This is a genomic window from Aminobacter sp. J44, from assembly GCF_007829415.1.
Classification (GTDB): Bacteria; Pseudomonadota; Alphaproteobacteria; order Rhizobiales; family Rhizobiaceae; genus Aerobium.
The window spans coordinates 1-57,671 of sequence record NZ_VLJG01000011.1 but is presented as its reverse complement, the minus strand read 5'-3'; the positions used below and the strand labels follow the sequence as shown (position 1 = coordinate 57,671).

Below are 57,671 nucleotides of genomic sequence, written 5' to 3'. Positions count from 1 at the left end.
CCTCGAAGACTTCCTCGGTGTAGTCCGGGAAAATGTCCTCGCGCAGCGCCAGCATCTTCTGCACCGTGCTGTCGTTCTTGGGCACGAACTCGATGATGCCGACGGGGGCGATTCCGACCAGCCAGTCGACCACGTCGTCGAGCGGCACGTTGCGGCCGATCGCAAGGTGATGCTCGAAGGCAAGCGCGATCAGCGCATCGGCCTTCGCACGGCTGGCAAAGCCGGAGCGCTCGCCCTGCTTCCAGCCCTGGTCGGGGCTCGGATTGGCGGCGTCCAGCCACAGCGGCAGGTAGTTGAGCTTCTGTTCGCGGGCGCGCGAATAGGCGAGGTCAACCGCGCGCTGGTCGAAGTCGAAGCCGATCACCGACTGCGCGCCGCCTTCCAGCGCCGCCACCGAATAGTCGCCGGTGTTGCAGCCAAGGTCGATCAGCCGCGCGGGCTTCACCGCGGCGGCGAACTGCTGGATCGCGGCCTTCTTGGCGCGCGCTTCTTCGTCGGTATAGGTGTGGGTGTGGGCGTATTCGCCCCACACGGTCTTGCCGGTGTCTGCCGGCTCCATGCGGGCGATCCAGTTGCGCAGCTGCACGAGGAAGCCGTTATAGGCGGTGCGCGACAGGCGCGTGTTGGACTTTGCCTTCTCGATCGACTCGTCGGGGGCGTTGAGCGCGCGCTGCTCGAGCTTGGCCGGCATCACAACCTGGCTCAGCATGTTCCAGGACAGGCGCTTGCGAAGCGGCAGCATGTTGGCGAGATGCAGCGTCGGTATGCCTTCTAGGCTCCCGCGGAACCAGGCATTGTGCGGCACGCCCAGCACCGAGCGCAGGATGAGCGGGTTCAAGAACTGCTCGCAGAACTGGCGGTGGCCCTGCCAGAACTCGCCCTCGCGATAGGGCCTGAGCGACAGAAGGTCGATGAAGACCGGGTCGGGACCGACGAACTGGACGTTGTAGGCGGTCGCGTCCGAGAGGACGACGTCGCGCTTCAAGAGGTCGATCTGCAGGTCGAGATGATGCAGCGCCGCGGCCTTCAGCTCCGAGAACGACCACTCATAGGGGTATGAGATGAACGGCACGCGGTCGTGCTCGATCAGGTATGCCGCGCCTGGAAATTCGAACGGCCATTCGCTGCGCGGCACCTCGCGGCTGCCGACGATGCGGCCCTGTGCTGTAAATTCTTCTATTACTCCGGAGTCGCGCACTTTTTCATAAGCTTCGCGCGCGACTTCATTCACCGTGCGAAAGATACGTGAACCAAGAGTATAAACACTTCCCGACGGATCTCGAAAGGATCCAAGATTTCTACCCGTCTCAAGCACTATTTCTTTTCCTCGCCATCTTTCTTGCGAAACATGGAAAGGACAGCATACTTGAAACGCTGGTAATTGAGCGAGATGACCGCACCTGCCGCGGCGATGCCGCCAATAATTCCCTGCAGCAACATGCTTGCCGTGCCCGGGTCAAGATAAGCAAATGCCGGACGCATCAATGTCAGGCTGCAGATAATCATGAGAAGTAGACTAGTAATCGCTTTGCGCACGGTGCCGTTCTCTCGTGTCTATTTTAACACTGGATTAGGTCACACCCTGTATTGCTGAAGTACGTTTCGCCGCACACTCGCTAGGATGCAAAGTACATGGCAGTTATTCATGCCAAACAAGGCCATAATATTGTTAGCCGGCAATTTCTGGACTGGCTTGCCATTCAAATAATGTGGCAAGCTGCAACAATCTGACCTTAGGAAAGGGAAACGCTGTGTAACAGTATGCACTTAGCGGTGCGCCTTCCTCCAAAAGGATGAGCCTGAAAAGCAAGAGCCGGGGCCAGTTTTCGCTGACCCCGGCTCTCAAAATTCCGGCGTATCTGGCTGGCTTTTCGCCTCACCCTCTCCAGCTGAGGAAGTGCTTTTCGATCAGCCCAATGATCCAGTTGGTGATGAGGCCCATGATCGACAGGATCGTCACGCCCGCAAACAGCCGCTCAAGGTCATAGAGCGAGCCAGCCTCGAGGATGTAGGAGCCAACGCCGAATTCGGCGCCCAGCATTTCGGCCGCGACGAGCAGGATGATGGCGATCGAGATCGACACGCGCAGGCCCGAAAGGATCGCCGGGAACGCACCCGGCATGACGATCTTGCGCACGATCGACCACCAGGACAGGCCAAAGCTCTGGCCCATGCGGATCAGGCTGCGGTCGACATTGTCCACCGCGCCATAGGTCGCCACCACCGTCGGCGTGAAGGTGCCAAACGCGATCAGCGCGTATTTCGAGGCTTCATCGATGCCGAACCAGATCACGAACAGCGGCAAAAGCGCGATCTTCGGGATCGGAAACAGCGCCGCGACCAGCGGCACAAGGCCCGCGCGCACATAGCTGAACAGGCCGATCATCACGCCGAGTGAAACGCCGACGGCAATGCCGATGGCGGCACCGACGAACAGGCGTTGCAGCGAGGGAATGAGGTGCTTCCAGAGCAGCCCCGTCGTGTAGAGCTGGACGAAGGTGTCGAGCACGGCCGACGGGCGCGGCAGCGTCAGCGCCGAAATGACGCCGGTCCGGGTGCCGATTTCGGCGAGCGCGATCAGCACCACGAAAACGATGACGCCGATGCCGCGAATGTGCCTTGGCGCGAAGCCGCGGCCGCGGAAGGCGACGGGGCGAACGACAGCGTCAGACATCCTGCAGCTCCTGGTCGGCGGCGGCTGCCTCCTCATGCATCAGGTCCCACAGCACCTTCTGCTTGGCGGCAAGTTCCGGATTGGTGATGTCGCGCTGGGAAAGCGGCGTGTCGATCTCGACGATCTCCCGGATGCGTCCCGGCCGGCGCGACAGCACGACGATGCGGTGGCCAAGGCGCACAGCCTCGGCAAGATTGTGGGTGACGTAGACGGCCGTGAATGGCTGGCGCTCCCACAGCTGGACGAGGTCGTCCATAAGGAGCTCCCGCGTCTGGCTGTCGAGCGCCGACAGCGGCTCGTCCATGAGGAGCACCGCGGGGCGCACGGCAAGCGCGCGCGCGATTGCCACGCGCTGCTTCATGCCGCCCGAAAGCTGCTTGGGCAGCGCCTTGCGGAAGTCGGTGAGGCGCGTGCGCGCGAGAACGTCGGAAATGATCGCCTCGCGCTCGGCGGCTGACAGCGTGTGCTCTTCGAGGGGAAGCGAAATGTTGCCTTCGACCGTGCGCCAGGGCAGCAGCGCAAAGTGCTGGAACACGTAGGTCAGCGGATTGAGCGAGTCGGCCGGCGGGTTGCCCACCTGCAGCACCGCCCCCTTCTCCGGCTGCTCGAGGCCGCCGAGGAAACGCAGCAGCGTCGACTTTCCGCAGCCGGACGGCCCGATCACGCAGACGATCTGGCTCTGGGGAATGTTCAGCGTGATGTCGTGCAACACTTCGAACTTGCCGTAAGTGTGGCTGACGTTTTCGATCCGCAAATCCATGCAGGTCTCCAGCGGAGGCCCGGGACGGGCCTCCGGTTCCCGGTTGATGCGAGAAAGGCTTTAGATGACGTCGACGTAGGAGGTGTCGAACAGCATCTCCGGCGTGATGTTCGCCTTGACCATGCCTTCCGCCTTGAACCACTCGAGCTGCTCGGTCACCGAGTTGAGCGACAGCGCGAGGTTCTTGTTGATGCGCATTGAGCCCTCGACGAGGTTGTACTTCGCCTGCTCGAACGGGGAGTCGGACTCCACATATTTGTGGCAGATCTTCGCGACCTCATCGACCTCTTCCGCGCTCGCGGTCTTGTCGACGAAGGCGGCGTTGTAGTCGTCCACGGCGCGCGAATAGGCCTTCAGGAAAGCCTGCGTCTTCTCGCGCTCATTGGCGGCGTTGGCCGTCGAGGTGAACACGGTCGTCACCTGGTAGTCCGGCGCGTAGTCGGAGACGAGGCCGATCTGCTTGGCAGCGTTTTCGGCGAGCATCTTCTTGGCGACGGAGGCCTGGATCGCCCAGGCGTCGATCTGGCTGGTCGACAGCGCGCCGACGACCGCGCCGAGCTTCTGCAGCGGGCGCAGCGAGATCTCCGACATCGGGATGTTGTTGGCCTTGGCGATCTTGTAGGCCATGAAGTGGAAGGAGGAACCCGCCGTCGTGATGCCGAAGGTGTGGCCGCCGAGCTTGGACGGCTCCGTCAGGCCGGCGTCGAAGGCCTTGTTCGAGGCGAGGATGATCGCGCCGACCGTGCCCTTCTCCTCGGCGAGCGCGCCGCCGATGACCTTCACTGCTTCCTTCTCGGCAAGGCTGATCAGGCCGCCGCTCATGGCGGTTACGCCATAGTCGGCATCGCCCGATGCGATCGCCACCGCCATCGGCTGAGCGGCCTCGAAGAACTTCAGTTCGACGTCAAGACCGGCTTCCTTGTAGTAGCCGCGCTCGTAGGCAATGAAGCTCGGCGCGTGGCTGGCAAGGCGGATGACGCCGACATTGACCTTGGTGCTGGCGCGCGCGGGAAGGCCGAAACCGGCCAGGGCGGACGCAGCGGTAAGGCCCATCAGGGTCTGGCGGCGGTTAAGCGAGAAAGTCATCAGGTCGTCTCCTTCCCAAGAGTTTTGAACTGCTCATTGCGGGGATCGGCGCGTCCTAGCACGAATGTTGCGTGCATATCACGGCGCTTTCGTCGCACCCGTGCGCAATTTTTTCCCTTGTGCAGCGAGAAAGCTGTGGGTTTTGCAACAGTTTACGCAAGGTAAAGGCCCGCGGGGCGACTGTTTCAAGCCCGTGCCCCAGCCGCAGCAACTGCTCGACGGGCACACTTTTCTGGGTTTGGGAGTGTTGAATGTTTGCCCCCTACCCGGCAGAAGGCGAAATAATCTGCTTTGCATACGCAAGCTCCACTCCTCAGCGAAGCGGGGGACAACTTCCGTAAGCACCCCATGAGCAGCGCTANAGCTCGCTTTCGTTCAGCGTCGAATGCCCCTTGCGGAAGCGGATCTGCGACAGGCGCGAGCCGGGGCGCACGATGATCGGGAAGGTGCGCGGGCTGACTTCCAGGAACAGCTGGCCGCGGTAGCCTGCCGGGATTTTGTCGAACTCCTGCGCATGGTCCGCCATGACGCGGGTGAAGATGTCGAGGCGGCCGGTCGAGCTCTTCGGGTTGGCGGAGGCCGAAATGTCGTCGGGTAGCGCCAGCGTCTCGGCAAGCGGCACGATGTAGACGCAGCCCGTTTCCAGCACCGTGCCGGCTTCGGTCAGATCGATCTCGTGCAGCTTCAGCCGGTCGAGTTTTTCGATGACGCTGCTGTTGGGGCCGGGCAGGAAGGAGGCGCGTACGCGGTAGGCCTTGGTGCCGAGCCTGAGGTCGAGGCTCGCGGGCTGGATCTGGTCAGGATCGAGCGCGCGCGACGAAGACAACGCACCTGCGTCAAAGAGTGCAGCAATGTCGCGATCCGGCAGGATTCCCGTAATACGCACGGCGGTACCTCATGTTTGACCGGCGAGGTTTAACGACCTCGGCAATTGACGCAAGCTCTGTCGAGGGATAAAGGACCCTTTATCCCGTGGTGATTTGCCGGTCGGCTTGCAGCCACGTTAAATAAGTCGCTAAAGGGACCGCTATGGAGGAACCGGCATGCGACTTCGCGGCCGGTTTTTTTGTATTCAGGTGTAAGATGACCAACGAAGCGAAGCGCAACTGGAAGCCGGCAACCACACTCGTGCATGGCGGCACCGTCCGCACGCCGTATGGCGAGACGTCGGAAGCGCTGTTCCTCACCCAGGGTTTCGTCTACGAGACCGCCGGCGCCGCGGAGCGACGCTTCAAGGACGAAGAGCCTGGCTTCATCTACTCGCGCTACGCGAACCCGACCGTCGACATGTTCGAAAAGCGCATGTGCGCGCTTGAGGGCGCAGAGGATGCGCGCGCAATGGCGTCGGGCATGGCCGCGGTTGCCGCCGCGCTGCTTTGCAGCGTCAAGGCTGGCGACCACGTCGTTGCCGCCCGCGCACTGTTCGGCTCCTGCCGCTGGATCGTCGAGAAGCTGATGCCGAAGTACGGCATCGAAACGACTTTGGTCGACGGCACGAAGATCGACGAGTGGGAGCAGGCGGTTCGCCCGAACACCAAGCTGTTCTTCTTCGAGAGCCCGACTAACCCGACGCTCGAGGTCATCGACATCGCTGCCGTGGCGAAGATCGCCAACAGCATCGGCGCGCGCGTCGTCGTCGACAACGTCTTCGCCACCCCGCTGCATCAGAAGCCGCTCGAACTCGGCGCGCATGTCGTCGTCTACTCGGCCACCAAGCACATTGACGGCCAGGGCCGCTGCCTCGGCGGCGTCGTGCTCTCCGACAAGCAGTGGATCGACGAGAACCTTCACGACTATTTCCGCCACACCGGCCCGTCGCTGTCGCCGTTCAACGCCTGGACGCTGCTGAAGGGCCTGGAGACCCTGCCGCTGCGCGTGCGTCAGCAGTCGGAAAGCGCCCTGAAGATCGCTGACTTCCTCGCCAGCCATCCGAAGATCGAGCGCGTCATCTATCCGGGCCGCAAGGATCACCCGCAGGCCGATCTCATTGCCCGCCAGATGAAGGGCGGCTCGACGCTGATCTGCTTCGACGTCAAGGGTGGCAAGGACGGCGCGTTCAAGTTTGCCGACGCGCTGGAGATCATCAAGATCTCCAACAATCTCGGCGACGCCAAGAGCCTGATCACCCACCCGTCGACCACGACGCACAAGAACCTCGGCGAGGAGGCCCGCGTTGCAATCGGCATCTACGGTGGCACAATGCGGCTGTCCGTGGGTCTCGAGGATACCGACGACCTGATCGCGGATATCGACCGCGCGCTGGGCTGACCCAGATAACGTCATGCGCCAGCAGCGTTAGGGACAGGCAGCAGATGTACCGGTGCACGACGCGCGACATCGAGGTTGAGGTCGAGCCGTTCTTCCTGCCCGACCGTTCGGACCCGGACGAAAGCCATTTCGTCTGGGGCTATCGGGTGACGATCGTCAACAACTCGCCGATGCGCGTTCAGCTGCTCGAACGCTATTGGCGCATCACCGACGGCCTCGGCCGCGTCGAGGAAGTGCGCGGGGAGGGCGTCGTGGGCGAACAGCCGGAACTCAATCCCGGCGACAGCTATCAGTACACTTCCGGCTGCCCTCTGCGCACGCCCTCCGGCATCATGCTCGGCACCTACACGATGGAGACCGAGAGCGGCGAACGCTTTGAGGTCGACATCCCGGCCTTTTCGCTCGACCTGCCGGATGCGGCGCGGTCGCTGAACTGAGGGGCGTGCTGGGGCGCGCCGCAGGAACCGGGGCTGTCTTTACGGCCTCGCACTCGTGCCTGATTTTGCTGGTTCCGCTCGCGAATGCGCGTCACCGCCGGCTCTCCACGACGCCCCCTCCGGCGCTTCGCGCCACCTCCCCCATAAATGGGGGAGGATCCTCGCGCAGAGCCCGTGGGTACGCCGTGTGCGCCCTTTAGCGTTCAGGCATGGATCGTCGGGTCAAGCCCGACGATGACGAAGCTGGGACATGGGCGCTGGTTCTATCCACGTCCTGCTGGCAGAAGCGGCAATGGGTGCACTGCCGGCGTCCGAGACTGATACTGAACCTTAGCCCGGGATAGGGGCAAACCAAACCAGACCGCCGTGTGCAGGGCTGCATCGGTTAGGATTTCTGATCGTTGGCTTCCCAAGCCATATCAAATCGCACGCCCCGGATCCTCCCCCATTTATGGGGGAGGATCCTCGCGAAGAGCCCGTGGGTATGCCCCCTGCACCGTTTAACGTTCAGGCATGGATCGTCGGGTCAAGCCCGACGATGACGAAGGTGAGACGTGGGTGCCGGCGCTATCCACGTCCCGTCGGCAAAAGCGGTGATGGATGCGCGGCCGGTGGAGGTTTTTCCGTCCCGCCTTTCCTATCGTCATCGTCGGGCTTGACCCGACGATCCATGCCGGAACGTTTGCGCTCGCGGGGCGCTGGCGATGATGCGCTGCCGAGCGGGTCTACGCTTCTTCCTGCAGGTCGTCCGGTTCCGGCTCGGGGAACAGCTTGCGGTCCATGAGCGAGCGGCCGAAGCGGTAGAGGATGTCGGCGGCCAGTTCGCGGCGTTCGCCGATCAGCCGGTTGTAGGCCTTGCCCGCTTCGAAGTTCATCTGGCGGTGCGCCTGCGGGTCCAGACGGTGGATCGACTGCGCGAGGCAGATCGCGATCTCGCAGACCGCCTCGGCGATTTCTTCGCGCATCTCGGCGCGGGTTGGGAAATTCTCGGCCATCCGTAAATCGCCTGCTAGCCCTTGCTCGGAGCAGGACTCTGCACGGCAGCAGTTAACTATTCAATACACGCGGGGATTTGCGGGGGCTTCTGCGGGATCGGACACCCGGCAAGGTGCCGGGCGGAGCAGGGGAGCGCTGCTGAACCCTGACGGTACGGCCTGGCGGATCTGGCGCGCGGGACGGCGATGTGCGTCCTCGGGAAGATTCGGAGAGAAGGTAATGGACGCGGGAGGTTCAGTCCTCACGACCCTGACGCCGAAGACAAAAAAGCCCGGCATCAACTGCCGGGCTCTTCTTTCTCTGCCGACGCTTGCTAGCGCTGGAAGGTGCGCTCGCAGGAGCCTCCCATCCAGTCCTGGCACGCCAGGCTTGCGCGCTGCGCGTCGCGTATTCCCATTTGATCGGAATGTTCGACCAGCTCCGAGAAGCCCCAGCCGAAGGCTGCGGCACCAAGAACTATGAGGAGTATCTTCAGCGTCATCGTCTGTCCGGTTTCGTGCTGGCCCGCACCGCCCGGTTGCCCATGCCAAACATGGCCCCATCCGGTTCACGAAGGCTTACTCGAATATTAACCATCCGGTTGGGACGATGACCAGACCGAATGATCTGCCGCATACGTAAATTGTATGCGGCAGGAGTAACTTTTATTGATCCGCCGGAGCAAACTCGGACGGGTCGAAGTCGTAGCTCACCGAGCAGAACTCGCAGGTGACCTTGATCTTCCCGTCTTCGGTGCTCTCCTTGATCTCCTCGGCGGTAAAGCCGGAGAGGATGCCCTGGATGCGATCGCGCGAGCAGGAGCACTGGTCGCGAACGGTCGTGCCCTCGAACACGCGCACGCCGTGCTCGTGGAAAAGACGGAAGAGCAGGCGCTCGGCGCCGACGGTCGGATCGATCAGCTCGTCGGCCTCGATGGTCGACATCAGCATCCGCGTCTCGTTCCACGCGTCATCGGCGGTCTGGCCGTTGTCGCCATTGTCGCCATCGCCGCCGTGCAGGTCGGGCAGGCGGGCGCGCTCCGGGGCTGCCGGCAGGAACTGCGTCAGCAGGCCGCCTGCGCGCCAGCGGGTGCCGCCGCCTTCGCCGCGGACCATCTGCCGCGCGACCGCAAGGCGCACGTCGGTCGGGATCTGCTCCGACTGGCGGAAGTAGATGCGCGCGGCTTCCTCGAGCGAGGTCTGATCGAGGGGGACGATGCCCTGGTAGCGCTGCATGTGCGCGCCCTGGTCGACGGTCAGCGCAAGCACGCCCTTGCCAAGGAGGTCCTCGGTTGAGGTCTTGCCGGCGGCAATGGCTTCGGCAACCTGCGCCTCGTCGTAGCTCGCATAGGCGCGCAGCGCATGCGGCGTCGTGAAGTCGGCGACCAGCATGCTGACCGGGCCGTCGGACCGGGTCTGCACGATGAACTTGCCCTGGAATTTCAGCGACGTGCCGAGCAGCACGGTGAGCGCCATCGCCTCGGCGAGGAGGCGGGCGACCGGCTCGGGATAGTCATGGCGCGACAGGATCGAGTCCAGCAACGGGCCGAGCTGAACCGCGCGCCCGCGTATGTCGAGCGCTTCCACCGCGAACGGAACAACATGATCGTCGCCGGCGAATCCGAATTCGCCGAGATGTCTTTGGGTCTCAGCCACTGGAGTATCCTGTCAGTTATGCCTGCGTCGCTGGTTGGCGCGGGGTCGTTTGTCGGGTTTTGCGTTGAGATGCGGCCCTTTGCAAGAGGGCCGGCACGCATTGACCTTGCGCATCGGGGTGATGTCGCACACCGATCAGGCGCTCAAGATCCTGGTGAGCCCCTCAGATAGGAAGGCTCACCTTCCGGATCAAGCGCGGAAGCACCAGGCGATGACCGCCTTCTGGGCGTGCAGCCGGTTCTCGGCTTCGTCGAACACGACCGAGTGCGGGCCGTCGATCACCTCGTCGGTGACCTCCTCACCGCGATGGGCAGGCAGGCAGTGCATGAACAGCGCGTCTGGCTTGGCGCGCTCCATCAGCTTGGCGTTCACCTGATAAGGCATGAAGACGTTGTTGCCGCGGGCGCGGTGCTCCTGGCCCATCGACACCCAGGTGTCGGTGACGACGCAATCAGCGCCTTCGACGGCCTCTTCGGCCGAGCGGGTCAACTGGATGCGGCCGCCATTGGCGAGCGCCCAGTCGAGATATTTCTGCGACGGCTCGCTGCCTTCCGGAACGGCGATGTTCAGGCGGAAGCCGAAGCGGGCCGACGCCTCCATCAGCGAGTGCAGCACGTTGTTGCCGTCGCCGGTCCAGGCGAAAAGCTTGTCGCGGACGGGGCCGCGATGCTCTTCGAAGGTCATGATGTCAGCCATGATCTGGCACGGATGCGTGTCGTCGGTCAGCGCGTTGATGACCGGCACGGTCGCATGCTCGGCGAGCTCCAGCAGGCGCGAGTGCTCCGTCGTGCGGATCATGATCGCATCGACGTAGCGGGAAAGAACGCGGGCGGTATCGGCAATCGTCTCCGAGCGGCCGAGCTGCATCTCGGTGCCCGTCAGCATGATCGTTTCGCCGCCGAGCTGGCGCATGCCGACGTCGAACGAGACGCGCGTGCGGGTCGACGGCTTTTCGAAGATCATCGCCAGCACCTTGCCGGCGAGCGGCTTCGAGACTTCGCCAGCCTTCAGGCGGTGCTTGCGTGCTGCGGCGTCATCGAGGATCTGGCGCAGGTCTTCGGCCGAGACGGCCGACAGGTCGGTGAAATGCCGGTAGTCCCTGTTCATTACTTGGCTCCCTCGGAGGCGGCGAGCTTGGCGGCCGCCTTGCGAATTCTTTCAACTGCCTGACGGATGTCATCTTCGGTGACGGTGAGCGGCGGCAGCAGGCGCACGACGTTGTCGCCAGCCGGAACCGACAGCAGATGCTCGTCGCGCATTGCCCCGGCGACGGCGCCGTTGTTCATCTTGCACTTAAGGCCGAGCATCAGGCCTGTGCCGCGCACTTCCTCGAACACGGTTGGGAACTCGTCGACGACCGAGGCGAGCGCCTGGCGCGCCGCGTTGCCCTTCTGCTGCACAGCGTCCAGGAAGCCGTCCTCAAGGACGACGTCGAGCACGGCGTTGCCAACGGCCATGGCGAGCGGGTTGCCGCCGAAGGTCGTGCCGTGCACGCCAGCCGTCATGCCCATCGCGGCCTTATTGGTGGCAAGGSRGGCGCCGACGGGGAAGCCGCCGCCGATGCCCTTGGCGATCGCCATGATGTCCGGCTCGATGGACGACCACTGGTAGGCGAACAGCTTGCCGGTGCGGCCGACGCCTGACTGCACCTCGTCGAGGATGAGCAGCAGGCCGTGCTTGTCGCACAGCGCGCGCAGCTTCTCGAGGAACTGCGGCGGCATCGGGCGGATGCCGCCTTCGCCCTGGACCGGCTCGATCAGGATCGCGGCGGTCTCATCGGTGATGGCCTTCTCGGCAGCCTCAAGGTCGCCGAACGGTACCTGGTCGAAGCCCTCGACCTTGGGGCCGAAGCCCTCGAGGTACTTCTTCTGGCCGCCGGCGGCGATGGTCGCCAGGGTGCGGCCGTGGAACGCGCCTTCGAAGGTGATGATGCGGAAGCGCTCAGGAGCGCCATTCACGTACTGGTAGCGGCGCGCGGTCTTGATCGCGCACTCGAGCGCCTCGGCGCCGGAATTGGTGAAGAACACCTTGTCGGCGAAGGTCGCAGCGGCAAGGCGCTCGCCGAGGCGGGCCTGGCCGGGAATTTCGTAGAGGTTGGAGACGTGCCAGACCTTGCTGGCCTGCTCGGTCAGCGCCTTGACGAGATGCGGGTGCGAGTGGCCCAGCGAATTGACCGCGATGCCGCCCGCGAAGTCGAGGTATCGCTCGCCGCTCTCGGCTATCAGCCAGCTGCCTTCACCTCGTTCGAATGCCAGTGGGGCACGTGCGAAGGTTTCGAAAAGCGCTGCTGATCCGCTCATTGCTAGCTACTCCGGTCGTTCCGGTCACCGACATTAAAAAAAAGCCGCCCAAGGGCGGCAAAGGGCAGCTTATATCGACCTTTGAGCCAGGTGTGTCAAATAAAACGTCGCACCATCTTTCCGCTGCGTTAGCGCCTTTGCTCTTGATGGCGCCAAGTTGGGGAAAACCCGAAAAACTGATTCGGGTGCCGACGGGGACTCTTGTCACGGAGTCAGCCCATAAGGTAGCTTGAGAGCCACAAGAACTAGATTTCGTGCGGCGGATCTAACTACCCCGATACATTTGGTGTCGCGCCGGCTTTGGCCGGACGGGAGTGGATTCCGATTCCGTCCGCAAAATGGAAGCAGGAGCCTCTCCTCATGAACTGGACCGACGAACGCGTTGAACTGCTGAGGAAACTCTGGTCGGAAGGTCTGAGCGCCAGCCAGATCGCTACGCAGCTGGGGGGCGTCAGCCGGAATGCAGTCATCGGCAAGGTACACCGCCTGAAGCTGTCGGGCAGGGGGCGCACGACGCCGGCCCAGCCGCGCGCCAAGAAGGTGGCCCCTGCCGCGGCTCCCGTGAAGGTTCAGACGCGTCCGGCACGCACCATCACCGCAACCGTCGGTGCAACCGCGCTTGCCGCCCAGTTCGACGCCGAGCCGGTGGCGCGCCAGGTGCTGCGCCCGGTCGAAGACGTCGTCGTGCCGATCTCCCGCAACCTGAAGCTGATCGAACTCACGGAGCGGACCTGCAAGTGGCCGAATGGCGACCCGCTGTCGGAAGACTTCAGCTTCTGCGGCAACCAGTCCGGCGAGAGCAGCCCGTACTGCGGCTMCCACGCCAAGGTGGCGTACCAGCCGGCTTCGGATCGTCGCCGCGTGCGCTGATCGAAAAGTTTGAAGTCCAGAAAGACTGGGGAGCCGCAAGGCTCCCTTATTTTGTTTGGCAAGCAAAAAGGATGACTTTGCGTCAGCCGTTTAGTCGGACGTGCGGGCGCGAACGACTATCTGGTGGCTCTTGTCTACTTTGACGCGATCGAGCGGCAGCTGCTCGCCCGTAACGACGTGATAGACGGTCTCGGCGATGTTGGTGGCGTGGTCGCCGATGCGCTCGATGTTTTTGGCGCAGAACAGCAGGTGCGTGCACGGCGAGATGTTGCGCGGGTCTTCCATCATGTAGGTCAGAAGCTCGCGGAACAGCGACGTGTACATCGCGTCGATCTCCTCGTCGCGGTTGCGCACGAAGCCGATCGTGCTGACCTCGCGCGAGGCATAGACGTCGAGCACTTCCTTGAGCTGGGTCAGCGCGAGCGTCGTCAGGGCCTCCAGCCCGCGGAAGAGCTGCMCCGGCTGGCGCATCTCCGCTACCGCCACGACGCGCTTGGCGATGTTCTTGCCGAGATCGCCGACACGCTCAAGGTCGGCGGCAATCTTGATGGTGCCGAGGATTTCGCGGAGGTCATCCGCCACCGGCTGGCGCCGGGCGATGATCTGGACCGCCTGCTCGTCAATCCAGCGCTGACCTTCGTCGAGCGCCGCGTCGTCGGCGATCACCTTTCGCGCAAGGTCGCCGTCGGCATTAACCAAGGCTGACATCGCCTCGTCGACCATGCGCTCGGCAAGGCCTCCCATCGCGGCGATGCGGTTGCCGAGTTCGGCGAGTTCCTGGTCATAGGCGCGGACGATGTGAGATGACTGCATGGTCAAGCCAGACTGCTTCAGGCGGTTTGCATCAGGCTAGAGCAGCCGGATGACAGGAAAAAGAACGGGGCTAGCCGCGCGGCAGGTGGACGCAGAAGGTCGAGCCTTCGCCCACCGTTGAATGGATGGTCAGCCGCCCCTCGTGGCGGGTGAGTATATGCTTGACGATCGCAAGGCCAAGCCCGGTGCCGTTGCGCACGCGGCTTTTCTCGACGTCGACGCGGTAGAACCGCTCGGTGAGACGCGGGATGTGCTCCTCGGCGATGCCCGGCCCATAGTCGCGGAAGCAGACTATGGCTTCCGGGCCGCTGCCGTACCCTTCGCTAATCGAGATCTCGACGCGCTTGCCTTCCTGTCCGTACTTGCAGGCGTTTTCGAGGAGGTTGGAGAAGACCTGGATCAGCTCGTCACGGTCGCCGGGAACGGAAAGGGGCTCGGCGGGCGGCGTAAAGGAGACCTCGACATCGTAGTCCCTCATCAGATGCGACATGGTCTCCAGCACGCCCGAGATCAGCGGGCCAAGCTCCACCTTCTGCTGCGGTCGCATGTGCGGCTTCATCTCGATGCGCGAGAGCGAGAGAAGATCGTCGATCAGCCGCGCCATGCGCGAGGTCTGCGCCTGCATGATTTGCAGGAAGTTTTCGCGCGCCCTGGCGTCTTCCCTGGCGGGACCGCGCAGCGTTTCGATGAAGCCGGCGATCGAGGCGAGCGGCGTGCGCAGCTCGTGGCTGGCGTTGGCGATGAAGTCGGCGCGCATGCGGTCGATGCGGCGGGTCTCGCTCTGGTCCTTGAAGTGGACGAGGAACAGTCCCGCTGCCGTGCCGAGCGGCTTGATCGAGATGAGGAAGGCGCGCTCGACCGGTACGCGCTCGGCATATTCGATCTGCCCCTCGGAGCCGTCGCTCAGCGCCCTCATCAGCAGCTTCTGCACCTCTGGCGAACGGAAGCGGTGCTGCAGCAACGTGCCGGTGCGCAGCGCTCCGAACGAGGCGATGGCGGCCGGATTGGCGTAGCGCGTCGCACCGTGCGCGTCGATCAGGACAACAGGATCGGGCAGCACATCCGCAAGTTCGCGCGCCGGCAGGAGGTCCACCTCGTCTGGCCGCTCGCCAGGTTGCACCTTCATGTCCCGCATTCCCTGCATGCCTGTTGCCGGCTCCCCATCAGGAACGGCTCATCGCACAGCAGTATCACAGTTGTGCGACAATCGCAGGACGCTGGCTCATTCGGCCGGCAGGGCAGCGACACGGGGCGGCGGGATGATGGCGGCAGCACGGGAAGCACGCCTCTCCGGTGCTTGCGTGGCGGGGTAGCTGACTGAGCGCCGGTGCGGTGTCTTGTGCCAGTGGTGCGGGCGCCACCAGAGCTCCCAGATCGCGACCCAACCCGCGACCGACAGCAGCACCCAGTGCACCGGCGTCAGGCAGATCGTCTTCCAGAGCGGCGGCCGTTCGCTCGCTGCGAGGCTGCGCCAGCCGAGCATGATGAAGGCGCCATAGCCGCACACCAGCGCCGCGAGCGCCAGCAGCACGATCTGTGCCTCGAACGTGTCGATCGAGCCGGAAGCAATGACCGACGCGCTGACGTAGAGTACAGAGGCGAGGAAGACCGGGTGTACAAGCGCCGACAGGATCATGCCGAAGACAACGATCTGCACGGCGAGAAAACCGGCGAAGCCAAGCTCGCGCCAGAGCAAGACCGGATGGCGCATGTGGACGAGCCAGGTCTGCATCCACCCTTTGAACCAGCGGATGCGCTGCGGCAGCCATTCGCGGAGCTGCTCCGGCGCATCCTCGAGCGTCGGGTTGCGGATGATGCCGATCTCATAGCCGTAGCGGGCAAGGCGCAGGCCGAGGTCCGCATCTTCGGTGACGTTGAACGCGTCCCAGCCGCCGACTTCGATGAGCACCGAACGGCGGAAATGGTTGGACGTGCCGCCGAGCGGCAGCGGCAGCCCGCTTCGAGCCAGGAATGGCAGCAGTCCCCGGAACAGCCCCGCATATTCGAACGCGAACATGGTTGCGAGGATGCTCGCCTTCGTGTTGCCGATGACGAGCGGCGCCTGCAGGCAGGCAAGCCTTTGCCCGTCGCGACGGAAACGCGCATAGGCGGCGGCCAACTGGTAGGGGTCGGGCCGATCCTCGGCGTCATAGAGCGTGACGAACTCGCCGCTGCAGAGCGGCAGCGCATAGGCAAGCGCCTTCGGCTTGGTGCGCGGCAGGCCCGGCGGGACCTCGATGATCTCGATGCACGGATGCAGGCGGTGCGCGCGCAGCGCCGCAAGTGTCTCACCGTCGTCCGCCTCGCAGACGATTTTGATCTCGAGCTTGCTGCGCGGCCACTGCAGCTTGCCGAGTGCGACCAGCAGCTGCGGCACGATCTCCCGCTCGCGGTAGAGCGCGACGATGACGGAATAGACAGGCAGCTCATCCGGTTCGCCCGGCTGCATGTGCCGGCGCTGGATCGGCCGCGCATCGCGCAGCGCCAGCAGCCGCAGCATGATGCAGCTGAAGAAGGTGAGCGCGGCGAGTACGTGGATTGCCAGGATCGTGACGGCGGGAGCGAGCGCAAGGCAGGTTCCGAGAAGTGCCAGCAGTACGCCGATGACGAGGCCTTGCCTGCCGGTAATGACGGTGCGGGCAGTCAGATGCGGCGAGTGCAGCGCATGCGCGTTCTCCGCGTCGAACAGCAACCGCCGGCTGGTCCGCTCGACCAGCGCCTTACGGACGACGGAAGGCGGCGCAAGGCGCAGGCGGTTGGAAAGGTCCGGATGCTCGTTCACCCATTTGCGCAGCGTGCCGAGTTCGATATCGGTCCGCGCCATAACGTGAATGATATTGCCCGACGCATCGCTCACCATCATCACGCGGGCACCAAAGCTGCGCCGTAGCGCATCGAGCCGCGCGTCGGCGTCCATGACGATCTGTTTGGGCGAGATCCTTGCGATGAAGCCGAGGCCGACTTCCACGGCAATGGCGCGGAAGAAGCGATCCTCCACCACCTTGCCGGAGGCGAGCAGCTCGCGGGCAAAGCCGGTGTCGTTGGCAACCGCACGCCGGGCGATGGCGCGGGCATCCTCGGCGCCGAGCCCGATCCGTGCCAGTACCGGTCGCCATTCGCGCAGCTTGGCGTCCACGCGCATTTCACGGATCTGCCGGACCGACGGCAGCAGGATCTCGAACCGGTCTTCCGCTGGGTGAAACGTGCGCCGGAGCGGACGCGGGGCAGGAGGCTTGAGAAGGGTGTGTGGTGTCGTGGCCGGGGAGGTGGCGAGGCGTGTCATGAGGCCACCTCCTGCCAGCAGGACGCACTTCTCGCGCGCGTCGCCATCGCGGCGACCGGATGCGGCTTCACATGACCTGTGAGTTGGCAGATTGATGTTCTGCTCATGTACGCCCCCGTTGTTGGGGATCGTGGCACGGTATTTTAGAATTTTCAAATATTTTTGGTATTGGTGCAGCAACGTCTCTGAAATGCGGTAGCGTTGCTTGGTTTGTGCGTGCCGAGGCGCCGGTTGACACTGCTTCAAGGGGAGGCGCAGATATAGGCCCGTTTCGAGAACCGTTGCCCATGTTCCGTCAGTCCTTCCGGTCCGTCCTGCGCATCCTGCTCGCCTGCCTGCTGGCGGTCGCAGCCGGTGTGCCGGCGGGGGCGGTGGGGCCGACAATCCCGAACTATTGGGACGAGAAGGAGCGGCTGCCGCGCCCTGACCTCAGCAGCGTCGCGCGAGTTCGCTTTCTCATGACGTTGGACTTTCCGCCCTTCAGCTATCTCGATGGCCAGAACCGTCTGACCGGCTTCCATGTCGAGCTCGCCCGCGCCATCTGCCGCGAACTCGACATCCTGCCGCGCTGCCAGATCCAGGCATTGCCGTGGGAAGAGCTGGACACGGCGCTCGAGAAGGGCGAGGGCGAGGCGCTGATTGCGGGTACGCCGATCAATGCTGAAACGCGCCAGCGCTACATCTTCACCCGCCCGCACCTGCGTTTTCCCGCGCGCTTCGTGGTGCCGGAAGGCAAGCCGCTTGCCGAGCCGCTTTATCGAGGCGTCGCCAACAAGCGCATCGGCGTGCTGGCTTCGTCTGCGCATGAGGCGATGCTGCGCAGCTATTTTCCTGCCGCACGGCCGGTGACCTTTGCCCGCCCGGAATGGATGATGGAAGCTCTGCGCAAGGGAACGATCGACGGCGTCTTCGGAGATGGCATGCGCCTGTCGTTCTGGCTTGCGGGATCCGGTGCCGGCGGCTGCTGCCGCTTCGCCSGCGGGSCCTATCTCGCGCCGGAGTTCCTGGGGGCAGGGCTCGCGATTGCCGTCCGGCCGGAGAACGAACTGCTGGTGCAGGCGTTCGATCACGCCCTGCGCGAGATCGCCGCGAAGGGCACCTTCGCCGAGCTCTATCTCAAATATTTCCCGGTCAGCTTCTACTGAGCGAAGGTGCGGTGGCGGATGCTCGCCGCCTTGTCGATCGCCTCGACCGCCGCATGATCGACCTCAAGATGCTGACGCAGGATGTCGAGGATGCGGACCTCCTCCAGCTCGAAGGCATGGTCGGCTGCGGCGACATCGACCGCCAGCGCATAGGCGGTCTCACGCATCTCCGGCGACAGGACGTCCTTGACCATTGCTAGCACGCTCTCGAAGCCCGACGGTTTGCTCAGCAGCTTCTGGCAGTCCTGCGCCACCTCGAGCGTCTTCGCCTGCGGGAAGCCCGCGAAGGCCGGCAGCGTGCGAATGATCGCGCCGATACGCGAAAGCTCCTCGTCGCGCATTACTCGGTCGGATGCCGACACGATGACCATGATGTAGACCAGCGCTTCCTGCGGGGTCGGCTTAGCCATGAACTGCTCCTGTCCTGAAGGGTAGGCGTGACGCACCGCAAGGTAGGAAGCCGGCCCGTTCGCCGCAACGAAAAAGCGGCGCAAAGATTGACGCACCGCACCTGCAGCCTTAGAGGTTCACGCGCGTGCAGAGTGCCGCCAAACCCTCATGGAAAGCCAGAAATGAGTTCTTCGCGATCGAATTCGATTCATGTGACGCCGGAAATCCTTGCCGCGGCACGCGAAAGCAAAGCGTGGCCGTTCGAGGAGGCTCGCAAGATCGTCAAACGCTATGAGGGTCGCGACTGGCCGGAAGCTGTGCTGTTCGAGAGCGGATATGGCCCGTCTGGCCTGCCGCACATTGGCACCTTCGGCGAGGTGGCACGCACGACCATGGTGCGCCATGCCTTCCGCGTTCTGACCGAAGACAAGGTGCCGACGCGCCTCCTGTCGTTCTCGGACGACATGGACGGCATGCGCAAGATCCCGGACAACGTGCCGGACCGCTCGTTCCTCGAGCCGCACCTGCACAAGCCACTGACCTCGGTGCCGAACCCGTTCGGTGGCGACTACGAGAGCTTCGGGCATCACAACAATGCGATGCTGCGCCGCTTCCTCGACACGTTCGGCTTCGACTATGAGTTTGCGAGCGCGACCGACTACTACAAGTCCGGCCGCTTCGATGACATCCTGCGCCGCGTCGCTGAGCGCTATGACGACATCATGGCGATCATGCTGCCGACGCTCGGCGAAGAGCGCCGCGCGACCTATTCGCCGTTCCTGCCGATCTCGCCGAAGACCGGCCAGGTGCTCTACGTGCCGATCAAGAAGGTCGATCCGGTCAACGCGACTATCACCTATGACGATCCGGACGGCGAGGAAGTCACGCAGTCGATCCTCGGCGGCAGTGTCAAGCTGCAATGGAAGCCGGACTTCGGCGCTCGCTGGGCAGCGCTCAGCGTTGACTTCGAGATGTTCGGCAAGGACCACGGCCCGAACATGGGCGTGTACGACGCCATCTGCAAGGCGCTGGGCGGGCAGCCGCCGGAGCACTTCGTCTACGAGCTGTTCCTCGACGAGAATGGCGAGAAGATCTCCAAGTCGAAGGGCAATGGCCTGACCATCGACGAGTGGCTGACCTACGCGCCGACCGAGAGCCTTGCTCTCTACATGTTCCAGAAGCCGCGCACGGCGAAGAAGCTCTACTTCGACGTCATCCCGCGCGCCGTCGATGAGTACTATACCTTCCTGTCGGCCTATCACCGCCAGGACTGGAAGGAGCGCCTCGGCAACCCGGTCTACCACATCCACAGCGGCAACGTGCCGGTGGTCGACATGCCGGTCTCCTTCGCGCTGCTGCTCAACCTCGTCAGCGCGTCGAACGCGCACGAGCCGTCGGTGCTGTGGGGCTTCATCTCGCGTCATGCGCCGGGTGTCACGCCGGAAACCCATCCGGAGCTCGACCGCCTCGTCGGCTATGCGATCCGCTACTTCAATGACTTCGTGCAGCCGACCAAGGTGTTCCGTGCGGCGGACGAGGTCGAGGCGGACGCACTCAAGGCGCTGTCGGAGAAGCTCGGCTCGCTTGCAGCCGACGCGGACGGCGAGACGATCCAGAACGCGGCCCTCGACGTTGCTCGCGCAATTGAGCGCTACCAGGACCACAACAAGAAGGGTCCGGACGGCGGCCCGGGCGTGTCGGTGGCGTTCTTCCAGATGATCTACCAGGTGCTGATCGGCCAGGAACGCGGCCCGCGCTTCGGCTCGTTCGCCGCGCTCTACGGAATCGACAACACCCGGGCTCTGATCGGTAAGGCGCTGGCTGGCGAGCTAGTCGCCTGACGGCTGGGAAACTTCCGGCAGCGAGGTCGCTGCCGGCACAGCAGGAACGAAGGGAGCGGGGCCGAAGATGCCCCGCTTCTGCTTTTTGGCTTCCTCTTCGAGTTCGGCATATGGGCCGCCTGCTTCCGCGTGTGCCCAGCCCTGCGCGACCAGCCATTCGGCCGGGTTCTGCTTTCCGAGCTGGCATCCGGCAACGACCGTGCCGGAGCTTTCAGCCGGCAGCACGCAGCTCAGCGCACGCCCGCGCAGCCAGTTGCGGAAGGCGGTGCGGGCATGGATGCCGCACGGCCACTTCCTGCCGTCGGCCTCACATTCCTCGTCCGGTCCGACCGGAACGATGCCGGCGAGCCGCACCGTGATGTCCTTCGAAGTGAACTCACCCGAGCTCGTCGCCACCGGGCGGTGCAGCAGCGTTGGCTTCTGCTCCGACGGCCCGGCCTGCGCCACCTGGACTTCCTTCGGCGGCTCGATCCGCTCGAGCTCCTGCGGCGACAGGACGGGGATGGTGATGAGGTCCGGGCTCGCCGGCCGCACCTGAATGTTCGGCTGCGCCTTCGGCGCCTGAGCTGTTGCGCTGGCGGCTGGTTCCGCCGGCGCTTCCGGCGCGGCCGTGACGGTCTCATTAGCGGAAGCGCCCGGTGTTGGCACGGTGGGATGCGCGAGGAAGATTGCGGTTGCGCCGACCAGTCCGGCCAGACCTACTCCGATGGCGAGCGGGCGCATGACGTCACCTGTTACTGACTTGCCCAGATGATCCGGGCGATCCACTCGACCTCCCGCATTGGGATGGTGCGGTTGGGATGCTCGGGATTGAGGGAGACGAGCTCAACCGCCTCGCTGGTGCGTGCTGCGAGCAGCTTTGCGGTGACTTCCCCGCCGCGTGTGCGCACCACCACCCGGTCGCCCTTGCGCACACTGGCCGACGGATCGACGATCAGGATGTCGCCGTCGCGATAGAGCGGCAGCATCGAGTCGCCCTGCACCTGCAGCGCATAGGAGCCTTCGGGCGTTCCCGGCGGCACCGCGATTTCTTCCCAGCCTTCGCCCTGCGGGAAGCCGGCATCGTCGAAATAGCCGCCAGCACCGGCCTTGGCGAAGCCGATCAGAGGCACGGTCTGCCCCTTGCTGGCGCTGCCGCTGATGAGCGAGACCATTTCGTCCAGGGTAACACCAGTCGCGCTCAGGATCTTTGCAAGAGATTCAGTCGACGGCCAGCGCGGGCGGCCGTCCGGCGAGGTTCGCTTCGACTTGTTGAATGAGGTGGCATCCAGCCCCGCCCGCCGCGCCAGACCCGAGGGAGTCAGCGAATGCATTTCTGCAAGGGCGTCAATCGCTGCCCATAACTGGTGATGCGAAAGCATGGCTCATCCGTCGGAGCAGGAAAATTGCCTTTTCAAGAGGTTACAACCTTGATCGGGCGGGGTCCAGAAGAGGGGGAACGAAAACTTCGGCGGGGGATTTCTTAACCCTCAGGAGGAAGCCCCGCATGAGAAAGATCCATGGCTCGGCCTTGCCGAGACTGTTGCTTCTGCCGCTTGAAAGCCAGCTCGATCGCGTCGGACGGCGCCTGATGCAGCCCGACGGCGCGCCGCGCTTCGACTTCCGCCAGCCGCTCGGCGAGGAGGCGCTGCTGCCGCCGGACTCGGTGTCGTGGCGTATCTTCAAGAACCCGATCTCCTTGTTCATCGGCGGCGTTGCTGCAGTGATCCTCGAACTTGCCGAACCTGCCGTGCGCACGGGCGTGTGGGAGCACTCGTCCTTTCGCAAGGACACCGTCGGACGTCTGCAGCGCACCGGCCTTGCGGCGATGATCACCGTCTATGGCGCCAGGAGCCGCGCCGAAAAGATGATCGCCGGCGTCGTGCGCCAGCACGACCGCGTCGGTGGCACCACGCCCGATGGCCGAAGCTATAAGGCGAACGATCCCGATCTGCTCGACTGGGTGCAGGCGACCGCCACCTTCGGCTTCACCATGGCCTACAGCCGCTATGTCTCGCAGCTGAGCGCGGAGGAAATCTCGCAGGCTTTCGCCGAGGCGCTGGTGCCGGGCCGTCTTTATGGCGCGCGGAACACGCCGACCTCGCTTTCCGGCTGGGAGAAGATGCTCGCCGAGATGAAGCCGCGGCTCGAGCCGTCGGCGATCATCGACGAGTTCCTGTGGCTGGTATCCGAAGCGGAGGCGTTTCCGGCCGTGCTGCGCCCGCTGCAGCGCTCGATGGTGCGGGCAGCCGTCGCGCTGGTGCCGCAGGACGTGCAGCACATGCTCGGCCTGCCGCACCGCTACCGCATGCGGCTTGGGGAGGAGAACCTGCTGCGGCAGGCGGGCTCGATGGCCGATCGACTGGTACTTCCCTCGCTGCCGCCGGCGCAATCGTGCCTGCGCCTCGGCCTGCCGGCCGACTATCTCTACCACTGGATCCCGGACGCGCTGCCCGACTTTACCCCGCCCCCGGCGCTGAGGGCGACGTCGGGGTCGGGGAGGGGGTGAGGTGTTTAATGAGCGCGCCCTGCAAGGGGCAAACCCTCTTGGCTTAGGCTGGTAAGCGCAAACCACCCACCGCTGGTGGAGAGGAAATGTTCAGGCATGGATCGTCGGGTCAGGCCCGACGATGACGATGGGAAAGACGGGGAGGGATGGCCGGCGGCGGCAGAGCTTGCCATTGCTGCTTCAGTTGGCGGGACGCGGATAGCAGAAGCGCACACGTCCCAGCTTCGTCATCGTCGGGTTTGATCCGACGATGACGATGGGATGGGGGAAGGGATAGTCGTTGACGCCCGTGAGCCATTGCAGCTTCAGTTGGCAGGACGCGGATAGCAGAAGCGTACACCTCCCAGCTCGTCATCGTCGGGCTTGACCCGACGATCCATGCCTGAACGCCGATGAGTGGACGAGGCGTAGCAGCAGGCACGGCCTCCGGATCCTCCCCCATTTATGGGGGAGGTGGTGCGGAGCGCCGGAGGGGGGTCGTAGAGCGCGGGCAGTAGTATTTCCCCTGGGCGCTTCATTCGGGGGCGGGGCTGAGGGGGCACGAAAAAAAAGCCGGGACCGGCAGGTCGGTGGCCCGCCTCCGCCGCCGCGCTCCGTCACGCCCCCTCCACCATGCTTCGCATGGTCCCCCTCCCCCATAAATGGGGGAGGATCCTCAGGCCGAGTGCTTCAGCAGCGCTGTGGGTTTTCCTGACCTGATGCATTGGTGATCGGCCAAGCTTGCAGTTGAGGGGCCGTAATTTCCACCTGCACGACCCGGATCCTCTCCCATTTATGGGGGAGGTGGCGCGAAGCGCCGGAGGGGGCTCGTAGAGCGCGGGCCAGTAATGTTTCCCCTGGGCGCTTCATTCGGCGGCGGCACTGAGGGGTTTCCACGAAAAAGGCCGATGAGGCGGTCGCGATTCTCGCAGCGACCCCGCACTCACCAACCCTTGCAGCTGAGCCACCTTATCCGGATGCTGCCGCTTCTTAGGTCCTCTGCGGTGGCCGTCAGAGATGGTGCCCAGCAGCCGAAGGCCTGCCCCTTGCGCTGCTAAGCCCCTACACCCCTACACCCCTAAGCCCCTGCTTCCCTACACCGCCCCCTTCGCCAGCTGCCTGAGCCCAGCGTGCGAGGCCATGAAGATGCGCTCTTCCTCGCTTGGCGGGCGAGGGCGGGCGGTTTCGCCGAGCGCGTTAAAAAGGTCGTCGATCTTCAAAAACTGCCGGTTGCGGAAGTCGTAGACGCCGGCGGTCGTCATGACGAGGGCGGCGGTTCGTCCGTCCTCCAGCACGAAGCGGTGGCGGCCGATGACCTGCGTATCCTCCCAGGTCTCGACGGTCGAGACCACCTCGAACTTCGTCCAGAGCCGGATTTCCCGCACGTAAACGGCCTGCAGGCCGCCCATCATCGGCGCCCACTTGTTCTGGCGCGCGAGCTTCAGCAGGCCAGCCCGCGCAAAGATGTCGATGCGGCCAACGTCCGCCAGCATCATGTAACGGGCGTTGTTGAGGTGCATGTTGGAGTCGATGTCGGTCGGCAGGCAGCGGAACGCAAGCCGGCTCTCGCCGCCGATCCGGTAGGTGCCGCGCGACCTGGCCGTCGCCATCATCCGTGCAAGGCGGAGCCAGACATACATTCTCGTCAACCTTTCGGAAGGGGCGGGCAGGGCCGCCCTGGCCGGCGGATCTTCCCCTGCAGGGGAAAGCTCTCGCTGGTCCTTTGGTCAGGAACGCCGGTCCCGTCAACCGGCGTGACCCGCCCCCGGGAGGGGGACGGGCAAAGCGGAGATGAGGTAAGCCGCGCCTTACGCGGCCTTGTCGGCGTTCGGATACGGGTTGAACCGTTCGTAGAAGGTCTCGCCCTTCGCCGCCATGTCGTGGAGCAGCTGCGGCGCCTTGAACTGCGCGCCGTACTTGCCCTCAAGGCGCGCGGCGAGCTCGACGAACTTCTTCACGCCCATACCGTCGATGTAGCTCAGCGTGCCGCCGGTGTACGGCGCGAAACCAAAGGCCAGGATCGAGCCGACATCGGCCTCGCGCGGGTCGGTGACGATGCCTTCCTCCATCACGCGCGCTGCTTCGAGCGCGATGGTGACGAGGAAGCGCTGCTTGAGCTCCTCGACGTCGATCTTGTCGGCGTCCTGCTGCGGGTAGAGCGTCTTGAGATCCGGCCACAGATACTTCTTCGCCGGCTTTTCCGGATATTCATAGAACCCCTTGCCGTTCTTGCGGCCGAGGCGGCCGTGAGTGTCGACCATGGTGTTGATGAGCTTGAACTGCTCGGGGTCGACCGCGCCTTCGCCGAGGTCGCGGATCGTCTGCTTCATGATCTTCTGGGCAAGGTCGATCGCGGTCTCGTCGGTCAGCGCCAACGGGCCGACGGGCATGCCGGCCATGCGCGCGGCGTTCTCGATCATCGCCGGCGGGACGCCTTCAATGACCATCTGGAACGCTTCAGCCATGTAACGCAGGACGCAGCGATTGACGTAGAAGCCGCGGGTATCGTTGACGACGATCGGCGTCTTCTTGATCGCGCGGACATAGTCGATCGCGGTGGCAATCGCCTTCTCGCCCGTCTTCTCGCCAAGGATGATCTCGACCAGCATCATCTTGTCGACCGGCGAGAAGAAGTGGATGCCGATGAAATTGGCCGGACGCGACGAGTTCTTTGCGAGCGAAGTGATCGGGATCGTCGAGGTGTTGGAGGCGAAGATCGCGCTCTCGGCAATGACCGCCTCGGTCTGCTCGGTCGCACCCTTCTTGACTTCGGAATCCTCGAACACGGCCTCGATGACGAGGTCGCAGCCTTCGAGATCCTTGTAGTCGACGGTGGGCGTGATGAGAGAGAGAAGCTGTTCCTTCTCTTCCGCCGTTGCGCGGCCCTTCTTGATGGCAGCGTCCATCAGGCCGGCCGAATGCGCCTTGCCCTTCTCGGCAAAGGCGATCTCGCGGTCGAGCAGGACGACCGGGATGCCGGCCTTGGCGGTGACGAAGGCGATGCCCGCGCCCATGAAGCCGGCGCCGAGGACGCCGATCTTGGTGAACTTCGTTTCGGGGATCCCCTGCGGACGGCGCGCGCCCTTGTTGAGCTCCTGCAGCGAGACGAACAGCGAGCGGATCATCATCCGCGCTTCGGTCGAGCGCAGGATCTGCGTGAAGTAGCGCTGCTCGATGCGAAGGCCGGTATCGAACGGCACCAGCAGGCCCTCATAGGCGGCCTTGAGGATCGCGGCCGCGCCTGGATAGTTGCCGTAGGTCTCGCGACGCAGGATGGCAATTGCCGGCGGCCAGAGGTTTGCGCCAGCGGCCGAATAGACCGGGCCGCCCGGCAGCTTGAAGCCCTTCTCGTCCCACGGCTGGACCGGCTTGAGGCCATTCCTGATCATCGCCTTGGCGGCCTCGATCAGCTGGTCGGGCGCGGCGATCTCGTGGATCAGCCCCATGCTCTTCGCCTTCTTGGGCGTCAGGTTCTGGCCGGAGGTGAGCATCTGCAGGCCCGACTGCGGGTCGGTGAGGCGCATCACGCGCTGGGTGCCGCCGGCGCCGGGGAAGATGCCGACCTTCACTTCAGGCAGCGCCATCTTCACCTTGTCGCTGTCGGCGGCGACGCGGCCGTGGCAGGCGAGCGAGAGTTCGAACGCGCCGCCCATGCAGGTGCCGTTGATCGCCGATACCCACGGCTTGCCGGAGGTCTCGATCTTGCGGAACAGCCAGGTCATGCGACCGGCATTGTCGAACAGGAACTGGATCGCTTCCTGCTCGTTCGTGGCCTTCTTCTGCTCGTACAGGGCGAGCATCTTCTGCAGCATGGTCAGGTCCGCTCCGCCGGAGAAGGTCTCCTTGCCGGAGGTGAAGACGACGCCCTTGACGGCCTCGTCGGCGGTGACTTGGTCGACGATCTGCTCGAGTTCGTCCATCACCTCTTCGGTGAAGACGTTCATCGACTTGTCGGGCATGTCCCAGGTGACGAGCGCGATGCCGTCGCTGTCGGTCTCGACGGTGAAGTTGGTGTAGTTGGCCATGGAGAGTTCCTCCTCGAAATCGGTTGCGGCCGGGCCGCGGTTTCCCTCCCCCTTGAGGGGAGGGTGGGAGCGAAGCGAGCCGGGTGGGGTATCCGGATCCCGCGCCTGCCTCCAAGAACTGCGTCGAACTGCGTCGAGCGTGGCCCCGAGGTCCCCACCCCGGCGCTGCCGCGCCGACCCTCCCCTCAAGGGGGAGGGTAACCGCGCTAGACGCGCTCGATGATGGTCGCGGTGCCCATGCCCGCGCCGATGCAGAGCGTGACGAGCGCGGTGTTGAGGTCGCGGCGCTCCAGCTCGTCCAGGACGGTGCCGAGGATCATCGCACCCGTCGCGCCGAGCGGATGGCCCATGGCGATCGCGCCGCCGTTGACGTTGATCTTGTCGTGCGGGATCTCGAATGCCTGCATGTAGCGCAGCACGACCGAGGCGAAGGCTTCGTTGAGCTCGAACAGGTCGATGTCCGAGAGCGTCATGCCCGCCTTGTCGAGCAGCTTGTGGGTGACATCCACCGGGCCGGTCAGCATGATCGCCGGCTCCGAACCGATATTGGTGAAGGCGCGGATGCGCGCCCGTGGCTTCAGGCCAAGCGTCTTGCCGGCGGTCTCGGAGCCGAGCAGCACGGCGGCCGCGCCGTCGACGATGCCCGACGAGTTGCCGGCGTGATGGACGTGGTTGATCGCCTCGACTTCCGGGTGGCGCTGGATGGCGACCGCGTTGAAGCCGCCCATCTCGCCCGGCATCACGAAGGACGGGTTGAGCGAGGCGAGCGACTGCATGTCGGTGCCGGGGCGCATGTGCTCGTCGCGGTCGAGGATGGTGAGGCCGTTCTGGTCCTTCACCGGGATCACCGACTTGCTGAAGTAGCCGTTCTCCCAGGCGTGCGCGGCGCGGCGCTGGCTCTCAACAGCATAGGCGTCGACGTCGTCGCGCGAGAAACCGTATTTGGTGGCGATGAGGTCGGCCGAGACGCCCTGCGGCACGAAGTAGCCCGGCAGGCCGACCGACGGGTCCATGAACCAGGCGCCGCCCGACATGCCCATGCCGACGCGGCTCATGCTTTCGACGCCGCCGGCGATGACGATCTCGTCGAGGCCGCCGGCGATCTTGGCGGCACCGAGGTTGATGGCATCGAGGCCGGAGGCGCAGAAGCGGGAGATCTGCATGCCCGGCGCCTTGTTGTCGTAGCCGGCCTCGAAGGCGGCCGAGCGCGGGATCACGGAGCCGGCCTCGCCGACGGGATCGACGCAGCCGAAGATGATGTCGTCGACGGTCGAGGTGTCGAGGCCGTTGCGGTCGCGGATCGCCTCCAGCGTCTTCGCCGCGAGGCGGACGGCCGGCACCTCGTGGAGTGCCCCGTCCTTCTTTCCGCGTCCGCGCGGTGTGCGCACCGCGTCATAGACAAATGCGTCTGCCATCAGTCTCTCCCTTGGTTTGCCGGCCGCACCGCTCAGAGCGTGCGGGCGATCAGCAATTTCATGATCTCGTTGGTGCCGCCGTAGATCCGCTGGACGCGCGCGTCGCGGAACATGCGGGCGATCGGGTATTCGTTCATGTAGCCATAGCCGCCGAACAGCTGCAGGCACTGGTCGACGACCTTGCCCTGCAAGTCGGACAGCCAGTACTTCGCCATCGAGGCGGTGGCGGTGTCGAGCTCGCCGCGAACGTGGCGCGCGACACAGTCATTGTAGAAGACGCGGCCAACGGTGATCTCGGTCTTGAGCTCGGCCAGCTTGAACTGGGTGTTCTGGAAGTCGATGATCTGCTTGCCGAACGCCTTGCGCTGCTTGACGTAGTCGATGGTCAGCGCCAGCGCCCGCTCGCACATGGCGATTGCGGTCGCGCCGATCTGCAGGCGCTCCTGCGGTAGTTGCTGCATCAGCTGGACGAAGCCTTGGCCTTCCTCGGTGCCGATGAGGTTCGACGCCGGCACGCGCACGTCATTGAAGAAGAGTTCCGACGTGTCGTTCGACTTGAGGCCAATCTTGTCGAGGTTTCGGCCGCGCTCGAAGCCCTCGACCTCATCGGTCTCTACGACGATCAGCGAGGTGCCCTTGGCGCCCTTCTCGGGGTCGGTCTTGGCGACGACGACGATGAGGTTGGCGAGCTGGCCGTTGGTGATGAATGTTTTTGAGCCGTTGATGCGGTAGAAGTCGCCTTCGCGGACCGCGCGCGTCTTGACGCCCTGCAGGTCGGAGCCCGCGCCCGGCTCGGTCATGGCGATGGCGCCGATCAGCTCGCCGCTCGCCATCTTCGGCAGCCACTTCTTCTTCTGCTCTTCGGTGCCGTAGTGGAGGATGTACGGCGCGACGATCGCGCTGTGCAGGCCGATGCCGAAGCCGTCGACGCCGACATGGCTGATCGCCTCGAGGATCGCGCTCTCATGCGCGAAGGTGCCGCCCGCGCCGCCATACTCTTCCGGCATTGAGGCACACAGGAGGCCGTTCGCGCCCGCCTTCAGCCAGCTCTCGCGATCGAAGATCTCGTTCTTCTCGAACTCTTCGTAATGCGGCACGATCTCCGCCTCGAAGAAGCGGGTGGCCATGTCGTAGAGCATCCCAACTTCCTCGTCCGCCCATGCGGGCTTGGGAAGATTGAGAACGGTCGCGGGATTTGTATTCATATGCCTTCTTCCTTTCCCTCCCCCTTGAGGGGAGGGTGGCCGCGAAGCGGCCGCGCCTTCTGGCGCATTTCGAAACTGACACGCGTGCGTGGCATCGTCCCAATCCTCCCCGAGCGGGATTTGCATAGAAGCGTTGACGCGCTTCCGAGGCAACCCCACCCGTCCAGCCGCCTGCGGCGGCTGTCCACCCTCTCCTCAAGGGGGAGGGAGAGGGTGGCGGAACCGATCAAAACGCATCCTCCGGCAGAGCCATCATCGAATCGCAGCCTGAGGAGAGGCCCGCGAGGTGGGCGGCCGTCTCCGGCATGATGCGGTCCATGAAGTACTTGCCGGTGACCAGCTTGTGCTCGTGGATCGCGCTGCCGGCGCCTTCGGCAATCTTGTCCTGCGCGGCCTTGACCATGCGAGCCCACATGTAGCCGAGGGCGACGAGGCCGAAGAGGTGCAGGTAGTCGGTGGCGGCGGCGCCCGCATTGTCCGGCTTCTGCATCGCGTTCTGCATCAGCCACATGGTGGCCGCCTGCAGGTCGTTGAGCCCCTTCTTGAGGCCCTTGGTGTAGGGCGACATCTTCTCGTCGCTGCGGTACTGCTCGCAGAACTCGCCGACTTCCTTGAAGAAGGACTGGACGGCGCGGCCGCCGTTCATGGCGAGCTTGCGGCCGACGAGGTCGAGCGCCTGGATGCCGTTGGCACCCTCATAGATCATGGCGATGCGGGCATCGCGCACGAACTGGCTCATGCCGTGCTCTTCGATGTAGCCATGGCCGCCGAAGACCTGCTGCGCCATGACGGCGTGCTCGAAGCCCTTGTCGGTCAGCACGCCCTTGATGATCGGCGTCATCAGGCCCAGGTGGTCTTCAGCCGCCTGCCGGTCGGCCTCGTCGCCGGAGCGGTGAGCCACATCCGACTTCAGCGCGGTCCAGAGGATGAGCGCTCGGCCGGCCTCGTTGAAGGCGCGCATGTTCATGAGGTTGCGGCGGATGTCTGGGTGGACGATGATCGGGTCGGCCTTCTGCTCCGGCGCCTTGACGCCCGAGATCGAGCGGCCCTGCAGGCGCTCCTTCGCGTAGGCGACGGCGTTCTGGTAGGCGATCTCGCCGATCGACAGGCCCTGCAGACCGACGCCGAGGCGCGCCTCATTCATCATCACGAACATCGCCTTGAGGCCGCCGTTCTCGGCGCCAAGCAGGTAACCCTCCGCCTCGTCATAGTTCATGACGCAGGTGGCGTTGCCGTGGATGCCCATCTTCTCCTCGATCGAGCCACAGGAGACGGAGTTGCGCTCGCCGGGGTTGCCGTTCGCATCCAGCTTGAACTTCGGCACGATGAAGAGGGAGATGCCCTTGGTGCCTTCCGGCGCGCCTTCGATGCGTGCGAGAACGAGATGGATGATGTTCTCGCTCATGTCGTGCTCGCCGGCCGAGATGAAGATCTTCTGGCCGGAAATCTTGTAGGAGCCGTCGCCGTTGGGCACGGCCTTGGTGCGCAGCAGGCCGAGGTCGGTGCCGCAGTGCGGTTCGGTCAGGTTCATCGTGCCGGTCCACACACCCTCGGCCATCTTCGGAACGTAGGTCTGCTTCTGCTCGTCCGAGCCGTGCTCGATGATCGCGGCGATCGCGCCTTGTGTGAGGCCCGGATACATCATCAGCGCCATGTTGGCCGAGGACATGTACTCGGCGACGGCGGTGTGGACGGTATAGGGCAGGCCCTGGCCGCCGAACTCGGCCGGGATTGCGAGCGACATCCAGCCGCCCTCGCGATACTGGTCGTAGGCTTCCTTGAAGCCCTTCGGCGTCGTGACCGAGCCATCCTCATGGCGAATGCAGCCCTCGCGGTCGCCGACCTGGTTCAGCGGATGGATGACGTTTTCCGCAAGCTTCGCGGCCTCGCCGAGAATGGCGTCGAGAAGGTCGGCCGAGGCGTCGGAGAACCCGGGAAGATTTGAATAGCGCTCGTAGCCAAGCACGTCGTTGAGAACGAAAAGGGTGTCTGCAACTGGCGCCTTGTAGATCGTCATCAAATCCTCCTGATCCCATTGGTGCGCGCCGCAACGTGGCGGCACTACGCGTCGGGCGGGAACTTAGCGGATTTTGACGTTTGCGTAAACGTCACTTTGGAGTTGTGCGCTGGCTCATTGGGAGATCTGTTCGACCAGGCAGGAAAATTGGGTGAGCGGGGAAGAATCCCGGCAAGAAAAAAGGGCCCGCGCGGCGGCGGGCCCTTCAAGAACTGTCTGATCGGGTGGGGGATCAAACTTATGCAGCTTGCGCCTGCATGCGCGATGCGAGAACCGAACGCCAGTCGTCCAGGGCGTTCTGGAGGTCGCTCATGGCTTCCTCGATCGCTTCGCGCTGCTTCTCGAGCTTGACCATCTGGCGCTCGGACTTGTCGATCAGCGTACGCAGCTGCTTGATGTTGCGGCCCTCGGGGTCGTAGAGGTCCATGATCTGCTTGACCTCGCGGAGCGAGAAACCAACCTTGCGGCCCAGCATGATCAACTTGAGACGCGAAACGTCACGACGCGAGTAAAGACGAGTATTGCCTTCACGCTTCGGCGAGATCAGGCCCTTGTCTTCGTAGAAACGAAGAGTGCGCAACGTCACGCCGAACAGGTTAGCCATGTCACCGATACGGATATAGGTTTCGGCAACATCAGCCGTATTGGCCACGCTTTCGCTGGCCGGCATCATGTTCATCATTTCACAATTCCCCGTACTCGCGCCCGCATGGCTGCGGAACGCAAACTTGGATGTCCTTGGGGCGAAAGGCATCCGGCTCACTGCCCGACCGGCGTTAACCGCATCGATTGCGCGGGCATATATTCCCACGGAAATTATGCTGCAAGTGCGAAATGAAGTCGCACGGTCACAAAATTTTTAACACGTAAAAAATTGCGGATGCAAGAATATCACGTAGCGGCTTAGCAACCTTGGTTAACGGCTTGTTTACCATGTGCAGTGGATTGTGCGGGCATCGGTGATCCGTGTGATTTTGTCTGTTGTTGATCACGGATTTATCATCGGGGGATTCGTCGGGGGATGACGCCTGGCCAAGCACGGCTTGCGCAAGTTCCGGCGTCTCCAGGGCTTAGGTTTGGGAACGCGCCGGATATCCGGTCAGCAAGGCGGCAGCGGACGTGTCGATGAACAACAGGCGCTCTTATCTGGATTCGATAAATGCAGGCCGGCGTCGTCGCCCGAGCACCTCGCTCGAGCAGCTGAATGAGACCCTGAACGAGCTGGAGAGCCGGATCAGGCGTCCGTCCGAATTCCGTGAAAGCGGAAGGAGTTCCGACCGTGATCGCCCTTTCCGTGATGCGCCGCATGATGAAGCCATTGAACGCCGCTGGGATGAACTCTCCCGTCGCGCGGCGCCGCGCACTGATGAGCGCATGGTCGACGAGTTGCGTTCGCTGCGCGAGGAAGTGCGCACGCAAATGACCACGGGCCTGCGCCGCGAGTTCGCCGCACTGCGCGACGAGATCGAACATGCGCTGCGCGGCAGCGGCAACTCTCAGCACGCCGCGGAGCTCCGCGCCGAGTTCGAGCGCCTTTCCGGCATGATCCACCATCTCGCCGAGCAGAGCGACGACCGCCACATCAACCTGCTTCGGCAGGAGATGGAGGAGGTGAAGGGCGCCCTCGGCAAGCTTGCGCGCGAAGAGACGATCCAGTCCTTCGATCGCCGCTGGGACGAGTTCGACCGTCGCTGGAACGACATTGCCCAGAAGTTCACCGCGCCGCAGCGCAATCCGGCCGATGACGCGGCCCTGCAGGCCCTGAGCATGCGTGTGGATGAGATCGCCGGCCTGATCGAGCGGCTGCCGAGTTCGGTTACGCTGCGCTCGCTCGAAGAGAAGATGAAGATCCTCTCCTCGGCAGTCGACCAGTTCACCCACCAGCAGGACCGGATCAGTTCCGAAGCGCTGGAGGCAATCGAGGAACGCCTCAACGAGATTTCGCGCGCGGTCGCCGCGACCGCCGTCACCGCCAATTCGGTATCGTTCGATCCGGAGCCCTTCGAGCGCATCGAGGCCCGCATCTCGTCGCTCGCGCGCCAGCTGGGCTCGGTGGTCGAGGACAATCCGGCCAATGCGCTTGCAAGCCAGCTCGCCGACCTCGGCCATCGCGTCGAGGAGATCGCCCGCCGCGTCGACATGCCGGACGAAATCGTCAACCGGCTCGCCGGCCAGATCGACATCATCTCGCGCAAGCTCGATGAGACGCCGGCTGGCCCGGACCTTGATGCCGTGTTCGAGGGCATCGACCGCCGCTTCGCGACGCTTGCCGCGATGCTGGAGCAGCGCCACGAGGATGCGCAGGAGCAGGGGCAGGCCTTGTTCCGCGATCTCGAACGCCGTCTGGGGGATGTCACTTCGCGCCTCAGCGAACGCGAGACCAACGCAAATTTCGTCCAGAGCGAGCATCTGCTCCAGGCAATGGACGACCGCTTCGCGGAACTTGCGAGCCGGCTGGAGCGCCAGCAGGTCGCCGCACAGCCGGCGCCGGGTGTTGATCCCGAACTGATCCGCAGCCTCGAGGCGCAGATCGCCGGCCTCGCTTCCCAGATCTCGAGCCCCGATCTCTCGCAGATAAATCCGCGCCTCGACCGCATCGAGGATACGATCGAGGAGAACCGTCGTCTCGTCGTCGAGGCCGCGCGTCTGGCGGCCGAGGAGGCGGTGCGCAACATCGCGCCGACGAGCGCGGCCAACGACGCCGTCATCGCCTCGCTGACCGACGACCTGAAGACGCTGGAAGCGCTTGCGCGACGCTCCGAGGATCGCAACACGAAGACCTTCGAGGCGATCCACGACACGCTTCTGAAGATCGTCGACCGCCTCAGCATGCTTGAAGCCGCACATGAGGGCGGCAACGGCGAGCAGCGCGAGCGCGTGCGCGCCGCGATTGCCGAGACCCCCGCTTTTGCGCCCGTCGAGGAAGAACTGGCGCTTGAGCCTGCTGTGGCGGTTGCGGCTGCTGCCAAGGCATCCGCTGCGATCCAGGCCGCGCGCGAGGAGGCTGTCGCCAAGGATACCGGCAAGAAGTCGGTGCTGTCGGGCCTGACGAAGGCGCTGGGCCGCAAGGGCGGCAAGGACGAGGCCGACATCGCTGAGCCCTCGCCGACGGCTGTCATGGAGCAGCAGTTCGCCGCGCCGACGGTTGAAATCGATGCCGCGATCGATCCGAGGATCGTCAACGAGCCGCTGGCGCCGGGTTCGGGCGCGCCTGACCTCAACGCGATCATGAAGCGCGTTCGCGGCAACAAGGGCGGTACGGGATCTGCAGCCGACAACGAGATTGCCAAGGCGGACTTCATCGCCGCCGCGCGCCGTGCCGCACAGGCTGCCGCCGCCGAGGCGGGCAACACAGCGAAGGCCGCCGCTGCCGAGAAGCCTGCGAAGGAAGGCTCTGCCGTGAGCCGCATCCTTGGCCGCAGCCGCAAGCCGCTGCTGATGGGCGTCGCGCTGCTCGCGATCACGGTGCTCGCGCTGCAGATCGGCAAGAATTTCATGGGCGGTGGCGAGGTCGTCGACCAGGCCGCCTACGAGAGCGAGGACGCCTTCCAGGCGAACGTCCCGGCTGAAGGCACCGACAACGCGGAAGCCGCCGGCACGCCGACGATCAACCGGGAACTTCCGGTCGAAGGTTCGGTCGCCGCCATCCCAGAGCGGGCCGAAACGACGGTTGAGCCGGTTGCGGAGGCGCCGAAGCAGGACGAGATGGCCTGGCTTGATCCGAACGCATCGCAGCCGATGCCGGGGCCGGTTGCCGTTGCTGCCCAGCCGGTGGAAGAGATCGATATTCCAGCCGAGCCGACCGAAGAGCAGCTTGCCGCGATCCCGGATGCCATCGGCCCGGTCGCACTGCGCGAGGCCGCAGCTTCCGGCGACCCGAAGGCTCTGTTCGAGATCGGCAGCCGCTATGCCGAGGGCAGGGGCGTTCCCGCTGACATGGCCGAGGCGGCAAAGTGGTATGAGCAGGCGGCTGACGCTGGCCTTGCACCGGCTCAGTACCGGATCGGCAATCTTTATGAGAAGGGTATTGGCGTCGAGCGCGACGTCGCGAGGGCAAAGACCTGGTACCAGCTCGCCGCAGCGCAGGGCAATGCCAGCGCCATGCACAACCTCGCCGTCCTGTTCGCGATGGGCGCCGATGGCGTCAGCGACCATGAGTCGGCCGCGCGCTGGTTCCTCGAAGCAGCCGAGCTCGGAGTGCGCGACAGCCAGTTCAACCTTGGCATTCTCGCCGCCAAGGGCGTCGGGATGAAGCAGAACCTCGAGGATGCCTACAAGTGGTTCGACATCGTTGCCCGCCAGGGCGACAAGGACGCTGCCGAAAAGCGCGACGAGGTCGCCAAGGTGATGAAGCCTGAGGCGCTGGAGCGCGCACGCAATTCGGCCGAACTCTGGCAACAGCGCCAGATCGACCCCGAGGCGAACACGGTTGAAATTCCCGAAAGCTGGACCACCGGCCACGAGACGACCGCCAGCATCGACATGAAGCAGGCGGTGCGCAACATCCAGCGCATCCTGAATTTGCAGGGCTTTGATGCCGGCGTCGAGGATGGCGTCATGGGCCAGCGCACCAAGGATGCCATCAAGGCCTTCCAGAAGGCGAACGGCATACAGCCGACCGGCGAGGTCGACGAGCCGCTGGTGCGCGCCCTTCTGGCAAAGCGCGACGCCAAGGGTGCCTGACGCGCGCCATATGGTAAGCGAGACGCCAACTTTGCTATCTTAACGACCGTCGGTTGCCCCCGCTGCCGATGATTCGCAAACACTCATTCTCCAGGAGGGAGATGATGCTCAAGGAATTTCAGGAATTTATCGCCAAGGGCAACGTCATGGACCTTGCCGTCGGCGTGATTATCGGCGGTGCGTTCGGCCTGATCGTCTCATCGCTGGTCGATGACATCATCATGCCGATCGTCGGCGCGATCTTTGGCGGCTTCGATTTCTCGAACTACTTCCTGCCGCTGTCTTCCAACGTTACCGCCACCTCGCTTGCTGCTGCGCGCGAGCAGGGCGCGGTGTTCGCTTATGGCAACTTCATCACCGTCGTCATTAACTTCCTGATCCTGGCATGGATCATCTTCCTGATGGTCAAGGGCGTGAACACGATGCGCCGCCGCCTCGAGCGCCAGAAGGCCGAGGAGCCGGCAGCTCCGCCGCCCGCCGACGTCCAGCTGCTCACGGAAATTCGCGACCTGCTGGCCCGCAAGTAAGCTCCGGCTAACAGACAAAGAAGAAGCCCCGGCGCGATGCACCGGGGCTTTTTGCTTGGGAGGCAAACATGAAGGGTCGGATCAGCCGCCGGCTTTGGAGACGACCAGCGGAACGACCCGATCCGAACGGGCAGGCTCGCTCGGAGCCGATGCGTCGCGGAAGGGAATGCCGAGCGCGGTCCAGGTCTCGACCAGCGCGTCGCGAAGTACTTCGATCAGCTTGTCGTCGTGGCACGGCGTCGGCGTGATGCGCAGGCGCTCGGTGCCGCGCGGGACGGTCGGGTAGTTGATCGGCTGGATGTAGATGTTGTGCTTGGCGAGCAGACGGTCGCTCGCCATCTTGCAGAGCTCCGGATCCCCGACCAGCACCGGCACGATGTGCGTCTGCGACGGCATGACCGGCAGGCCGGCAGCCGACAGAACGTCCTTGGTCCGCTGCGCCTGGCGCTGCTGCGCGTCGCGCTCGACCTGCGACGTCTTGAGGTGACGGATCGAGGCGGTCGCCGCTGCGGCGATTGAAGGGGGCAGGGCGGTCGTGAAGATGAAGCCCGGCGCGTAGGAGCGCACGGCGTCGATGACTTCGCGGGTGCCGGTGATGTAGCCGCCGAGCGCGCCGAAGGCCTTGGCCAGCGTGCCCTCGATGACGTCGATGCGGTGGGCGAGGCCCTCACGCTCGGTGATGCCGCCGCCGCGCGCGCCGTACATGCCGACCGCGTGCACTTCGTCGATATAGGTCATCGCGTTGTACTTGTCGGCGAGGTCCGCGATCTCCTTGATCGGGGCGACGTCGCCGTCCATCGAGTACACGCTCTCGAACACGATCAGCTTGGCGCGTTCGTTGCCAGCCTGCTGCAGCAGGCTTTCCAGATGCGCAACGTCGTTGTGGCGGAAGATCTTCTTCTCCGCGCCCGAGCGACGCACGCCCTCGATCATCGAGGCATGATTGAGCTCGTCGGAGAGGATCAGGCAGTTCGGCAGCAGGCGGCCGATCGTCGAGATCGCAGCTTCGTTGGAGACGAAGCCCGAGGTGAAGACGAGGCCGGCTTCCTTGCCATGCAGGTCGGCGAGCTCAAGCTCAAGCTCGACCAGCGGGTGGTTGGTGCCGGAGATGTTGCGCGTGCCGCCCGCGCCGGAACCCATGTTCCCGGTCGCGTTCTGCGACGCTGCAATGACGTCCGGATGCTGGCCCATGCCGAGATAATCGTTGGAACACCAGACCGTGATCTCGCGCGCCTCGCCTTCGGAGCGCCAGATCGCCTGCGGGAAGCGGCCCACAATCCGTTCCAGATCGGCAAACACGCGATAGCGCCGCTCCTCGTGGAGTTGACGGATCGCTTCCTCGAAAAATCGCTGGTAATTCATTTCGCTTTCCTAAGAAATGCGGCCGGAAAATAGTACCACCGGCTCGCCGCGTCCACGCACAGCGTGTGGTCAAATTGCCACGGCAGATTTTGCGCGTTTCTAGGCCCTTAAGCCTGACATCCATTTGATCTGACGCAAATGGATCCCGAAAATTTCGGAACCATCCCCCACTACCCACGTTCGCAAGACGGGTCCGCCTGACGACGGGCCTTTCGAGTCGTGCCCCCCGGCACGTTGATGTTTTGCAACAGGAGATTTCCCGGAACCGTGTGTGGGATTTGTGGTGAAGTACGTTTCGATGGCGCGCAGCCTTCTGCGATAGCCCAGACGAGGATGATGGACGCGCTTGCGCCGCGCGGACCCGATGGATCAGGACTAGCGATTCACGGCAATGTCGCGCTGGGGCACCGGCGGCTCAGGATCATCGACTTGTCGGAAAAGGCGCGCCAGCCAATGGTCGACGCAGAACTCGGCCTCGCCATCGCCTTCAACGGCTGCATCTACAACTATCCCGAACTGCGGGCAGAGCTCGAGGACAAGGGCTACCGCTTCTTCTCGACCGGCGACACCGAGGTGATCCTCAAGGCGTGGCATGCCTGGGGGAAGGAGTGTGTGAAGCGCTTCCACGGCATGTTCGCCTTCGTGATCCATGAGCGCGACTCGGGGCGCGTCGTGATGGCGCGCGACCGGTTCGGCATTAAGCCGCTCTACATCGCCGAAACGCCGCATTCGCTGCGCTTTGCCTCGTCGCTGCCGGCACTGCTGCAGGCGGGCGAGGTTGATACCTCGATCGACCGCCATGCGCTGCACCACTACATGACCTTTCACGCGGTCGTCCCGCCGCCGCGCACGATCATCAAGGGCGTGCGCAAGCTGCCGCCAGCGACGATCCGCGTCATCGAACCGGACGGCACCAGGGAAGACAGCGTCTACTGGGCGCCACCCTACCAGCGCGATCCGCAATATGCGGGGCTCTCGTCGACCGACTGGCGCGACATGGTGCTGGATGCGCTGCGCACTTCCGTGAGGCGCCGCATGGTCGCGGATGTGCCCGTTGGCGTGCTGCTGTCGGGCGGCGTCGATTCCAGCCTGATCGTCGGCCTCTTGGCCGAGGAAGGCCAGCACGGCCTCGCCACCTTCTCCGTCGGCTTCGAGGAAGCCAACGGCGAGAAGGGCGATGAATTCCAGTACTCCGACCTGATCGCGCAGCGCTACGACACGCGCCACCACAAGATCTTCGTCGGTTCCGACCGGCTCATCGAGGCGCTGCCCGGCGTAATCGGAGCGATGTCCGAGCCGATGGTCTCCTACGACAATGCCGGTTTCTACCTGCTGTCGCAGGAAGTTTCGAAGCATGTGAAGGTGGTGCAGTCGGGGCAGGGNCGCCCGCGTCTTCTTCGACCGTTCGCACGCGACGCTGCAGCGGCAGGTGAATGCCGACTGGCTGCCGGACGCGGATGTGAGCCGTGAGCTTGTCGCCGAACATCTCAACATGCCGGGTGCAGATACGCCGGTCGACGCGGCGCTCAGGCTCGACAGCCAGGTGATGCTGGTCGACGACCCGGTCAAGCGAGTCGACAACATGACGATGGCGTGGGGCTTGGAAGCGCGCGTGCCCTTCCTCGACCACGAGCTGGTCGAGCTCGCTGCAAAAATCCCACCCGAGGAAAAGCTGCACAGCGGCGGCAAGGGCGTCCTGAAGGAAGCCGCGCGGCTCGTCGTGCCTCATGAGGTCATCGACCGGCCGAAGGGATACTTCCCCGTACCGCAGCTCAAATATGTCGACGGCCCGTACCTCGAGATGGTGCGCGATGCGCTGGGCTCCCGCGTGGCACGCGAGCGAGGGCTCTTCCGCGACGACTATCTCGACGAACTTTTCACCAACCCTTCCGACCACATCACGCCGCTGCGCGGCTCGGAGCTTTGGCAGGTCGGACTTCTCGAAATGTGGATGCAGAGCCATGGGATCTAGTCGAATGGCGCGTAGCGAACGGCCGCAGGCGCACCGGCTTCAGCGCTTTCACGCACAGTCGCGCGGTCCCGCCGGACTGGAGCCGCCGCAGTCAGCGGCTTGTGTCGATTGCGGCTGGGGCCGGCTGATCTTCTCGCACACCTTCGACAACCCGCAGGACGTGGTTGCCGCACTGCGCGAGGAGGGACCGGAGCGAAGGGACATCGCCTTCTATGTCCGCGACCCGCATGTGCTTCTGGCGGCAGCACCGCAGGAGATTTTCCTCGACCCGTCGCACACCTACCGGCTGGATCTCGCGACCTATCGCGCCAGCCGCCGCCAGACGCGCGGCTTCTTCATCCGCCGGTTGTCGACCGAAGCCGATGCACGCGCGGTGAACCGCATCTATGGCTCGCGCGGCATGGTGCAGGTGCGGCCCGACTTCTTCTGGAGCAACCGTGACAGTCGCGCGCTCACCTATCTCGTCGCGGAGGATGAAAACACCGGCGAAATCATCGGTACCGTAACCGGTGTCGATCATCCGCGTGCCTTTTCCGATCCCGAGCAGGGCTCGTCGCTCTGGTGCCTAGCGGTCGACCCGCAAGCAAAACATCCCGGTATTGGCGAGATGCTGGTGCGGCGTCTGGCAGAGCATTTTTCGGCTCGCGGGCGAGCGTACATGGACCTTTCGGTCCTGCACGACAACGAGAACGCGATCCGGCTCTACGAAAAGCTCGGCTTTCGCCGGGTTCCGGTGTTCGCGGTCAAGCGCAAGAACCCCATCAATGAAAAGCTTTTCTCGCGGCCGCTCGAAAACTACGACCAGCTCAATCCCTACGCGAAGCTGATCGTTGATGAGGCGCACCGCAGGGGCGTGCATGTCGAGATCACGGATGCAGAGGGCGGCTTCTTCCGCCTGTCGCATGGCGGGCGCTCGGTCCACTGCCGCGAGAGCTTGTCGGAACTGACTTCGGCGGTGGCGATGTCGATCTGCGACGACAAGGCGGTGACGCGCCGGGTGGTCGAGTCGGCAGGCCTGTCGGTGCCCGAGCAGATGGTCGCGAGCGACGATGACGAGGCGCTGCAGGCGTTCATCGACAAGCATGGGCGCGTCGTCGTGAAGCCCGCGCGGGGTGAGCAGGGACGCGGCATTGCCGTGGGACTCGAGACGCTGAAAGAGACCAAGGCGGCAATAGCGGCGGCCAAGGAAGTCTGCGACCGCGTCCTGATTGAGGCCTGCTTCGCAGGAGAGGACCTTCGTCTCGTGGTGATCGACTTCAAGCTGGTTGCCGCCGCCGTACGCCGGCCGCCGCATATCGTCGGCGATGGCCGCAAGAAGATCCGCACCCTGATCGAGGCGCAGTCACGCCGCCGCGAAGCTGCGACCGGGGGCGAGAGCAAGATCCCGATCGATGGCGAGACGGAGCGCTGCCTGGCGCTTTCGGGCTACACGCTCGACAGCGTCCCGGAGAGCGGGAAGGAGATCATGGTGCGCAAGACCGCCAACCTTCACACCGGCGGGTCGATCCATGACGTCACCGACATCGTCCATCCGCGGCTGGTGGAGGCGGCGATTGCAGCGGCGCGGGCCATCGACATCCCGGTCGTCGGCATCGACTTCATGGTGAAAAGTCCTGACCAGCCCGAGTACGTCTTCATCGAGGCGAACGAGCGGCCAGGCCTTGCCAACCATGAACCGCAGCCGACAGCCGAGCGCTTCCTCGACCTCTTGTTCCCGCTTTCGGGTGCACGGGCAGCGGCGATGGCTTTGGGCCGGGCATAATGCCGATCGACCAAGCATATCTGGTGGCGCAGCTGAAGGCGCTGCTCGCGATCGACAGCCCGACTGGCTATACGGATCAGGTCGTCCGCTACTGTTATCGCGAGATCGAGCGGCTGGGGCTGACACCGGAACTGACGCGGCGCGGCGCGATCCGCGCCGTGCGCCAGGGCAGCCGCCGCAAGGGTGCGCGGGCGATCATCGCCCACCTTGACACGCTCGGCGCACAGGTAAAGCTCGTCAAGGACAATGGCCGGCTGGAACTCGTGCCGATCGGTCACTGGTCAGCGCGGTTTGCCGAAGGCGCGCGTGTGACGCTTTACAGCGAGCGCGGCAGCTTTCGCGGCTCGGTCCTGCCGCTGAAGGCATCGGGCCACACCTACAACGAGGAAGTCGATACCGCGCCGGTCGGCTGGCAGCACGTCGAATTGCGCATCGATGCGGTGACGCGCTCGAAGGAGGAGACGCTGGAACTTGGCATCGACGTCGGCGACTTCGTTGCCTTCGACACCAATGCCGAGTTCCTCGACAACGGCTTCATCTCTTCGCGTCACCTTGACGACAAGGCGGGAGTGGCGATCGCGCTTGCTTGTCTTGAGGCGCTGGAGCGGGAAGGCGCGAAGACGCCGGTCGACGTCCATTTCCTGTTCACGATCGCGGAGGAAGTCGGCGTCGGTGCCGCGGCCATCGTCACCGAAGACATCGCGGCTATGGTGACCATCGACAATGGCACGACCGCGCCGGGCCAGAACTCGTCCGAATTCGGCGCGACGATCGCGATGGCGGATCAGTCGGGCCCGTTCGACTATCACCTGACGAAGAAGCTGGTCGACCTTTGCCGCGAGAACGATATCCCGTTCCAGAAGGACGTCTTCCGCTACTACCGCTCGGATTCTGCCTCGGCGATCGAGGCGGGGCACGATATCCGCACCGCGCTGGTCGCCTTCGGCATCGACGCTTCGCACGGTTACGAGCGCATCCATACCCATGCGCTTGTGTCGGTCGCGCGCCTTGTCACCGCCTACGCCAGAAGCCCTCTGGAGATCGCGCGCGACGTGAAGGATGTGTCGACCATCGCCGGCTTCCCGCGCCAGCCGCTTGCTGAGGCCGAGCAGCCGCCGATCGATCTCGACGGCGGCGCGAACTCAAGCCCTAGCGATGGACGATGATCTGCGTGTTCTTCAGCCCCTCGCGCTGGGCGAGCTCGTAGAGGATCTTCGCATGGGCCGGGTTGAGGCGGACGCAGCCGGCCGAGGCTGGACGGCCGAGCCTGCTGATCTGGTTCGTCCCGTGGACGGCGTAGTTGCCGTTGTAGAAGATCGAATAGGGCATCGGCGCGTTGTTGTAGCGGCTCGAGCGGTGGTTGCGTGACAGCCACTTCGCGGTCCAGCTGCCGGTCGGCGTCACCTTGCCGGCGCGCGCGGTCGAGACCTTCCAGCGGTACTTGACCTTGCCGTTGTGGGTGACGGTCATCGTCTGGGTGCTGATGTCGACCTTCGCGACAACCGTCGCGGCTTCCGCTTCATGCAAGCCGATCCCCGCCGACAACAGAAGCATCGAAACAAGAGCAAAAAAGCGCATCCGCATTTCTGTGACCTGCCTCGCTCAAATGCGTTTGGGCCGGAAGTGTCCCCGAAAAATATTGAGATCTTACAAATACAGGCGCATTTCATGCGGGTTTTTTCATTGGAATACGCATGATCTTCTGTTTGAGCCCGGCGTATTGTCGCCTACAGGTTGTGGTGGTTAATCGTGGTTTAAGAATCGCTGAATAACCGTGGCTAAAACGGCAGAGATGCGAGGAGACTTTCGGCCGATGACTATGCCGCTAGTGCGATCCACCAAGGGCAACAAGCTCCTGGCCTCTGTTCAGCCGCACGCGAGGGAATTTTTCGAGCAATGTGCCGAGGTGCGCGAGTTGAAGGCGGGCGAAGTCCTCTACGAGGAAGGCGCTCCGGTTACCCATGCCATTTTTCCGCATGAGGGCGTCATTTCGCTGATCTCGCAGATGGAAAGCGGCCACAGTGTCGAAAAATCGTCAATCGGCCCCGAAGGCTTCGTTGGCTTTTCGCTGATCATGGGCGGTGGCGAGACGCTTGGGCGCTCGGTGGTGCAGATCGGCGGCACCGCAGCCTGGGTCTCGATGCAGGACCTCGACGTCGCTCTGGAGCGGTTCGTCTGCGTGCGTCAGTTCATGCTTCGCTACGCCAAGGCGCACATCGTCCAGCTGATGGAGACGGTTGCCTGCAACAGCCTGCATTCGGCCGAGCAGCGCGTGGTCCGCTGGCTCCTTCATGCGCACGACCGGGTTGCGAGCGATCATTTCCACATCACGCAGGAGGCGATCGCCTCGCTGCTGGCATTGAGGCGCGCGACGGTGAATGCGATCTGCATCGACCTGATGGAAGCAGGCGCGATCTCCTACCATCGCGGCGAGATGAACGTCGTCCGCCGCGACATTCTCGAACAGCGCTCCTGCGAATGCTACCGCCGCATCCGGATCGCGTCCGAGCGCCCGCTCGGTGGAACGGCGACGACATTCGAGGCGACGGAGGTCGGTTCCTTCTAGGCCGACTGCGCGAGTTCTTCTGACCAACCGGCGGGGCGGGGAGCATAGTTGCCCCCCCGGCTTACACCCCCCGCCTCACCGCCGGTGGCTCGGAACCTGGCGACGATGTCGGCCAGGGTCTCCGATTCAAGCGCCAGCGAGCGGCTCGCGGCGCTATTTTCTTCAATCATCGCGGCGTTCTGCTGCGTCGCGCGGTCGATCTGGTCGATCGTCGCGGACAGTTCGCCGATGCTCGCCGCCTGGGCACTGGCGAGCTTTGCTATGTTGGAAACAAGTTCTTCGGTCCTGCGCAGTTCGTCGGCAATCCCCGACAGCGCGGTTTCGGTTTCGCCGACAAGACCTACACCTTCGGACACCTGTTCGTTGCTCGAACGGATCAGCTTGGCGATCTCCTTCGCCGCCTCGGCCGAGCGCTGGGCGAGCGCCCGCACCTCGGAGGCGACGACGGCAAAGCCGCGGCCGGATTCACCAGCGCGCGCCGCCTCGATCCCGGCATTGAGCGCGAGCAGGTTGGTCTGGAAGGCGATGTCGTCGATGACGTCGATGATCTGTGAAACGCGGCTCGACGAGGCGCTGATCTCGCCCATCGCCGCGACGGTTTTGGCTGCGAGCGACGCACCGGCATCCGCCTTCTTCATGATACCGGAAACGGTGGCCGCAGCATCGGTGGCGCCCGACGCGGTTTCGCGGATGGCAGAGGCAAGTTCCGAAATGGCCGCGACCGATTCTTCCAGCGCTGCCGCCTGCCGCTCGCAACGCCGTCCGGCTTCCGAGGAGGCATTGGCAATTTCGGCGGCGCCGCTGCGCACATTGCTGGCGGCAGTGTTGACCGCTGAAATCACGCTGCGCAGGCTAGCCACTGCTGCGTTGAAGCTGGACGCGAGGTGTCCGGATTTCTCCGAGATCGACGCGTTGACCGAAACCGAGAGGTCGCCCTGCGCGAGCTGGTCGAGTGCAGCGGCAACGCCGCCCAGCGCAAAGGCAAGTTGCGACTCAGCCTCCTGCCGTTTGGCCTCGAGGTTGTCGAGGTAGACGGAGGTGGCGATTTCCATGTCGAGGAGTGCGGCCTTCACCAGCGCGCTGACGCGTGCGGGCAGGCTCTCGTCGACTTCTGCATGTGAACGCCGCAGGAACGAAGGTTGCTGCTTCTGCGAGTTGCTGTCGCTCAGCAGGCCCATCAGCAGTTCTTCAAGGACGATCGCGTAGCCGGCAATGTACCAGCGCGGCTCGAGCCCAATCTGCGCGTGAATCGCGCCGATCCTGCGCACGGCGTCGTGATAGTCTTTGGTGAATTCGCCCTTGAGGATCAGTGCCCAATGTCGTGCCTGGTGATCGGCCGCGACGTTCATGTGCGCTTCGTCGGCGAAGTAGCTCCGGAGTTTCTCGCTGCCCCGGACCTTGCGGTAGAAGCTCTCGAGTGCTGGCCTGATCAGCTTGTTGACGAGAGGCGCAGTGTCCTGCAGCGCCTGTTTGCCCTGCGCATCAAGGCCGATGAAGTCGAGGCGTTCCTCGAGCTCCCTCACTCGCTCCTGTCCGATCATGCTCCAGCCCCCGCTCGGAGTAATGCACGCTACCGTTTGTACGATACCGTGCATTCGTATAGTTAACGTTACGGAAGCTGCCGTCAAGACGCCACAAATAATTTCCGAAATCTGTCAATGAAATTTACAGAACCCGAAAATCCAAATGACTTCTTGTTACTCGAAGATCGCATCCCAACTAAAGCGACATTTTCTTCTGTTGTGTGTCGAATTACTCGGCCTCGGTGTAATAAGTGATTGTGGTAATTCGCTCACTGCACTGCGCTTGTCCCAAGCATCCATTTTTGCATAAGTCAGGAAAGTGCCCATTTGACGCGCGGATGCCGCATTAGTTCGCAGAAATATAATAAAAAATCTTAGTTTGGCGAAACTTCTTCTTCGAAGTTCCTCGCCAAGGCTGCGGCAGTTGCGCAGAGGAGCGCCGCGCCTGGCCATTGCCAGCATGGACGCAGGGACACGAATCAGGGATGGGGCACTGGCGAGGAAGTGCCAGCGTCGCCATCTGCCGCCGGCGCCGAAACTGGCCCTCACCTGCCTGCCGGCATCCTCTCCCCGTGAACGGGGAGAGGAGCGAAGCGGAGATGCCGCAGTTCCCAAGTACCGAGGCCCGAAGATGGTTTTCGGCCGTCCGTGTTGAAGATGGGGAAGAAGGCGCCAGCTGCGCCGGCGCCATGCCGGTTCAGTCTTCCGTTTCCGGGTGGCTCAGGCCGTCCTGTGCGCTCCGGATCCAGCCGCACAATGTCTGCGCCATGGCCTTCTGCGATGCCTCGTCGGCAATCAGGTCGTTGCGGACTTCGATCATGACGTTCGGCAGGCCGCGCGTCAGGGCGTGCTCGCGCAGGGTATGGGTAACGCCATCAGCCGGGCCATAGGGCTCGTTGAGCTGGACATTGTAAGAAGTCGCTTCACCGCGCGCGGCCTTCATCATGCCCTGTGCGATCCGGTCGTCCGTGTCGTGCAGGATGCCGATTTCAACCGCACGCTGTTTGCCATGGTAGATCGGCGTGAACGAGTGGACTGTCACGATTGTCGGCGTGTCCTTGCGCGCGTCGAGATGGGCGGCAAGGGCGCCCCGGAATGGGAAGTAGAATTCCTCGGCGCGGCGGTCGCGGTCTTCCTGCGTCAGGTTGGCGTTGCCCGGAACCTGGTAGACCTCGCTGACGGCGGGCATGGCCGACGGCTCGTGCGGCGGCCGGTTGCAGTCGTAGATGAGGCGCGAAGCGTTCTGGAAGATCAGCGGTGCGTCGAGCAGCCGCGACAGTTCGAGCGCAACGGCCAATGCGCCCGGGTCCCAGGCGATGTGGCTGGTCAGCGCTTCCTTTGGCAGGCCAAGGTCCGCGAATTCAGGCGGGATATGCTTGGACGCGTGTTCGCAGACGAGCAGGTAAGGCCCGGAACCGGAGGGATTTCTGGTTTCGACATATTGTCCGGCAGCACGCTTGTCGCTCATTCCAACGCCTCGTAGCTGAACCGCGCAACCGGTTCATGCGGTTGAACTAAAAGCATCATTTCAGACGCTAGGTGATAGTCAAGACGGATCTGAAACTTTCTCTTCCAAAAGCAGTGCGGTGATGCATTCTATTCAGACGCGGAAGGCGGGTGTCGGACGCAACCTGGGGAGCGTGAATGAAGAAGACGCAGGACCTCACTGTTGCCGAGCGGATGCGGGCGAGTTTCGACCGTCTGACACGCGCCGAGCGGCAGCTCGCAAACGCGATGCTGGCAAACTACCCGGTGCTGGGGCTCGACTCGATCACGGCGGTGGCGCAGGGCTCGGGCGTGTCGACGCCGACCGTCGTGCGGATGGCAAAGAAGCTCGGCTTTGCCGGTTTCCCGGAAATGCAGGCGGCGCTGCGCAGCGAGCTCGAGGCGACGATCTCTAACCCGATTGCGCGCCGTGACCGCTGGGCGCCGGCGCCGGACACGCACATCCTCAATCGTTTTGCCGAACAGGTGATGGAAAACCTCGGGCAGACGTTGCGCCAGCTGTCGCCCGAGACGTTCAACGAGGTTGTTGCCCTGCTCGGCGACCGTGAACGCTCTGTCTATATCGTCGGCGGCAGGATCACCCGCTCACTTGCCGATTACCTGTTCACGCACATGCAGGTCATTCGCAGTGGGGTGACACTGATCGCGCCCAACGCCAACACCTGGCCGCACTATGTGCTCGACATGAAGCCGGGCGACGTGCTCGTTGCCTTCGACGTGCGCCGCTACGAGCAGGAGCTGATGCGGCTGGCTGAAATGGCGCGGGCGAAGGGTACGCAGATCGTACTGTTTACCGACCAGTGGGGCTCGCCGCTGGCGAAACAGGCGGCCCATGCGTTCCACGCGCGCATCGAGGCGCCGTCGGCGTGGGACTCGTCGGTCGTGACGCTGTTTATCGTCGAGGCGGTGATCGCCGCGGTGCAGGACGCGGGCTGGGAGGAAACGAGCGCCCGCGTCAAGACGCTCGAAGAGCTGTTCGATCAGACGAAGATGTTCCGCAAGTTCGTCTGATCGAAGAAGTCAGGCGGCGGCAATCGCCGGCAGCTGCCTGTTTTCCGATCCCTCGGTTTTGGCGGGGATGATGGTCTCCTCGTCGGAAACAGCTTCCTCGGTCTCAACGTCCTCAGAAGCCACGACCTCGGCTGCGAACTCTTCGTTCTCGGCGAAGATGACTTCTTCCTCGATGACGACTTCTTCCTCGCCCTCGGAAACGTCGCTCATCTCCGGCTTGATCTCTTCCTCGACAATCGCGCGCAGCTGTCCCGCCTGTTCGGCGACAAGACGGCCCATCTCGGCAAGCTGGGTTGCTGCCTCGATGTTGCGGTTGGTGGCGATCTTCACGCCGCCCATCGTGTACTGGGCGAGCTTCAGGGCTTCGGCCGTGTGCTTCTCGGCGCCCTTCTCGATGGCCTCTAGGTCCGTGACGACCCGCTCGGCGAGCTTTTCGGCGCGGCGCTTCAGCGTGTCCGCAGCCTCGATGATTTCGTGCGCCTTGGCATCGATCATCTCGGAAACGTGGATGCTTTCCTCGCGTCGGTTGGTCATGCCCTCGAGACGGGACGCAACCGTGTTGAAGTAGCTTGGGAAGGAGCGGTACGGCTGCGGCAGCTCGACCGTGATGCGCGAGGAGTAGGTGCCGTCGGCGAGGTGGCGCACGCCAGCTTCCATCAGGCGCGCGATGGCCGCATGCGCGCGCGCGGCGCGCTGGCGCTCCTCAAGCTCGGCCTCATAGCAGCGCAGGTTGGTTTCAAGCCGCTCGATTTCGAGGCCGCGCGGCTCAAGTTCTTTGAAGGCAAGATAGCCGGCAAGGGTGCCGACAGCGCTGAGGGACGCGAGGAAGACCGGCCCCAGGAGCAGCGCCGACAACAGCGTGCTGAGGCCAGACAGGCCCCACCATAACAAGAGATTGATCGTCAGCACGCAGCACGTCGCCGCGGTGATGATGATCGCGAACCGCACCGCCGGCGAAAGCTGGCGGGTAAGTAGAATCATGATACGCCTGACCATGTTGGGCTAACGCCTTCCTGCTCCTGTTTCCTTTCGGAGCCTAGCAGTGCAAGCTTGCACGAACCGTGCGGAAGGTGCCGGGCGGCCTGGCGAGAGTTGACAATCGCCAGCGCTCGTCTATCTCGCCGGGTCTAGTTCTCGTTCCTGCCAAAGACTGGATGCCGCATGACCAATGTCGCCCTGACGGGGCTTGCCCGTGATCTGGCGCAACGGGCCGCTGAGGGCCGCCCTGTGCGTATCGGTGTAGTCGGCTGCGGCGAGATGGGAACGGATATCGTCACCCAGGTCGCGCTGATGCCCGGCCTTGAGGTTGCCGCGATCGTCGACCGCCGCGGCGGCCGCGCCCAGGAGGCAATCGCCATTGCCGGCCGTGAGGCAGACAGCGCCGGCGAGGCGCAGAATTCCTCGCGCATGGCCGAGCTGATCGAGCAGGGCAAGACCGCGATCATCCCTGACGCCGACCTCTTGATGAACAGCCCCCACATCGACGTCGTCGTCGATGCGACCGGCAAGCCGGTTGCGGGCGCCGAGATCGGCTTGAAAACCATCGAGCACGGCAAGCACCTCGTCATGATGAATGTCGAGGCGGACGTGACCGTCGGCGCCTACCTGAAGCAGGCCGCCGACAGGGCCGGCGTCGTCTACACCGTAGGTGCCGGTGACGAGCCGTCGTCCTGCATGGAGCTGATCGAGTTCGTCACCGCGATGGGCCACACGGTCGTCGCCGCCGGCAAGGGCAAGAACAACCCGCTCAACCACGACGCGACGCCCGACCAGTACCGCGAGGAAGCCGAGCGCCGGAACATGAACCCGCGCATGCTGGTCGAGTTTGTCGACGGCTCCAAGACCATGGTCGAGATGACGGCGATCGCAAACGCGACTGGCCTCGTGCCGGATCTTCCCGGCATGCACGGACCGGCAGCTTCGCTGGAAGACCTGCCGCGGGTTCTTTGCCCGGTCGAGGATGGTGGCATCCTCTCGCGCAAGGGCGTCGTTGATTATTCGATCGGCAAGGGCGTGGCGCCCGGCGTGTTCGTGATCGCGGAAATGGCGCATCCGCGCCTGCGGGAGCGCATGAACGACCTGAAGCTTGGCGAAGGGCCGTATTTCACCTTCTACCGCCCGTACCACCTCACCAGCCTGGAGGTGCCGCTGTCCTGCGCCCGCGCCGTGCTCTATGGCAAGGCCGACATGGTGCCGCTGATCAAGCCGGTGGCGGAAGTCTGCGCGGTGGCCAAGCGCGACCTCAAGCCCGGCGAACATCTCGATGCGATTGGCGAATACACCTATCGCTCGTGGGCAATGTCGGTCGAGGATGCCCGCGCGGCGAATGCGGTCCCGTGCGGCCTGCTTGAGGGTGGCACGGTAACTGCGCCGATCGCGAAGGGCGAGCTCATCACCTACGCCAATGCTGCCCCGCGGCCGGATTCACCGCTGGTTGCCCTGCGCCGCAAGCAGGATGAGATGGTCGCGGCGCTGGGCTGATCGATCGTTTTACTTGCCAAGTTCGATGGAGCGCAGCCGCGCTGCCTCCACGGCCTCGGTCACCAGCTTCTTCAGCCGGTCCTCGCCCATCAGCACGTCGAGCGCAGCGGCGGTCGTGCCGTTCGGGCTGGTCACCTGGCGGCGCAGCTCACCCGGCTCCGTGCGGCTTTCGGCGGCAAGCGAGGCTGCGCCGAACACGGTCTGCATCGCCAGCAGCTTCGCGGTTTCAAGCGGAAGCCCTGCGTTTTCCGCCGCAGCCGTCAGGCACTCGATGAAGTAGAAGATATAGGCCGGGCCCGAGCCAGAGACTGCCGTCACCGCATCCATCAGCGCTTCGTCGTCAACCGAAGCGACCTCGCCGTTTGTCGCCAGCAGGTCGCTGACGAACTTTTCCGCTTCCGCCGAAACCTTGCCGTTGGTCACGGTGACCATCATGCCCTTGCCGATGGCGGCCGGGGTGTTCGGCATGCAGCGGACGATCGGCGTGTCGCTGCCGAGGATTTTTTCATAGGCGGCGATCGGCGTGCCAGCGGCAACAGACAGGTATGTCGCGCTTGCGTTGTACTTCGCGTATGCTGGGATAACGTTGAGGATCACCTGCGGCTTGACCGCAAAGACGACGAGCTTCGGTGCCGCGTCGGTGGGAATTTCGTCTGCCGTGGCAAGCGCCGTGACGCCAAGCTTTGCGGCGCGTTCGCGCAGGGCATCGGCGGGTTCGACGACGACCGTCTCGGCCGCCTTGATAAGACCGGACTTCAGCCAGCCTTCCAGCATGGCGTAGCCCATGTTGCCGCATCCGACGAGCACCAGTTTCGCTGACATTGTTCTTCTCCGTGAGTCGCGTGGCGTGAGAACAGCACTCCGGCCAGCCCGCGTCTAGTGCTTGCCACTTCTGGTTGTACTGCGGATTAACCTTTTGTTACCCATCGTTGTTTAGCTTGGCTTAACGATTGCGGGCAGCCGCCCGCGTTCCGCGAATTTGCAGGCTCCAATGGCGGGTTCCGAAAGACATCTCAAGCAGGGTCGGGCGCCGTCGCTTCTGACGATGGCTTCGCTTTATGCCGATCAGCGTGCGAGTGCGCGGGAAGACGTTAAGGAATCGATTGCTGCTGTTAACGCTGGCGAGGCGCGCGACGCGCGGCCGACCGTTGCGCCTCAACCGGTGATGGAGGCGCCGCAGCAGCAGTATCAGCCCGAGCCTCAGCCGCAGTTCTACGCGCAGCCCGAACCCGCGCTGGACCAGTCCGTAAGCGAAATCCGTACCTCGATTGCCGACGAACTGCCGGCAAAGCCGGTCATTGCTCCCGAGACGCCGACGGTGCGCAGCAGGCTCGCAAGCCCGCTGGCGCTTGCACTTGCCGGCGCGCTTGCTGGCGCCGCGATCGCGCTTGCCTGGCCGCAGTCTTATGTCGCGACCTCCGAGCTCCTGATCGAGCAGGGCGGCGTCGACAACCAGCTGCGCATGCTGCGCTCCGGCTCGACGCTGTCGGCGGTGGCCGACAAGCTCAACCTCGCCGCCGACCCCGAATTCAACGGCGCGCCGAACGGCATCCTGGTGCTTTTCACAGGCGATGATGCCGCCGACCAGCGCCGCCGCCGCGCCATCACCTCGCTTGGTCGCTCGCTGAGCGTTGAGCAGAGCGGCAATTCTTCCGTCATCACGGTTTCGGCCAAGACCGCGGATCCGCAGAAGTCGGCGCTGATCGCCAACACCGTCGCAGCCATCTTCGTCGAGAAGAACGGCGGCCAGGTGGCCGACGAGGCCCGCCTTACCGAGCTGCGCGATGCGGTTGCGCAGGCCGAACGCGCGGTCGAAGCCTTCAAGGCCCGCCATGAACTCATCGACGCGCAGGGCACGCTGATTACCGACGAGGAGATCCAGCGCCTCGGTGAGCAGCTATCAGCCGCCCGCGCCCGCACCGTCGAGCTTAACGCCCGCGCCGCCTCGACGCGCGACGCCAATGTCGACTCGATCGTAACCGCTTCGCTGCCGGAGCAGGTTGCCTCGCCGACGCTGACCGAGCTGCGCGCCCGCTATGCGGCGGCCCGGCAGCAGCTCGACCGGCTGCGGGTCAAGCTCGGGCCGCGCCATCCGGAACGCCTTGCCGCCGAGGCCGAAGTCGAGGCCGCCCGCCAGGAGATTTCCGCGGAACTGCGCCGCGTTGCCTCTTCGCTGCAGACTGAACTCAAGCGCGCCGTCGAGCAGGAACAGCAGCTTGCCGCCAAGCTCGCGCAGATGAAGGTGCGCCAGGGCAATATCGGCGACGAACTGGTCGAACTTCGCGAACTCGAGCGCCAGGCCGCAGTCAAGCGTTCCGCCTATGAGCAGGCGCTGCAGGCGACGCAGCCGGGCGCCGCGCCGGACGGCGCGCCCAGCATCATTTCGCAGGCCGAGCCGCCTCTGCATTCGAGCAACCCCTCGGTTCCGCATCTTGCGGGGGCAGGCGGGCTCGCAGGTCTCCTGTTCGGCTTCGGCTTGTCGTCCCTGCGTCGTCGCAGGCGCGAGGAAGTGGCAGCAGGAAGCAACGCTTCGGCGACGGAGCATCAGGAAATCCCAGTATATTCCGACCTTTACGCGCAGGACACAGGCAAGGACCCCGCCACCATGTATGCCTATCCGCACCACCAGCATCCCGCCGCCCCGCAGCAACACCCGGCACAGACCGCACAGGGCACAGCAGCCGCCGCGCCGCAGCCTTATCCGGCGCCCGGCTATCCCCAGATGCACGCGGCACCGATGTATCCGGCGCCGATGCCGCCCATGCAGCCGCAGATGATGCCGCAGCCGATGCATCCGCAGCCGGTGCCCGCATGGCCTTATCCGCAACCGGCGCAGCATTCCTATGCGGCGATGCCGGTGCCGCAAATGCCGATGCCCTACGATCCGTGGGCGGCGATGCGCGGCTGGGCGCAGATGGTGCCGCCACCGCAGCCCCAGCCGATGCCGCAGGTGATCGTCGTCCAGGTTCCGCAGCCGGTGCAGCCGCAGGCCGCCGCGCTGCCGGCTCCGCAGGTGATCCACGCGGTGCCCCAGCACGTCTCGACTTATACGCCGCAGCATCCGCAAGCGGCCAACGAGTCGCGCTGGACCGACCAGGACGCCTATGTCGACGAGCGCACCGACGCGGCGATCGACGAGATCCGCCGCAGCCTGCGCGAGTTCCGCGAAGCCATCGAGGACTTCGCGGACGAGAGATCTGTATACAATCCGAAGCATCGCCGCTTCGGCTCTTGAGATTTCTTCCTGTCGCAGCGTAAAGAACCCGCGACGCAATAGAGCGCGTTGTTCGCGGCGCAAGGTGCTATACCCTGCGCCGTCTTCGCCTCTCGGGGGGAGGCGCCATCCGCAGCGATCGGGAAGAGAAATGGCCGAAATTATCGACGGTAAGAAAGTCGCCGAAGACGTCGTGGCGACGGTGAAGAAAGCCTCTGAGGAGCTGACGGCAAAGGGTGTAACGCCCGGTCTGGCCGTCATCATCGTTGGCGAGGATCCGGCAAGCCAGGTCTACGTCGCCTCGAAGTCCAAGAAGGCGAAGGAGTGCGGCTTCAAGTCCGTCCAGCACACGCTGCCGGCCGAGACATCGCAGGCCGAGCTGGTCAAGCTGATCGACGAGCTCAACGCCGACAGCTCGATCCACGGCATTCTCGTCCAGTTGCCCCTGCCGGGCCACATCGACTCCGGCGCCATCATCCAGGCGATCGCTCCGGAATAGGACGTCGACGGCTTCACCTTCGCCAATGTCGGCAAGCTTGGCACCGGCGAGGTCGAGACCGCCTTCGTACCCTGCACCCCGGCCGGCTCGATGCTGCTGATCGAGCGCGTGCGCGGCGCTGACCTGTCAGGTCTCAACGCCGTCGTCGTCGGCCGCTCGAACATCGTCGGCAAGCCGATGGCGAACCTGCTGCTCGCCGCCAACTGCACCGTCACTGTCGCGCACTCGCGCACCAAGGACCTGCCGGCGCTCTGCCGCACCGCAGACATCCTCGTCGCTGCCGTCGGCCGTCCGGAGATGATCAAGGGCGACTGGGTCAAGGAAGGCGCGACCGTCATCGACGTCGGCATCAACCGCATCCCGGCGCCCGAGAAGGGCGAGGGCAAGTCGCGCCTCGTCGGCGACGTCGAGTTCGAGGGAGCCTCGAAGGTCGCTGGCGCGATCACCCCGGTTCCGGGCGGCGTCGGCCCGATGACAATCGCCATGCTGATGGCAAATACGCTCGTGTCCGCCTGCCGCGTTGCTGGCGTCCAGCCGCCGAAGTTCTGAGACTTCTTTTAAGCAGATACAGCAAAGGCCGGGTCACTCCCGGCCTTTTTGCTTCTTCATCTTCTTCTTCCCGATTGCGACGCGAATTTTCCTCGACTAGCCTCGGTTGCGAAGGGCGGGTTCTGCAATCTCAGGGAGGCAACACTTTATGAGAGGACTACTCAGAAGCATCCTGCTCGGCGGGATGCTTGCAGTCTCGGGCACTGCGGCCACTGCTGCTGACCGCGCCATCATCGTACTCGACGGTTCCGGCTCCATGTGGGGCCAGATCGGCGGTAAGCCGAAGCTGGAGATCGCGCGTGAAACGCTGCGCAACGTGCTCTCCACCCTGCCGGACGATCTCGAACTTGGCCTGATGGCTTACGGCCACCGCCAGAAGGGCGTCTGCTCCGACATCGAGCTGATCGTCGAGCCGGCCGCCGGCATGGGATCGAAAATCGCCGACGCTGCCGACAGGATGCGCTTCATTGGCATGACCCCGCTGTCGGATGCCGTGAAGCAGGCTGCCGAGTCGCTGCGCTACACCGAGGAGAAGGCGACTGTCATCCTCATCACCGACGGCATCGAGACCTGCAATGCGGACCCCTGCGCGCTCGCCAGCGAGCTTGAGCAGTCGGGCGTAGACTTCACCGCGCATGTCGTCGGCTTCGGCCTGTCCGAGGCAGAAGGCCGCAAGGTCGCATGCCTTGCCGAAAACACCGGCGGCAAATTCATCCAGGCGAAGGATGCGGGGTCGCTGAAAGATGCGCTGACGCAGACCGTGGCGGCGGCTCCGGAGCCGGAACCTGAACCCGAGCCAGAACCGACGCAGGCCGTGCTCGAGTACAACTTCGTGCCGACCGTTGCCCTGTCAGAAGACACGGATGATCTCAAGGACGGCCCGACCTGGGAACTCTACAAGGCGCAGCCGGATGGTTCGGCAGGTGAGCGCATCACAACCCAATTCAACGACTGGAAGACCAACCTCGAGCCGGGCAATTATGTCCTCAGAGTCCGGTACGGGCACGCCGAGAGCACGCAGCTTGTCACGGTCGAGGAGAACCAGCTCAACGCTCCGCATTTCATCCTGAATGCCGGCAGGGTCATCATCCGCCCGCGCGAGCATGAGGGCGGCGAGGTCAGTTCAGGTGCGACAATCCGCTTCGAATATGACGGCAAGTCCGAGAACGAATACGGCGAGACCGACGTCATCCTGCCCGCCGGCGAGATCAAGGCGACGGTGACGATCGGCGAAGGTTCGACTACCGAGACCTTCCGGCTGGAGGCGGGCCGCACCGTCGAGAAGGACATTGTCGTGGGTCTCGGCCGTGCGGCGATCACCGTCTCCTATGTCCCGGGCATGGTGCTTGAAAGCGGCGCAACCATCCACATCCAGAAGGCGGCAAAGCGCATCGACGGAACCCGCGAGACCGTCCGCACCGATTACAACTCTGCCGACGTCGCGCTTCCGGCTGGCGACTACTATGCCGAGGTCAGCTACCAGGCTGCGGCCGGCGGTGCGCCGTTCAGCGTGAAGGTCGGCGAGCGGACCGAGATCGAGATCCCCCTCAACGCCGGTGTTCTCGCCGTCACGGCGCCCGAAGCGGCGATCACCCGGGTCTACAAGGCGCAGAAGGACCTTCAGGGCAACCGCAAGCAGGTCGACTACAGCTACGACGCCGAATTCCAGACCACCCTGAACGGCGGCGACTATGTCGTCGAGGTCGAGTACAGCGGCGACAAGCCGAAGGTCGAGAAGGCCATTTCGGTCAGGGAAGGCGAACGGGTCGAGATTACCGTCCCCTGAGAACAGGCCGTGAGTGGGGGGCTTTTGCTCGCGAGGGGCGTACGCATCAGCCCCCTCCGCCGCCTGCGGCGGCACCTCCCCCGCTTCGGGGGGAGGATCTGGGGCGTGCCGGTGGAGGACAGCTCAATCAATTGGGAAGCGCTCCATGAGGAAGCCCTCAGGAAAGACGGCGGGGCATAACGTATTTAAGATCCTCGACGCCCGGGTCCTCCCCCACAAAGTGGGGGAGGGGGACCATGCGAAGCATGGTGGAGGGGGGCTGCCAGAGCGCGACGTTTGTGTTGTCCGGATAGCGCGTTTCCTGCACCGATGGCGCGCTGCCTCCTGTAGCCTATCCCGCAACGCTGGCACGCTGCCGAAGCGTTCCGGCATGGCAACTGTGTTTGTCAGGCGAAGGCTTTGCCGTCCCGGAGCATGGCGTTGAGGACGGTGACGAGCTTTCGGGCGACGGCGATGATKGCGACCTTCTTCGAGCCRGAGCGCYGGGCAATGSCACTGTAGAAGTCCTTGAAGCGCTGGTTTGCCCGGATGGCTCCAAGCGCTGCCATGTAGAGTGCCTTGCGCACCCGCGGCCTTCCGCCAGCAATGGCGCGCCGGCCGCGCT

At 64.2% G+C, this 57,671-nt stretch carries 44 protein-coding genes, 3 pseudogenes and 1 riboswitch (1 of these 48 running past the window's edge); of the genes and pseudogenes, 17 read left to right on the top strand and 30 right to left on the bottom strand.

The window, feature by feature from the left end:
- The 6 genes and pseudogenes from L610_RS05900 to L610_RS05875 form a co-directional block, all read right to left on the bottom strand.
- Positions 1-1,231: the 5' portion of a 50S ribosomal protein L11 methyltransferase gene (locus L610_RS05900; RefSeq protein ID WP_246658931.1), read on the bottom strand. 95 nt of this gene lie to the left of the window's left edge; the window shows 1,231 of its 1,326 coding nt (coding positions 1-1,231); it begins with the start codon at positions 1,229-1,231; the stop codon falls past the left edge of the window.
- An 83-nt stretch (positions 1,232-1,314) separates the two neighbouring features.
- Entirely contained in the window at positions 1,315-1,536 is a 222-nt protein-coding gene (locus L610_RS05895; RefSeq protein ID WP_024848346.1) for a hypothetical protein, read from the bottom strand.
- Positions 1,537-1,876: 340 nt separating this feature from the next.
- On the bottom strand, positions 1,877-2,710 hold the full coding sequence (locus L610_RS05890) for an ABC transporter permease (protein ID WP_144703361.1): 834 nt from the start codon (positions 2,708-2,710) through the stop codon (positions 1,877-1,879).
- Entirely contained in the window at positions 2,667-3,434 is a 768-nt protein-coding gene (locus tag L610_RS05885; protein ID WP_144703358.1) for an ABC transporter ATP-binding protein, read from the bottom strand. Before L610_RS05885 ends, L610_RS05890 begins: the two co-directional genes overlap by 44 nt.
- A gap of 60 nt (positions 3,435-3,494) precedes the next feature.
- Positions 3,495-4,520: an ABC transporter substrate-binding protein gene (locus L610_RS05880; protein ID WP_144703356.1), complete on the bottom strand. Its 1,026-nt coding sequence runs from the start codon at positions 4,518-4,520 to the stop codon at positions 3,495-3,497.
- 364 nt (positions 4,521-4,884) lie between these two features.
- Positions 4,885-5,406 (bottom strand): annotated as a pseudogene (locus L610_RS05875) (2'-deoxycytidine 5'-triphosphate deaminase domain-containing protein); the annotation flags it as partial.
- A 76-nt stretch (positions 5,407-5,482) separates the two neighbouring features.
- A riboswitch (SAM riboswitch) is annotated at positions 5,483-5,560 on the top strand.
- Positions 5,561-5,603: 43 nt separating this feature from the next.
- On the opposite strand from L610_RS05875, the gene L610_RS05870 reads away from it, so the two are divergent.
- Together L610_RS05870 and apaG are read left to right on the top strand one after the other, a co-directional pair.
- Entirely contained in the window at positions 5,604-6,788 is a 1,185-nt protein-coding gene (locus tag L610_RS05870; RefSeq protein WP_024849092.1) for an O-succinylhomoserine sulfhydrylase, read from the top strand.
- 44 nt (positions 6,789-6,832) lie between these two features.
- On the top strand, positions 6,833-7,225 hold the full coding sequence (gene apaG, locus L610_RS05865; RefSeq protein WP_024849093.1) for a Co2+/Mg2+ efflux protein ApaG: 393 nt from the start codon (positions 6,833-6,835) through the stop codon (positions 7,223-7,225).
- A gap of 725 nt (positions 7,226-7,950) precedes the next feature.
- Here the strand turns inward: apaG and L610_RS05860 are convergent.
- The 5 genes from L610_RS05860 to L610_RS05845 form a co-directional block, all read right to left on the bottom strand.
- The gene (locus L610_RS05860) at positions 7,951-8,220 is read right to left on the bottom strand and encodes a hypothetical protein (protein WP_024849094.1); all 270 of its coding nucleotides are present in this window, start codon (positions 8,218-8,220) and stop codon (positions 7,951-7,953) included.
- A gap of 314 nt (positions 8,221-8,534) precedes the next feature.
- Positions 8,535-8,702: a hypothetical protein gene (locus L610_RS20155; RefSeq protein ID WP_156941767.1), complete on the bottom strand. Its 168-nt coding sequence runs from the start codon at positions 8,700-8,702 to the stop codon at positions 8,535-8,537.
- Between the two features lie 163 nt (positions 8,703-8,865).
- Positions 8,866-9,855, bottom strand: coding sequence for an Hsp33 family molecular chaperone (locus L610_RS05855; protein WP_024849095.1), 990 nt, complete (start codon positions 9,853-9,855; stop codon positions 8,866-8,868).
- 189 nt (positions 9,856-10,044) lie between these two features.
- Entirely contained in the window at positions 10,045-10,962 is a 918-nt protein-coding gene (argF, locus tag L610_RS05850) for an ornithine carbamoyltransferase (RefSeq protein WP_024849096.1), read from the bottom strand.
- Positions 10,962-12,155, bottom strand: a complete 1,194-nt coding sequence (locus L610_RS05845; RefSeq protein ID WP_144703353.1) for an aspartate aminotransferase family protein — start codon at positions 12,153-12,155, stop codon at positions 10,962-10,964. The genes argF and L610_RS05845 overlap by 1 nt, the downstream gene beginning before the upstream one ends.
- A 360-nt stretch (positions 12,156-12,515) precedes the next feature.
- Here L610_RS05845 and L610_RS05840 point away from each other — a divergent pair, with 360 nt between their 5' ends.
- On the top strand, positions 12,516-13,025 hold the full coding sequence (locus L610_RS05840) for a GcrA family cell cycle regulator (RefSeq protein ID WP_144703350.1): 510 nt from the start codon (positions 12,516-12,518) through the stop codon (positions 13,023-13,025).
- 90 nt (positions 13,026-13,115) lie between these two features.
- Here L610_RS05840 and phoU read toward each other — a convergent pair whose 3' ends face one another.
- The 3 genes from phoU to L610_RS05825 all read right to left on the bottom strand — a co-directional run bounded on the left by phoU (position 13,116) and on the right by L610_RS05825 (position 17,121).
- Positions 13,116-13,838, bottom strand: a complete 723-nt coding sequence (gene phoU / locus L610_RS05835; protein ID WP_144703347.1) for a phosphate signaling complex protein PhoU — start codon at positions 13,836-13,838, stop codon at positions 13,116-13,118.
- A gap of 70 nt (positions 13,839-13,908) precedes the next feature.
- Complete coding sequence (locus L610_RS05830) at positions 13,909-14,964, bottom strand: ATP-binding protein (RefSeq protein ID WP_245263760.1); 1,056 nt, start codon at positions 14,962-14,964, stop codon at positions 13,909-13,911.
- Between the two features lie 96 nt (positions 14,965-15,060).
- Positions 15,061-17,121, bottom strand: coding sequence for a glycosyltransferase family 2 protein (locus L610_RS05825; RefSeq protein WP_024849101.1), 2,061 nt, complete (start codon positions 17,119-17,121; stop codon positions 15,061-15,063).
- A 287-nt stretch (positions 17,122-17,408) separates the two neighbouring features.
- On the opposite strand from L610_RS05825, the gene L610_RS05820 reads away from it, so the two are divergent.
- Complete coding sequence (locus tag L610_RS05820) at positions 17,409-18,266, top strand: transporter substrate-binding domain-containing protein (RefSeq protein WP_144703344.1); 858 nt, start codon at positions 17,409-17,411, stop codon at positions 18,264-18,266.
- Here the strand turns inward: L610_RS05820 and L610_RS05815 are convergent.
- Positions 18,260-18,676, bottom strand: a complete 417-nt coding sequence (locus L610_RS05815) for a tellurite resistance TerB family protein (protein ID WP_024849103.1) — start codon at positions 18,674-18,676, stop codon at positions 18,260-18,262. The genes L610_RS05820 and L610_RS05815 overlap by 7 nt on opposite strands.
- 162 nt (positions 18,677-18,838) lie before the next feature.
- On the opposite strand from L610_RS05815, the gene L610_RS05810 reads away from it, so the two are divergent.
- Positions 18,839-20,497 (top strand): lysine--tRNA ligase, encoded by a 1,659-nt coding sequence (locus L610_RS05810; RefSeq protein ID WP_024849104.1) that lies wholly within the window; start codon positions 18,839-18,841, stop codon positions 20,495-20,497.
- Here the strand turns inward: L610_RS05810 and L610_RS05805 are convergent.
- Positions 20,486-21,220 (bottom strand): thermonuclease family protein, encoded by a 735-nt coding sequence (locus tag L610_RS05805; RefSeq protein WP_024849105.1) that lies wholly within the window; start codon positions 21,218-21,220, stop codon positions 20,486-20,488. The two genes, L610_RS05810 and L610_RS05805, sit on opposite strands and share 12 nt — an antisense overlap.
- A gap of 11 nt (positions 21,221-21,231) precedes the next feature.
- A complete protein-coding gene (locus tag L610_RS05800; protein WP_024849106.1) occupies positions 21,232-21,858 on the bottom strand; it encodes a helix-turn-helix transcriptional regulator in 627 nt (208 codons plus the stop codon).
- A 125-nt stretch (positions 21,859-21,983) separates the two neighbouring features.
- Between L610_RS05800 and L610_RS05795 the strand changes: the two genes are divergently transcribed.
- The gene (locus tag L610_RS05795; RefSeq protein ID WP_144703341.1) at positions 21,984-22,985 is read left to right on the top strand and encodes an oxygenase MpaB family protein; all 1,002 of its coding nucleotides are present in this window, start codon (positions 21,984-21,986) and stop codon (positions 22,983-22,985) included.
- 1,073 nt (positions 22,986-24,058) lie between these two features.
- Here L610_RS05795 and L610_RS05790 read toward each other — a convergent pair.
- The 6 genes from L610_RS05790 to L610_RS05765 form a co-directional block, all read right to left on the bottom strand.
- Entirely contained in the window at positions 24,059-24,604 is a 546-nt protein-coding gene (locus tag L610_RS05790; RefSeq protein ID WP_024849108.1) for a thioesterase family protein, read from the bottom strand.
- A 168-nt stretch (positions 24,605-24,772) separates the two neighbouring features.
- Positions 24,773-26,989, bottom strand: a complete 2,217-nt coding sequence (locus tag L610_RS05785) for a 3-hydroxyacyl-CoA dehydrogenase NAD-binding domain-containing protein (RefSeq protein WP_144703338.1) — start codon at positions 26,987-26,989, stop codon at positions 24,773-24,775.
- A 206-nt stretch (positions 26,990-27,195) separates the two neighbouring features.
- Positions 27,196-28,404, bottom strand: coding sequence for an acetyl-CoA C-acetyltransferase (locus L610_RS05780; protein WP_024849110.1), 1,209 nt, complete (start codon positions 28,402-28,404; stop codon positions 27,196-27,198).
- A gap of 32 nt (positions 28,405-28,436) precedes the next feature.
- Positions 28,437-29,609: an acyl-CoA dehydrogenase family protein gene (locus L610_RS05775; RefSeq protein WP_024849111.1), complete on the bottom strand. Its 1,173-nt coding sequence runs from the start codon at positions 29,607-29,609 to the stop codon at positions 28,437-28,439.
- 226 nt (positions 29,610-29,835) lie between these two features.
- Positions 29,836-31,626, bottom strand: a complete 1,791-nt coding sequence (locus L610_RS05770; RefSeq protein WP_024849113.1) for an acyl-CoA dehydrogenase C-terminal domain-containing protein — start codon at positions 31,624-31,626, stop codon at positions 29,836-29,838.
- 238 nt (positions 31,627-31,864) lie between these two features.
- Positions 31,865-32,308, bottom strand: a complete 444-nt coding sequence (locus tag L610_RS05765) for a MerR family DNA-binding transcriptional regulator (RefSeq protein ID WP_371712961.1) — start codon at positions 32,306-32,308, stop codon at positions 31,865-31,867.
- 443 nt (positions 32,309-32,751) lie between these two features.
- Here L610_RS05765 and L610_RS05760 point away from each other — a divergent pair, with 443 nt between their 5' ends.
- Together L610_RS05760 and mscL are read left to right on the top strand one after the other, a co-directional pair.
- Entirely contained in the window at positions 32,752-36,309 is a 3,558-nt protein-coding gene (locus L610_RS05760; protein ID WP_024849115.1) for a peptidoglycan-binding protein, read from the top strand.
- Positions 36,310-36,413: 104 nt separating this feature from the next.
- The gene (gene mscL, locus L610_RS05755; protein WP_024849116.1) at positions 36,414-36,836 is read left to right on the top strand and encodes a large conductance mechanosensitive channel protein MscL; all 423 of its coding nucleotides are present in this window, start codon (positions 36,414-36,416) and stop codon (positions 36,834-36,836) included.
- Positions 36,837-36,917: 81 nt separating this feature from the next.
- Here mscL and hemA read toward each other — a convergent pair whose 3' ends face one another.
- Positions 36,918-38,198 carry a 5-aminolevulinate synthase gene (gene hemA, locus L610_RS05750; protein ID WP_024849117.1) on the bottom strand — a complete coding sequence of 427 codons (1,281 nt, stop codon included), beginning with the start codon at positions 38,196-38,198 and terminating at the stop codon, positions 36,918-36,920.
- Between the two features lie 267 nt (positions 38,199-38,465).
- On the opposite strand from hemA, the pseudogene L610_RS05745 reads away from it, so the two are divergent.
- The 3 genes and pseudogenes from L610_RS05745 to L610_RS05735 all read left to right on the top strand — a co-directional run bounded on the left by L610_RS05745 (position 38,466) and on the right by L610_RS05735 (position 43,098).
- Positions 38,466-40,170, top strand: a pseudogene (locus tag L610_RS05745) (N-acetylglutaminylglutamine amidotransferase).
- A gap of 4 nt (positions 40,171-40,174) precedes the next feature.
- Positions 40,175-41,932: an N-acetylglutaminylglutamine synthetase gene (gene ngg / locus L610_RS05740; protein ID WP_024849119.1), complete on the top strand. Its 1,758-nt coding sequence runs from the start codon at positions 40,175-40,177 to the stop codon at positions 41,930-41,932.
- Positions 41,932-43,098, top strand: coding sequence for an osmoprotectant NAGGN system M42 family peptidase (locus L610_RS05735; protein ID WP_024849120.1), 1,167 nt, complete (start codon positions 41,932-41,934; stop codon positions 43,096-43,098). Before ngg ends, L610_RS05735 begins: the two co-directional genes overlap by 1 nt.
- Here the strand turns inward: L610_RS05735 and L610_RS05730 are convergent.
- Positions 43,082-43,510: a L,D-transpeptidase gene (locus tag L610_RS05730; protein ID WP_024849121.1), complete on the bottom strand. Its 429-nt coding sequence runs from the start codon at positions 43,508-43,510 to the stop codon at positions 43,082-43,084. The two genes, L610_RS05735 and L610_RS05730, sit on opposite strands and share 17 nt — an antisense overlap.
- Positions 43,511-43,745: 235 nt before the next feature.
- Between L610_RS05730 and L610_RS05725 the strand changes: the two genes are divergently transcribed.
- On the top strand, positions 43,746-44,498 hold the full coding sequence (locus tag L610_RS05725; RefSeq protein WP_024849122.1) for a Crp/Fnr family transcriptional regulator: 753 nt from the start codon (positions 43,746-43,748) through the stop codon (positions 44,496-44,498).
- Here the strand turns inward: L610_RS05725 and L610_RS05720 are convergent.
- Together L610_RS05720 and L610_RS05715 are read right to left on the bottom strand one after the other, a co-directional pair.
- The gene (locus L610_RS05720) at positions 44,495-46,039 is read right to left on the bottom strand and encodes a globin-coupled sensor protein (protein WP_186441356.1); all 1,545 of its coding nucleotides are present in this window, start codon (positions 46,037-46,039) and stop codon (positions 44,495-44,497) included. The two genes, L610_RS05725 and L610_RS05720, sit on opposite strands and share 4 nt — an antisense overlap.
- A 679-nt stretch (positions 46,040-46,718) precedes the next feature.
- Entirely contained in the window at positions 46,719-47,489 is a 771-nt protein-coding gene (locus L610_RS05715) for an N-formylglutamate amidohydrolase (RefSeq protein WP_024849124.1), read from the bottom strand.
- 176 nt (positions 47,490-47,665) lie between these two features.
- Between L610_RS05715 and L610_RS05710 the strand changes: the two genes are divergently transcribed.
- Positions 47,666-48,538 carry a MurR/RpiR family transcriptional regulator gene (locus L610_RS05710; protein WP_144703332.1) on the top strand — a complete coding sequence of 291 codons (873 nt, stop codon included), beginning with the start codon at positions 47,666-47,668 and terminating at the stop codon, positions 48,536-48,538.
- 9 nt (positions 48,539-48,547) lie between these two features.
- Here the strand turns inward: L610_RS05710 and L610_RS05705 are convergent, their stop codons facing one another.
- Entirely contained in the window at positions 48,548-49,519 is a 972-nt protein-coding gene (locus L610_RS05705) for a hypothetical protein (protein ID WP_144703329.1), read from the bottom strand.
- A 180-nt stretch (positions 49,520-49,699) separates the two neighbouring features.
- On the opposite strand from L610_RS05705, the gene L610_RS05700 reads away from it, so the two are divergent.
- Entirely contained in the window at positions 49,700-51,019 is a 1,320-nt protein-coding gene (locus tag L610_RS05700) for an NAD(P)H-dependent oxidoreductase (RefSeq protein WP_024849127.1), read from the top strand.
- 9 nt (positions 51,020-51,028) lie between these two features.
- On the opposite strand, the gene proC is transcribed toward L610_RS05700, so the two are convergent.
- Positions 51,029-51,841 (bottom strand): pyrroline-5-carboxylate reductase, encoded by an 813-nt coding sequence (gene proC / locus L610_RS05695; protein WP_144703326.1) that lies wholly within the window; start codon positions 51,839-51,841, stop codon positions 51,029-51,031.
- Positions 51,842-52,010: 169 nt separating this feature from the next.
- On the opposite strand from proC, the gene L610_RS05690 reads away from it, so the two are divergent.
- From L610_RS05690 to L610_RS05680, 3 genes and pseudogenes are all read left to right on the top strand, one after another.
- A complete protein-coding gene (locus tag L610_RS05690) occupies positions 52,011-54,254 on the top strand; it encodes a GumC family protein (protein ID WP_144703323.1) in 2,244 nt (747 codons plus the stop codon).
- A 130-nt stretch (positions 54,255-54,384) separates the two neighbouring features.
- Positions 54,385-55,281 (top strand): annotated as a pseudogene (folD, locus tag L610_RS05685) (bifunctional methylenetetrahydrofolate dehydrogenase/methenyltetrahydrofolate cyclohydrolase FolD).
- Positions 55,282-55,429: 148 nt separating this feature from the next.
- Positions 55,430-57,067 (top strand): VWA domain-containing protein, encoded by a 1,638-nt coding sequence (locus L610_RS05680; RefSeq protein ID WP_024849131.1) that lies wholly within the window; start codon positions 55,430-55,432, stop codon positions 57,065-57,067.
- 386 nt (positions 57,068-57,453) lie between these two features.
- Here the strand turns inward: L610_RS05680 and L610_RS05675 are convergent.
- Positions 57,454-57,671 (bottom strand): transposase (locus tag L610_RS05675; protein ID WP_144703320.1); only part of this gene is annotated, 218 nt, incomplete at its 5' end.

Coding starts and splice junctions, on each gene's coding strand:
- hemA (WP_024849117.1), bottom strand. CDS start 38,198: ATGAATTACCAGCGATTTTTCGAGGAAGCGATCCGTCAACTCCACGAG.
- L610_RS05700 (WP_024849127.1), top strand. CDS start 49,700: ATGACCAATGTCGCCCTGACGGGGCTTGCCCGTGATCTGGCGCAACGG.
- L610_RS05790 (WP_024849108.1), bottom strand. CDS start 24,604: ATGTATGTCTGGCTCCGCCTTGCACGGATGATGGCGACGGCCAGGTCG.
- ngg (WP_024849119.1), top strand. CDS start 40,175: ATGGCGCGTAGCGAACGGCCGCAGGCGCACCGGCTTCAGCGCTTTCAC.
- L610_RS05880 (WP_144703356.1), bottom strand. CDS start 4,520: ATGACTTTCTCGCTTAACCGCCGCCAGACCCTGATGGGCCTTACCGCT.
- L610_RS05780 (WP_024849110.1), bottom strand. CDS start 28,404: ATGGCAGACGCATTTGTCTATGACGCGGTGCGCACACCGCGCGGACGC.
- L610_RS05735 (WP_024849120.1), top strand. CDS start 41,932: ATGCCGATCGACCAAGCATATCTGGTGGCGCAGCTGAAGGCGCTGCTC.
- L610_RS05770 (WP_024849113.1), bottom strand. CDS start 31,626: ATGACGATCTACAAGGCGCCAGTTGCAGACACCCTTTTCGTTCTCAAC.
- apaG (WP_024849093.1), top strand. CDS start 6,833: ATGTACCGGTGCACGACGCGCGACATCGAGGTTGAGGTCGAGCCGTTC.
- L610_RS20155 (WP_156941767.1), bottom strand. CDS start 8,702: ATGACGCTGAAGATACTCCTCATAGTTCTTGGTGCCGCAGCCTTCGGC.
- L610_RS05720 (WP_186441356.1), bottom strand. CDS start 46,039: ATGATCGGACAGGAGCGAGTGAGGGAGCTCGAGGAACGCCTCGACTTC.
- L610_RS05815 (WP_024849103.1), bottom strand. CDS start 18,676: ATGGCTAAGCCGACCCCGCAGGAAGCGCTGGTCTACATCATGGTCATC.
- argF (WP_024849096.1), bottom strand. CDS start 10,962: ATGAACAGGGACTACCGGCATTTCACCGACCTGTCGGCCGTCTCGGCC.
- L610_RS05765 (WP_371712961.1), bottom strand. CDS start 32,308: ATGATGAACATGATGCCGGCCAGCGAAAGCGTGGCCAATACGGCTGAT.
- L610_RS05710 (WP_144703332.1), top strand. CDS start 47,666: ATGAAGAAGACGCAGGACCTCACTGTTGCCGAGCGGATGCGGGCGAGT.
- L610_RS05810 (WP_024849104.1), top strand. CDS start 18,839: ATGAGTTCTTCGCGATCGAATTCGATTCATGTGACGCCGGAAATCCTT.
- L610_RS05730 (WP_024849121.1), bottom strand. CDS start 43,510: ATGCGCTTTTTTGCTCTTGTTTCGATGCTTCTGTTGTCGGCGGGGATC.
- L610_RS05795 (WP_144703341.1), top strand. CDS start 21,984: ATGAGAAAGATCCATGGCTCGGCCTTGCCGAGACTGTTGCTTCTGCCG.
- L610_RS05760 (WP_024849115.1), top strand. CDS start 32,752: ATGAACAACAGGCGCTCTTATCTGGATTCGATAAATGCAGGCCGGCGT.
- L610_RS05680 (WP_024849131.1), top strand. CDS start 55,430: ATGAGAGGACTACTCAGAAGCATCCTGCTCGGCGGGATGCTTGCAGTC.
- L610_RS05725 (WP_024849122.1), top strand. CDS start 43,746: ATGACTATGCCGCTAGTGCGATCCACCAAGGGCAACAAGCTCCTGGCC.
- L610_RS05885 (WP_144703358.1), bottom strand. CDS start 3,434: ATGGATTTGCGGATCGAAAACGTCAGCCACACTTACGGCAAGTTCGAA.
- L610_RS05805 (WP_024849105.1), bottom strand. CDS start 21,220: ATGCGCCCGCTCGCCATCGGAGTAGGTCTGGCCGGACTGGTCGGCGCA.
- proC (WP_144703326.1), bottom strand. CDS start 51,841: ATGTCAGCGAAACTGGTGCTCGTCGGATGCGGCAACATGGGCTACGCC.
- L610_RS05690 (WP_144703323.1), top strand. CDS start 52,011: ATGGCGGGTTCCGAAAGACATCTCAAGCAGGGTCGGGCGCCGTCGCTT.
- L610_RS05785 (WP_144703338.1), bottom strand. CDS start 26,989: ATGGCCAACTACACCAACTTCACCGTCGAGACCGACAGCGACGGCATC.
- L610_RS05830 (WP_245263760.1), bottom strand. CDS start 14,964: ATGAAGGTGCAACCTGGCGAGCGGCCAGACGAGGTGGACCTCCTGCCG.
- mscL (WP_024849116.1), top strand. CDS start 36,414: ATGCTCAAGGAATTTCAGGAATTTATCGCCAAGGGCAACGTCATGGAC.
- L610_RS05860 (WP_024849094.1), bottom strand. CDS start 8,220: ATGGCCGAGAATTTCCCAACCCGCGCCGAGATGCGCGAAGAAATCGCC.
- L610_RS05705 (WP_144703329.1), bottom strand. CDS start 49,519: ATGATTCTACTTACCCGCCAGCTTTCGCCGGCGGTGCGGTTCGCGATC.
- L610_RS05800 (WP_024849106.1), bottom strand. CDS start 21,858: ATGCTTTCGCATCACCAGTTATGGGCAGCGATTGACGCCCTTGCAGAA.
- L610_RS05890 (WP_144703361.1), bottom strand. CDS start 2,710: ATGAGGAGGCAGCCGCCGCCGACCAGGAGCTGCAGGATGTCTGACGCT.
- L610_RS05825 (WP_024849101.1), bottom strand. CDS start 17,121: ATGACACGCCTCGCCACCTCCCCGGCCACGACACCACACACCCTTCTC.
- L610_RS05775 (WP_024849111.1), bottom strand. CDS start 29,609: ATGAATACAAATCCCGCGACCGTTCTCAATCTTCCCAAGCCCGCATGG.
- L610_RS05870 (WP_024849092.1), top strand. CDS start 5,604: ATGACCAACGAAGCGAAGCGCAACTGGAAGCCGGCAACCACACTCGTG.
- L610_RS05715 (WP_024849124.1), bottom strand. CDS start 47,489: ATGAGCGACAAGCGTGCTGCCGGACAATATGTCGAAACCAGAAATCCC.